The organism is Streptomyces sp. NPDC059832, from assembly GCF_042731715.1.
Taxonomy (GTDB): Bacteria; Actinomycetota; Actinomycetes; order Streptomycetales; family Streptomycetaceae; genus Streptomyces.
The window spans coordinates 1-50,088 of sequence record NZ_JBHWIY010000043.1 but is presented as its reverse complement, the minus strand read 5'-3'; the positions used below and the strand labels follow the sequence as shown (position 1 = coordinate 50,088).

41 protein-coding genes are annotated in these 50,088 nt (G+C 71.1%); 26 read left to right on the top strand and 15 right to left on the bottom strand.

The annotated features are described in order from the left end of the window. The 4 genes from ACFV8T_RS40280 to ACFV8T_RS40265 form a co-directional block, all read left to right on the top strand. On the top strand, positions 1–209 hold a 209-nt coding region (locus ACFV8T_RS40280; RefSeq protein WP_385337438.1), incomplete at its 5' end, for a flavodoxin-dependent (E)-4-hydroxy-3-methylbut-2-enyl-diphosphate synthase. Between the two features lie 200 nt (positions 210–409). After that, positions 410–1,255: a GNAT family N-acetyltransferase gene (locus tag ACFV8T_RS40275; RefSeq protein WP_385337436.1), complete on the top strand. Its 846-nt coding sequence runs from the start codon at positions 410–412 to the stop codon at positions 1,253–1,255. A 64-nt stretch (positions 1,256–1,319) separates the two neighbouring features. Next, positions 1,320–1,889, top strand: coding sequence for a GNAT family N-acetyltransferase (locus ACFV8T_RS40270; RefSeq protein ID WP_385337433.1), 570 nt, complete (start codon positions 1,320–1,322; stop codon positions 1,887–1,889). Positions 1,890–2,037: 148 nt separating this feature from the next. Beyond that, the gene (locus ACFV8T_RS40265; RefSeq protein WP_385337430.1) at positions 2,038–3,732 is read left to right on the top strand and encodes a proline--tRNA ligase; all 1,695 of its coding nucleotides are present in this window, start codon (positions 2,038–2,040) and stop codon (positions 3,730–3,732) included. A 58-nt stretch (positions 3,733–3,790) separates the two neighbouring features. On the opposite strand, the gene ACFV8T_RS40260 is transcribed toward ACFV8T_RS40265, so the two are convergent. Genes ACFV8T_RS40260 through ACFV8T_RS40250 form a run of 3 tightly spaced genes read right to left on the bottom strand, consistent with a single transcriptional unit; the run spans position 3,791 to position 5,755 of the window. Then, positions 3,791–4,696: an aminoglycoside phosphotransferase family protein gene (locus tag ACFV8T_RS40260; RefSeq protein ID WP_385337427.1), complete on the bottom strand. Its 906-nt coding sequence runs from the start codon at positions 4,694–4,696 to the stop codon at positions 3,791–3,793. Positions 4,697–4,724: 28 nt separating this feature from the next. Further along, the gene (locus tag ACFV8T_RS40255) at positions 4,725–5,243 is read right to left on the bottom strand and encodes a ferritin-like domain-containing protein (protein WP_266427436.1); all 519 of its coding nucleotides are present in this window, start codon (positions 5,241–5,243) and stop codon (positions 4,725–4,727) included. Continuing rightward, positions 5,240–5,755: a hypothetical protein gene (locus ACFV8T_RS40250; protein WP_385337424.1), complete on the bottom strand. Its 516-nt coding sequence runs from the start codon at positions 5,753–5,755 to the stop codon at positions 5,240–5,242. Before ACFV8T_RS40250 ends, ACFV8T_RS40255 begins: the two co-directional genes overlap by 4 nt. A gap of 177 nt (positions 5,756–5,932) precedes the next feature. Here ACFV8T_RS40250 and rimP point away from each other — a divergent pair, with 177 nt between their 5' ends. From rimP to ACFV8T_RS40205, 9 genes are all read left to right on the top strand, one after another. Next, a complete protein-coding gene (gene rimP / locus ACFV8T_RS40245; protein ID WP_266427442.1) occupies positions 5,933–6,430 on the top strand; it encodes a ribosome maturation factor RimP in 498 nt (165 codons plus the stop codon). A 2-nt stretch (positions 6,431–6,432) separates the two neighbouring features. Next, positions 6,433–7,473: a transcription termination factor NusA gene (gene nusA, locus ACFV8T_RS40240; RefSeq protein ID WP_266427444.1), complete on the top strand. Its 1,041-nt coding sequence runs from the start codon at positions 6,433–6,435 to the stop codon at positions 7,471–7,473. Between the two features lie 109 nt (positions 7,474–7,582). Then, positions 7,583–7,861, top strand: a complete 279-nt coding sequence (locus ACFV8T_RS40235) for a YlxR family protein (RefSeq protein ID WP_385337420.1) — start codon at positions 7,583–7,585, stop codon at positions 7,859–7,861. Positions 7,862–8,008: 147 nt separating this feature from the next. Then, entirely contained in the window at positions 8,009–11,116 is a 3,108-nt protein-coding gene (infB, locus tag ACFV8T_RS40230) for a translation initiation factor IF-2 (RefSeq protein ID WP_385337417.1), read from the top strand. A 167-nt stretch (positions 11,117–11,283) separates the two neighbouring features. Then, positions 11,284–11,580, top strand: a complete 297-nt coding sequence (locus ACFV8T_RS40225; RefSeq protein ID WP_266427449.1) for a DUF503 domain-containing protein — start codon at positions 11,284–11,286, stop codon at positions 11,578–11,580. A 25-nt stretch (positions 11,581–11,605) separates the two neighbouring features. After that, positions 11,606–12,058, top strand: coding sequence for a 30S ribosome-binding factor RbfA (rbfA, locus tag ACFV8T_RS40220; protein WP_266427452.1), 453 nt, complete (start codon positions 11,606–11,608; stop codon positions 12,056–12,058). Beyond that, entirely contained in the window at positions 12,055–12,951 is an 897-nt protein-coding gene (gene truB, locus ACFV8T_RS40215) for a tRNA pseudouridine(55) synthase TruB (protein ID WP_385337414.1), read from the top strand. Before rbfA ends, truB begins: the two co-directional genes overlap by 4 nt. Positions 12,952–13,155: 204 nt before the next feature. Continuing rightward, positions 13,156–16,947, top strand: coding sequence for a trypsin-like peptidase domain-containing protein (locus ACFV8T_RS40210; protein WP_385337411.1), 3,792 nt, complete (start codon positions 13,156–13,158; stop codon positions 16,945–16,947). Positions 16,948–16,990: 43 nt separating this feature from the next. Next, positions 16,991–17,944 carry a bifunctional riboflavin kinase/FAD synthetase gene (locus ACFV8T_RS40205; RefSeq protein ID WP_385337408.1) on the top strand — a complete coding sequence of 318 codons (954 nt, stop codon included), beginning with the start codon at positions 16,991–16,993 and terminating at the stop codon, positions 17,942–17,944. A gap of 157 nt (positions 17,945–18,101) precedes the next feature. On the opposite strand, the gene ACFV8T_RS40200 is transcribed toward ACFV8T_RS40205, so the two are convergent. The 8 genes from ACFV8T_RS40200 to eccE form a co-directional block, all read right to left on the bottom strand. Then, positions 18,102–19,097: an oligopeptide/dipeptide ABC transporter ATP-binding protein gene (locus ACFV8T_RS40200; protein WP_385337405.1), complete on the bottom strand. Its 996-nt coding sequence runs from the start codon at positions 19,095–19,097 to the stop codon at positions 18,102–18,104. Beyond that, the gene (locus ACFV8T_RS40195) at positions 19,094–20,122 is read right to left on the bottom strand and encodes an ABC transporter ATP-binding protein (protein WP_385337402.1); all 1,029 of its coding nucleotides are present in this window, start codon (positions 20,120–20,122) and stop codon (positions 19,094–19,096) included. The genes ACFV8T_RS40200 and ACFV8T_RS40195 overlap by 4 nt, the downstream gene beginning before the upstream one ends. Next, on the bottom strand, positions 20,119–21,054 hold the full coding sequence (locus tag ACFV8T_RS40190; protein WP_385337399.1) for an ABC transporter permease: 936 nt from the start codon (positions 21,052–21,054) through the stop codon (positions 20,119–20,121). Before ACFV8T_RS40190 ends, ACFV8T_RS40195 begins: the two co-directional genes overlap by 4 nt. Continuing rightward, complete coding sequence (locus ACFV8T_RS40185) at positions 21,051–22,133, bottom strand: ABC transporter permease (protein WP_385337396.1); 1,083 nt, start codon at positions 22,131–22,133, stop codon at positions 21,051–21,053. Before ACFV8T_RS40185 ends, ACFV8T_RS40190 begins: the two co-directional genes overlap by 4 nt. Positions 22,134–22,225: 92 nt before the next feature. Then, a complete protein-coding gene (locus ACFV8T_RS40180) occupies positions 22,226–24,097 on the bottom strand; it encodes an ABC transporter substrate-binding protein (RefSeq protein WP_385337393.1) in 1,872 nt (623 codons plus the stop codon). A gap of 197 nt (positions 24,098–24,294) precedes the next feature. After that, positions 24,295–27,045 carry an SCO5717 family growth-regulating ATPase gene (locus ACFV8T_RS40175; RefSeq protein ID WP_385337390.1) on the bottom strand — a complete coding sequence of 917 codons (2,751 nt, stop codon included), beginning with the start codon at positions 27,043–27,045 and terminating at the stop codon, positions 24,295–24,297. A 321-nt stretch (positions 27,046–27,366) separates the two neighbouring features. Further along, on the bottom strand, positions 27,367–28,089 hold the full coding sequence (locus tag ACFV8T_RS40170) for a hypothetical protein (RefSeq protein WP_385337387.1): 723 nt from the start codon (positions 28,087–28,089) through the stop codon (positions 27,367–27,369). Continuing rightward, on the bottom strand, positions 28,089–29,423 hold the full coding sequence (gene eccE, locus ACFV8T_RS40165; protein WP_385337384.1) for a type VII secretion protein EccE: 1,335 nt from the start codon (positions 29,421–29,423) through the stop codon (positions 28,089–28,091). Before eccE ends, ACFV8T_RS40170 begins: the two co-directional genes overlap by 1 nt. A 226-nt stretch (positions 29,424–29,649) precedes the next feature. On the opposite strand from eccE, the gene eccB reads away from it, so the two are divergent. The 4 genes from eccB (at position 29,650) to ACFV8T_RS40145 (ending at position 33,441) form a co-directional block, all read left to right on the top strand. Beyond that, positions 29,650–31,203: a type VII secretion protein EccB gene (eccB, locus tag ACFV8T_RS40160; protein WP_385337381.1), complete on the top strand. Its 1,554-nt coding sequence runs from the start codon at positions 29,650–29,652 to the stop codon at positions 31,201–31,203. 47 nt (positions 31,204–31,250) lie between these two features. Continuing rightward, a complete protein-coding gene (gene mycP, locus ACFV8T_RS40155; RefSeq protein WP_385337378.1) occupies positions 31,251–32,474 on the top strand; it encodes a type VII secretion-associated serine protease mycosin in 1,224 nt (407 codons plus the stop codon). 259 nt (positions 32,475–32,733) lie between these two features. Further along, entirely contained in the window at positions 32,734–33,084 is a 351-nt protein-coding gene (locus ACFV8T_RS40150) for a hypothetical protein (RefSeq protein WP_385337375.1), read from the top strand. Between the two features lie 51 nt (positions 33,085–33,135). Further along, positions 33,136–33,441, top strand: coding sequence for a WXG100 family type VII secretion target (locus tag ACFV8T_RS40145; protein WP_385337372.1), 306 nt, complete (start codon positions 33,136–33,138; stop codon positions 33,439–33,441). Positions 33,442–33,506: 65 nt separating this feature from the next. Here the strand turns inward: ACFV8T_RS40145 and ACFV8T_RS40140 are convergent, their stop codons facing one another. Together ACFV8T_RS40140 and eccCa are read right to left on the bottom strand one after the other, a co-directional pair. Further along, complete coding sequence (locus ACFV8T_RS40140; protein ID WP_385337370.1) at positions 33,507–33,740, bottom strand: DUF397 domain-containing protein; 234 nt, start codon at positions 33,738–33,740, stop codon at positions 33,507–33,509. A 108-nt stretch (positions 33,741–33,848) separates the two neighbouring features. After that, entirely contained in the window at positions 33,849–37,808 is a 3,960-nt protein-coding gene (gene eccCa / locus ACFV8T_RS40135) for a type VII secretion protein EccCa (RefSeq protein ID WP_385337367.1), read from the bottom strand. A gap of 186 nt (positions 37,809–37,994) precedes the next feature. Here eccCa and eccD point away from each other — a divergent pair, with 186 nt between their 5' ends. The 6 genes from eccD (at position 37,995) to ACFV8T_RS40105 (ending at position 45,094) form a co-directional block, all read left to right on the top strand. After that, entirely contained in the window at positions 37,995–39,476 is a 1,482-nt protein-coding gene (eccD, locus tag ACFV8T_RS40130; RefSeq protein WP_385337365.1) for a type VII secretion integral membrane protein EccD, read from the top strand. A 161-nt stretch (positions 39,477–39,637) separates the two neighbouring features. Then, complete coding sequence (rpsO, locus tag ACFV8T_RS40125) at positions 39,638–39,928, top strand: 30S ribosomal protein S15 (protein WP_003965855.1); 291 nt, start codon at positions 39,638–39,640, stop codon at positions 39,926–39,928. Positions 39,929–40,255: 327 nt separating this feature from the next. Next, the gene (locus ACFV8T_RS40120; protein ID WP_266427514.1) at positions 40,256–42,469 is read left to right on the top strand and encodes a polyribonucleotide nucleotidyltransferase; all 2,214 of its coding nucleotides are present in this window, start codon (positions 40,256–40,258) and stop codon (positions 42,467–42,469) included. Next, on the top strand, positions 42,466–43,845 hold the full coding sequence (locus ACFV8T_RS40115; protein WP_266427517.1) for a pitrilysin family protein: 1,380 nt from the start codon (positions 42,466–42,468) through the stop codon (positions 43,843–43,845). The genes ACFV8T_RS40120 and ACFV8T_RS40115 overlap by 4 nt, the downstream gene beginning before the upstream one ends. Positions 43,846–43,869: 24 nt before the next feature. Then, positions 43,870–44,622, top strand: coding sequence for a 4-hydroxy-tetrahydrodipicolinate reductase (gene dapB, locus ACFV8T_RS40110; RefSeq protein ID WP_385337361.1), 753 nt, complete (start codon positions 43,870–43,872; stop codon positions 44,620–44,622). Between the two features lie 13 nt (positions 44,623–44,635). Beyond that, entirely contained in the window at positions 44,636–45,094 is a 459-nt protein-coding gene (locus ACFV8T_RS40105; RefSeq protein ID WP_266427523.1) for a tetratricopeptide repeat protein, read from the top strand. A 40-nt stretch (positions 45,095–45,134) separates the two neighbouring features. Here the strand turns inward: ACFV8T_RS40105 and ACFV8T_RS40100 are convergent, their stop codons facing one another. Together ACFV8T_RS40100 and ACFV8T_RS40095 are read right to left on the bottom strand one after the other, a co-directional pair. After that, entirely contained in the window at positions 45,135–45,686 is a 552-nt protein-coding gene (locus ACFV8T_RS40100) for a hypothetical protein (RefSeq protein ID WP_385337358.1), read from the bottom strand. Between the two features lie 94 nt (positions 45,687–45,780). Next, positions 45,781–46,020 (bottom strand): hypothetical protein, encoded by a 240-nt coding sequence (locus tag ACFV8T_RS40095; protein ID WP_385337355.1) that lies wholly within the window; start codon positions 46,018–46,020, stop codon positions 45,781–45,783. A gap of 186 nt (positions 46,021–46,206) precedes the next feature. On the opposite strand from ACFV8T_RS40095, the gene thyX reads away from it, so the two are divergent. From thyX to ACFV8T_RS40080, 3 genes are all read left to right on the top strand, one after another. Continuing rightward, positions 46,207–46,944: an FAD-dependent thymidylate synthase gene (thyX, locus tag ACFV8T_RS40090; protein ID WP_266427529.1), complete on the top strand. Its 738-nt coding sequence runs from the start codon at positions 46,207–46,209 to the stop codon at positions 46,942–46,944. Between the two features lie 152 nt (positions 46,945–47,096). Further along, positions 47,097–47,996 (top strand): 4-hydroxy-tetrahydrodipicolinate synthase, encoded by a 900-nt coding sequence (gene dapA / locus ACFV8T_RS40085; RefSeq protein WP_385337352.1) that lies wholly within the window; start codon positions 47,097–47,099, stop codon positions 47,994–47,996. A gap of 127 nt (positions 47,997–48,123) precedes the next feature. Continuing rightward, the gene (locus ACFV8T_RS40080; RefSeq protein ID WP_385337350.1) at positions 48,124–49,809 is read left to right on the top strand and encodes a ribonuclease J; all 1,686 of its coding nucleotides are present in this window, start codon (positions 48,124–48,126) and stop codon (positions 49,807–49,809) included. The last annotated feature ends 279 nt before the right edge of the window (positions 49,810–50,088 follow it).

The window sequence follows — 50,088 nt, the reverse complement described above, 5'->3', positions numbered from 1 at the left end:
TCGTCAATGGTCCGGGTGAGGCGCGTGAGGCGGATCTGGGTGTTGCCTCGGGCAATGGCAAGGGGCAGATCTTCGTGAAGGGCGAGGTCATCAAGACGGTGCCCGAGTCGAAGATCGTCGAGACGCTGATCGAAGAGGCCATGAAGATCGCCGAGCAGATGGAGAAGGACGGCATCGCCTCGGGCGAGCCCGAGATCTCCGTCAGCTGAACCACGACGTCGGCTGAACCACGACATCGGTCGAACCACGACTCGCACCACAGCGCCCCGCCGGACGGACACCGACCGGCGGGGCGCCGCCGTGAGCGACCTCACGGCCACCGCGGAGCCTGTTCGCAGGCACGGGCGGCACGGATGAGCCGCTTCGGTTAAAGTGCGGAAATCAGCAGACCGTATGGTGAGGCCCCCTCGTGTTGACGCAGACCACCACCCGGGTCCTCGAACCCAGCGACCTCGGTGCCGCTCTCGCCGTCCTGGAGAGCGAGCCCGTCGCCAACGCCTTCGTGACGTCCCGGGTCCAGATCGCAGGTCTCGACCCCTGGCGCCTCGGCGGCGAGATGTGGGGCTGGTACGCCGACGGCCGACTCCGCTCGCTCTGCTACTCGGGCGCCAACCTCGTCCCCATCTGCGCCACCCCCGAGGCCGTCCGGGCCTTCGCCGACCGGGCCCGCCGGGCCGGCCGCCGCTGCTCCTCGATCGTCGGCCCCGCCGAACCCACCGCCCAGCTGTGGCGGCTGCTCGAACCCGGCTGGGGACCCGCCCGCGAAGTCCGGGCGAACCAGCCGCTGATGGTCACCGAGAGCCCGTCCGCCGACGTGACCCCCGACCCCCTGGTCCGCCGGATCCGCAAGGACGAGATGGACGTCCTGATGCCGGCCTGTGTGGCGATGTTCACCGAGGAGGTCGGCATCTCCCCGCTCGCGGGCGACGGCGGACTCCTCTACCAGGCCCGCGTCGCCGAGCTCATCGGAGCCGGCCGCTCCTTCGCCCGGATCGAGGACGGCAAGGTCCTCTTCAAGGCGGAGATCGGCGCCGCGACCCCGCAGGCCTGCCAGATCCAGGGCGTCTGGGTCGCCCCCGAACACCGCGGCCGCGGACTCTCCGAAACCGGCATGGCCGCGGTCCTGCGCTACGCGCTGGCCGATGTCGCCCCCGTGGTCAGTCTCTACGTGAACGACTACAACACCCCCGCGCGCCGGGCCTACGCCCGGGTCGGCTTCCGGGAGACCGGCGCGTTCATGAGCGTGCTGTTCTGACCGGCCGGTCACCGGCTTCACCGCCCCGTACCCCGTACCCCGCCCCGGCCAGTAGGGTCGGCGCATGGCAGCAGTTTCCGGGGGCGGCCCCCGCACTCCCAGCGTCCGGATCGGGCCGATCGATCTCGCAGCGCGCGTGGACGAGGCGCTCTCCGTGCAGGCCGTCGCCTTCGGCCTGGGTCCCGAAGAGGTCGAGGTACGACGCCATATCGTCCTCAGACACCTCGACCACCCCCGCGCCCGCGCCCTCGGCGCCACCACCGCCGACGAGCGGCTCGTCGGCTTCGTCTACGGCATGCCGAACGAACGCGGCCAGTGGTGGTCCACCGTCGTCGAGCCCTACCTCCGCGCCACCGGCAGCGTGCACTGGCTCGACGACGCGTTCGTCATCACCGAACTGCACGTCCTGCCGGAGTTCCAGAACCGGGGCATCGGGCGCACGCTGATCACCACCATCACCGACGCCGTCGACCAGCCCCGCTCCATCCTCTCCGCCATCGACACGGAGAGCCCGGCACGTGGCCTGTATCGCAGTCTCGGCTACCAGGACCTGGCCCGGCAGGTGCTCTTTCCCAGCGCTCCCGAGCCGTACGCCGTGATGGGAGCCCCCCTCCCGCTGCGTCGCAAGGGCTAGGGCCTCTCGTTCGGATCATGCCGGGCTCGCGTGCCCCGGTGCCGCGCATCGCCGGTCACGGCACCGGCACCGCGGACAATGGATTTCCGCCCACCCGTACCGCCCGGCTAACCTCCTGCACATCACCCTTTCCGAGCAGGAGTTCACCATGGCCCAGGTCCAGCGCATGTCCCGATTGATGATCAAGACACTGCGCGACGACCCGGCCGACGCCGAGACGCTCAACCACAAGCTGCTCGTCCGGGCCGGATACGTACGTCGCACCGCGGCCGGAATCTGGACCTGGCTGCCGCTCGGCAAGAAGGTCCTGGAGAACATCACCCGCGTCGTCCGCGAGGAGATGGACGCCATCGGCGGCCAGGAGGTCCTGCTTCCCGCGCTGCTGCCCAAGGAGGCGTACGAGGCGAGCGGGCGGTACGACGAGTACGGCGACCTGCTGTTCCGGCTCAAGGACCGCAAGGGTGCCGACTACCTCCTCGGCCCCACCCACGAGGAGATCTTCACCCAGGTCGTCAAGGACATGTGCTCGTCCTACAAGGACCTGCCCGTGATCCTGTACCAGATCCAGACCAAGTACCGCGACGAGGCCCGTCCCCGGGCCGGCGTCCTGCGTGGCCGCGAGTTCCAGATGAAGGACTCGTACTCCTTCGACACCACCGACGAGGGTCTCGCCGAGGCGTACCGGCTCCACCGCGCCGCCTACATCCGGATCTTCGAGCGGCTCGGCCTCGACCACCGCATCGTCTCCGCCGTCTCCGGTGCCATGGGCGGATCGGCGTCCGAGGAGTTCCTCGCGCCCGCCCCGGCCGGTGAGGACACCTTCGTCGACTGCCCCGCCTGCGACTACGCCGCCAACACCGAGGCCGTGACCTTCAAGGCCACTCCCGCGGACGGCTCGGCGCACGGCCCCGTCGAGGAGCTGGACACCCCCGACACCCCGACCATCGAGACGCTCGCCGCGCACCTCGGCGTCCCGGCCTCCGCGACCCTGAAGAACCTGCTGGTCAAGGTCGACGGCGAGATCGTGGCCGTGGGCGTGCCGGGCGACCGCGAGGTCGACCTCGGCAAGCTCGGTGAGCATCTCGCCCCCGCCGTCGTCGAGCTCGTCACCGCCGAGGACTTCGAGGGCCGTCCCGACCTGGTACGCGGTTACGTCGGCCCGCAGGGCCTGGAGAAGGTCCGCTACATCGCCGACCCGCGCGTCGCCCCCGGCACCGCCTGGATCACCGGCGCCAACAAGGAGGGCAAGCACGCGAAGAACGTCGTCGCGGGCCGTGACTTCGAGGTTGCCGACTACCTGGACGTCGTCGTCGTCGAGGCCGGCGACCCCTGCCCCAACTGCGGCACCGGCCTCCAGGTGGACCGCGCCATCGAGATCGGGCACATCTTCCAGCTCGGCCGCAAGTACGCCGACATCTTCTCCCTCGACGTCCTCGGCCAGCAGGGCAAGCCCGTCCGCGTCACGATGGGCTCGTACGGCATCGGCGTCTCCCGCGCGGTGGCCGCCCTCGCCGAGCAGACCGCCGACGACAAGGGCCTGTGCTGGCCCCGCGAGATCGCCCCGGCCGACGTGCACGTCGTCGCGGCCGGCAAGGCGCTCCAGACCGAGCTGGCGCTCGATGTCTCCGAGAAGCTGAACGCCGCGGGCCTGCGCGTCCTGGTCGACGACCGTCCGGGCGTCTCGCCCGGCGTCAAGTTCACCGACTCCGAGCTCATCGGCGTCCCGAAGATCCTGGTCGCCGGCCGCCGCTCGGCCGAGGGCGTCCTGGAGCTCAAGGACCGCCGCACCGGTGAGCGCGAGGAGCTCACCGTCGACGAGGCGATCGCCCGCCTCACCGCCTGACACCGCAGAAAGCCGCAGGCCCCCGCGCACCGCGCGGGGGCCTGCGGCCTGTCGGTCCTCAGAGCCAGCTCGCGAACTCCAGTGTCAGCTCGCCCTCCTGGCGGCGGCCGGCCGTCAGCGCCCGGGTCCCCGACTCCACCGCGCGGAACAGCGTCCAGCCGTGCAGCCGCTCCCGGTCCACGTCCAGCGAATCGGCGAGCTTCTTGATCCGACGGCGGGCCGTCACCGGGCCGCCGGGCGAGGCGATCAGGTCCTCGACGCGGTCGCGCACCAGGCGGGCCAGGTCGTAGGCGCGCTCGCCGACCAGCGGCTCGGGGCCGACCGTCAGCCACGGCGCCCGCTCGCCGGCCAGCACCTTGCTCTGGCGGAAGTTGCCGTGCAGCAGCAGAAGTTCGGGGGAGTGGGCGACCAGCTCCTCACGCGCCGCGAGCGCCGCGGAGACCAGCGGCTCCAGGCCCGGGTCGGTGGCCGCGCAGGCGCGCATCGGCCCGATCCGGTGCCCGGTCCGTTCGGCGACCGTCTCGAAACCGTGCCCGGCCGGCGGCTCGACCCACAGCCGGCGCACCGTCCCCGCGGCTTCGAGCAGCGCCTTCGCCTCCGGCAGCGAGCGCAGCGACACCTCGGGGTGCAGTCGCTCCAGCAGCAGTGCGCCGGGGCCGGCGGCGATGAGCTGGACCGCGCCCCAGCCGTTCCAGTGGGCCAGTGCCGCCCGCTCCAGCTCGGGTGCGGCCCCGGGCGGCGCGATCTTCAGGGCGGCCGGGGTGCCGTCGGAACCCGTCACCAGCAGGACCAGACTGCTGCGGCCCCCCGGGGCGGCAACCCGCTCCACGGTCGGCTTCCGTCCGGTGGCGGACAGCGCTTCCTCGGTCAGTGCGGGAAGCTGCGCGAGCCAGTCGGCGGCGGCCGCATCCCCGTACGACTCGCCCAGCGCCCGCACCAGACGCTGCGGCGGTTCGAAACCCATACGTGCTTTGTTCCCTTTCAGAGCTTCTTCAGTGCGCCGCGCCGGACCCGTTCGTCACATCGGCCCCGCTCTTCGCACCGGACCCGGCGTTCGCGGCTGTCCCCGCCTTCGCGCCGGTGCCGTCGGCGGACCGCTCGACGAGCCCGGGAAAGGCTACGCCGCTGCCCCGCCAGCGGACCGCGCGCACCGCGGCCTCCCGCAGCGCGTCGGCCGCCTCCCGCCTGAGCGGCCCCTCGGCGGCCCGTACGAGATCGGAGTACACACCGGCGACCCGGTCCTCCAGCACGGCCGCCAGCCGCACCGCCGCGGCCGGGTCCGGCACCGCGAACGGCAGAGCGTACGCGGCCTGCGCCGCCACCGGCTCGCCGCCCAGTCCGCGCACGGTCCGCGTCAGCGCGTCGCGCCGGGCCCGGTGCGCGTGGTACGCCGCCACGGCCTCGGCCCGGCGGCCCTCGGCGACCCGGCCGCCGACCACCCCGTACCCGTACACCGCCGCGTGTTCGGCGGCCAGGGCCGCCTGTGCGGCCTTCCGTGTCCCGGCACTCATGACGAGGTCTCCTTGGCCAGTTCGGTCAGCAGATAGACGTGGGCCGCCCCCGCCGCCGCGATCGACGCCAGCAGCCGGGCCAGCTCCGGCGGGGCCTCCATGAGGGCCGCCAGGTGCGCGTCCGCGGCACGGCGCTCCGCCGCGGCCAGCTCCTTGAGACCGGCCGCGCGCGACCGCGGGAGGGCGGGCGGCCGCCCGCCGGCCGGCGCCAGCGCCTCGGCATGGGCGCGTACGGCGTCCCGCAGCGGCGAGAGCCCCGCGGCGGTCGCCGGGTGGGTCCTGATCACCTGCTCGTACCCGCCGAGCAGTTCCAGGCTGGTACGAGCGGCGGCTGCCCGGATCCTCTTCTCCGCCCGCGCAGCGGAGGCCTGCTCGGCCGCGGTCGCCGCCCCGGACCGGCCGGAGTCCTTCCCGTGCCCCGGCCCGTCACCGCAGCCGGCCAGCACCGCCCCCAGGGCGAGCGCTCCCGTCGCGGTGAACGCACCTCTGCGCGTCGTCCCCGTGCGCCGCACCTGTTCTCCTTCGAGCCTGTACCTGACTTGACTGGATCTGTCCTGAAGTGATCACCGCAGGCGAGCGTACCCGCGGCCGGGGAGCCGGCGGACGGCAACACCCCTCGGGACCGGATACCCTTTGACCTGACACGCGACGATCCCCACAACAGCACACGCGGCCGAGGAGTCACCCGGATGAGCACCACCCAGAGCGAGAGGCTGCGCGGGCTGCTCGAACCGCTCGTCAGCGCCGAACAGCTGGATCTCGAAGAGATCGAGGTGTCCCGGGCCGGTCGCCGCCGCGTGCTGCGGATCATCGTGGACTCCGAGGAGGGCGTCGAGCTGGACGCCTGCGCCGAGCTGAGCCGCGCGATCTCCGAGAAGCTCGACGAGACCGACGCGATGGGCGACGGCGAGTACGTCCTCGAAGTCAGTTCCCCCGGTGCCGACCGTCCGCTGACGGAGCACCGCCACTACGTACGTGCCACGGGCCGCCTGGCCAAGCTGCATCTGCACGAGGGCGGCGAGCTGGTGGCCCGCATCCTCGCCGTGGACGAAGAGGGTCTCGACCTCGAAGTGCCGGGCGTCAAGGGCCGCAAGCCCACGTCCCGCCGGGTCGCCTTCGACGAGATCGCCAAGGCGCGCGTGGAGATCGAATTCAGCCGCAAGGACAAGAAGGAAGAGGAGGCGTAGCCGTGGACATCGATGTGAAGCTCTTGAAGGGCTTGGCACAGGACAAGGAGATCCCCTTCGACGTGCTCGTCGAGGCGATCGAGTCGGCCCTCCTCATCGCCTACCACCGTACCGACGGAAGCCACCGCCGCGCGCGAGTGAAGCTCGACGAGCGCGGCCATGTGACGGTGTGGGCGAAGGAGGACCCGGCCGACCTCGAAGAGGGCCAGGAGCCCAAGGAGTTCGACGACACCCCGTCCGGTTTCGGCCGGATCGCCGCGACCACCGCCAAGCAGGTCATCCTGCAGCGGCTGCGCGACGCCGAGGACGACAAGACGTTCGGTGAGTACGCGGGCCACGAGGGCGATGTCGTCACCGGCGTCGTCCAGCAGGGCAAGGACCCGAAGAACGTCCTGGTCGACATCGGCAAGCTGGAAGCGATCCTGCCGGTGCAGGAGCAGGTGCCGGGCGAGGAGTACACCCACGGCCTGCGGCTGCGTACGTACGTCGTACGGGTCGCCAAGGGCGTGCGCGGCCCCTCCGTGACGCTGTCGCGGACCCACCCCAACCTCGTGAAGAAGCTCTTCGCGCTGGAGGTGCCGGAGATCGCGGACGGTTCCGTCGAGATCTGCGCCATCGCCCGCGAGGCCGGCCACCGCACCAAGATCGCGGTCCGTTCGACCCGCTCCGGGCTGAACGCCAAGGGTGCCTGCATCGGCCCGATGGGCGGCCGTGTGCGCAACGTCATGGCCGAGCTGCACGGCGAGAAGATCGACATCGTGGACTGGTCGGACGACCCCGCCGAGATGGTCGCCAACGCGCTGTCGCCCGCACGGGTGAGCCAGGTCGAGGTCGTCGACCTCGGCGCCCGGTCCGCCCGGGTCACCGTGCCGGACTACCAGCTCTCGCTGGCGATCGGCAAGGAGGGGCAGAATGCCCGCCTCGCCGCCCGTCTCACCGGCTGGCGCATCGACATCCGTCCGGACACCGAGACCGACGCCGAGCGCGACGTCGCCGACCGGGAGCGGGCCGAGCGGGCCCGTGAGCGGTCCGAGCGCCGCTGACCCGGCCCGCAGGGAATACATCCCGGCGGAATGCCGCTGAGATCACGACAACATCCGTTCGATTTTTGCCCCAAAGGGGTGAGGTCGGTGCGGGGAGGTAGACTTAGACGTGTCTGGCCGGACGCAGGCCCGTGCTTGCCCTGAGCGAACGTGTGTGGGATGCCGGGAGCGGGCGGCCAAGAGCGATCTGCTGCGCATCGTCGTGGACGGGGACGCCTGCGTCCCCGATCCTCGCGGTACGCTGCCCGGCCGGGGTGCCTATGTACACCCCGCCTCCGTCTGTCTGGACCTGGCGGTTCGCCGCCGGGCCTTCCCCCGGGCCTTCAAGGCCAAGGGGCCGTTCGACCCCGCCGCAGTACAGCGGTTGGTCGAGCGGGTGACACCGTAGGAAATGAACGGCACGGGACCCCGTGCGGTCAGGTACCTCGCGAGTTGGAAGTAGGTCGAGATTGCGATGAGCACTCGATGAGTACGCGATGAGTACGCCCATGAAGTAGCGACGGTCCGGCGGTAACCCGGACCTAAAAGGAGCGAAGTGGCTAAGGTCCGGGTATACGAACTCGCCAAGGAGTTCGGCGTCGAGAGCAAGGTCGTCATGGCCAAGCTCCAAGAACTCGGTGAATTCGTCCGTTCGGCGTCCTCGACGATCGAGGCGCCGGTTGTACGCAAGTTGACTGACGCACTGCAGGGGCCCGGCGGCAACGCCGGCAAGTCCGCTGCAAAGCCTGGCGCGCCCCGCAAGGCGACGCCCGCAAAGCCCGCAGCGCCCTCCCCGGCCGCTGCGGCACGTCCCGCTGCCCCGAAGCCCGGCGCCCCGGCCCCCAAGCCGGCCCCCGCCGCTCCGGTGAGCAGCACCCCCGCAGCGCCTTCCGCGCCGTCTGCCGGCCCGCGTCCGGGCCCGAAGCCCGCGCCCAAGCCCGCTCCGGTGACCCCGGTGCCCGCCGCCGAGTTCTCGGCTCCGGCTCCGGCCCAGCAGGCTGCCCCGCAGCAGCAGGCCCCGCGTCCCGCGGGTGCCACCCCCGGTCCCCGTCCCGCCCGTCCGGCCCCGGCCGGCGGTCAGCGTGACGGTGGCCAGCGCGACGGCGGCCGTGGTGGCGAGCGTGGCGGCGACCGCCCCGCACGTCCCGCGGGCCAGGGCGCACACCCCGGGCGACCGGGCGGCGCGCGCCCGGCCGGTCCCCGTCCGGGCAACAACCCCTTCACCTCCGGTGGCTCGACGGGCATGGCCCGTCCGCAGGCGCCCCGTCCCGGCGGCGCCCCGCGTCCCGGTGGCGGCCAGGACCGTCCGGGCGCCCCGCGTCCGCAGGGCGGCCCCGGTGGCGCTCCGCGTCCCCAGGGTCAGGGCGGTGCCCGTCCGACTCCGGGCGGCATGCCCCGTCCGCAGGCTCCCCGTCCGGGCGGTGCCCCCGGTGGTAACCGTCCGAACCCGGGCATGATGCCGCAGCGTCCCGCTGCCGGCCCGCGTCCCGGTGGTGGCCCCGGCGGTGGCCGTGGTCCCGGTGGCGGCGGTCGTCCCGGCGGTGGCGGCGCAGGCCGTCCCGGCGGCGGTGGCTTCGCAGGCCGTCCGGCCGGTCCCGGTGGCGGCGGCGGTGGCGGTTTCGCCGGTCGTCCCGGTGGCGGCGGCGGTGGCGGCGCGGGCCGTCCCGGCGGTGGCGGCGGCTTCGGCGGTCGTCCCGGCTTCGGTGGACGTCCCGGCGGCCCCGGTGGCCGTGGTGGCACACAGGGTGCGTTCGGCCGTCCCGGCGGTCCCGCGCGTCGTGGTCGCAAGTCGAAGCGGCAGAGGCGCCAGGAGTACGAGGCCATGCAGGCCCCGTCGGTGGGCGGCGTCATGCTGCCTCGCGGCAACGGACAGTCCGTCCGTCTGTCGCGCGGTGCCTCCCTCACCGACTTCGCGGAGAAGATCAACGCCAACCCGGCGTCGCTCGTCGCCGTGATGATGAACCTCGGCGAGATGGTCACGGCGACGCAGTCCGTCTCCGACGACACCCTCAAGCTGCTCGCGGACGAGATGAACTACGTCCTCGAGATCGTCAGCCCCGAGGAGGAGGACCGCGAGCTGCTCGAGTCCTTCGACATCGAGTTCGGCGAGGACGAGGGCGGCGAAGAGGCCCTGGTCTCGCGTCCGCCGGTCGTGACCGTCATGGGTCACGTCGACCACGGTAAGACCCGACTGCTGGACGCGATCCGCAAGACGAACGTGGTCGCGGGCGAGGCCGGCGGCATCACGCAGCACATCGGTGCGTACCAGGTCTCCTCCGAGGTCAACGGTGAGGACCGCAGGATCACCTTCATCGACACCCCCGGTCACGAGGCGTTCACCGCCATGCGTGCCCGTGGTGCGAAGTCCACCGACATCGCGATCCTCGTGGTGGCGGCGAACGACGGTGTGATGCCCCAGACGATCGAGGCGCTGAACCACGCCAAGGCGGCCGACGTGCCGATCGTGGTCGCGGTCAACAAGATCGACGTCGAGGGCGCCGACCCGACCAAGGTGCGCGGTCAGCTCACCGAGTTCGGTCTGGTGGCCGAGGAGTACGGCGGCGACACGATGTTCGTCGACATCTCCGCCAAGCAGGGCCTCAACATCGAGGCTCTTCTGGAGGCCGTCGTCCTCACCGCCGACGCCTCGCTCGACCTGCGGGCCAACCCGGAGCAGGACGCGCAGGGTATTGCGATCGAGTCCCACCTCGACCGCGGCCGCGGTGCCGTTTCGACCGTCCTGGTCCAGCGCGGCACGCTGCGCATCGGCGACACGATGGTGGTCGGCGACGCGTACGGCCGTGTCCGGGCGATGCTCGACGACAACGGCAACAACGTCGAGGAAGCGGGTCCGTCGACCCCCGTCCTCGTGCTCGGTCTCACCAACGTCCCGGGTGCCGGCGACAACTTCCTGGTGGTCGACGAGGACCGTACGGCCCGTCAGATCGCCGAGAAGCGTGCCGCCCGTGAGCGCAACGCCAACTTCGCCCGCAAGGGTGTCCGGTTCTCCCTGGAGAACCTGGACGAGGCGCTCAAGGCCGGTCTGGTCCAGGAGCTCAACCTCATCATCAAGGGCGACGCGTCCGGTTCGGTGGAGGCTCTCGAGTCCTCGCTGCTCCAGCTCGACGTCGGCGACGAGGTCGACATCCGGGTCCTGCACCGCGGTGTGGGTGCGGTCACCGAGTCGGACATCGACCTGGCGACCGGCTCCGACGCCATCGTCATCGGCTTCAACGTCCGCGCTGCCGGGCGTGCCCAGCAGATGGCGGAGCGCGAGGGCGTCGACGTCCGCTACTACTCGGTGATCTACCAGGCCATCGAGGAGATCGAGGCGGCCCTCAAGGGCATGCTCAAGCCGGAGTACGAAGAGGTCGAGCTCGGTACGGCGGAGATCCGCGAGATCTTCCGCTCGTCCAAGCTGGGCAACATCGCCGGTGTGCTGGTCCGCTCCGGCGAGGTCAAGCGCAACACCAAGGCGCGCCTGCTGCGCGATGGCAAGGTCATCGCGGAGAACCTCAACATCTCCGGTCTGCGCCGCTTCAAGGACGACGTCACCGAGATCCGCGAAGGCTTCGAGGGCGGTATCAACCTCGGAAACTTCAACGACATCAAGATCGACGACGTCATCGCGACGTACGAGATGCGCGAGAAGCCGCGAGGCTGATCCACGGGGAATTCCGGGGGAGACCCCCGGATCTCTCTTCAACAGTCGGGGCCGGTCGACGGGTCATATTTCCGTCGATCGGCCCCGGCCGTTCCGTGTACGGTTCTGGTGTCCCCGCCAAGCACTGGCAGGGCGCGAACCCGAACCGGCGGGACATCCGGACACACATGTATGTGGGGACACTGTCCTTCGATCTGCTTCTCGGCGACGTACGGTCGTTGAAGGAGAAGCGCTCCGTCGTCCGTCCGATCGTCGCCGAGCTCCAGCGCAAATACGCGGTGAGCGCGGCGGAGGTGGGCGGTCAGGATCTCCATCGCAGGGCCGAGATCGGCCTTGCCGTGGTCTCCGGGGACACCGGACACCTCACAGATGTTCTGGACCGGTGCGAGCGGCTGGTGGCCGCACGCCCGGAAGTGGAGCTGCTGTCCGTACGACGGCGGGTACACAGCGACGAAGACGATTGAGCAAGGCGAAGAAGGAGACGGACCAGTGGCCGACAACGCGCGGGCGAAGAAGCTGGCGGACCTCATCCAGGAGGTGGTCGCCGAGAAACTGCAGCGCGGTATCAAGGACCCGCGTCTGGGTACGCACGTGACTATCACGGACACCCGGGTCACCGGTGACCTGCGGGAGGCCACGGTCTTCTACACGGTCTACGGCGACGACGAGGAGCGGGCGAGCGCCGCGGCCGGTCTGGAGAGCGCCAAGGGCATCCTGCGTTCGGCGGTCGGAGCGGCGGCGGGGACGAAGTTCACCCCCACCCTGGCCTTCGTGGCGGACGCCCTGCCGGGCAACGCCAAGGCGATCGAGGACCTCCTCGACCGGGCGCGTGCCTCGGACGCACGGGTGCGCGAGGCGTCCTCGGGCGCCACGTACGCCGGTGGTGCCGACCCGTACCGCAAGGCGGACGACGAGAACGACGAGGACGCCGCCTCCGAATGACATCGCAGAAAACGCCGGACGGCCTTGTCATCGTCGACAAGCCGTCCGGCTTCACTTCGCACGACGTCGTCGCCAAGATGCGCGGCATCGCCCGGACCCGCCGGGTCGGCCACGCCGGCACGCTGGACCCGATGGCGACCGGCGTTCTCGTGCTCGGTGTCGAGAAGGCCACCAAGCTGCTGGGCCATCTCGCACTGACCGAGAAGGAGTACCTCGGCACGATCCGGCTCGGCCAGGACACCATCACGGACGACGCGGAGGGCGAGATCACCTCGTCCACCGACGCGTCCGGTGTGACCCGGGACGGCATCGACTCCGGGGTCGCCGCCCTGACCGGACCGATCATGCAGGTGCCGTCCAAGGTCAGCGCCATCAAGATCGACGGCAAGCGGTCCTACGCGCGGGTGCGCGGCGGCGAGGAGTTCGAGATCCCGGCCCGGCCGGTGACGATCTCGTCCTTCCGCGTCTACGACGTCCGCCCGGAGGTCGCCGAGGACGGCACACCGGTCGTCGACCTGGTCGTCTCGGTGGTCTGCTCCTCGGGTACGTATATCCGTGCGATCGCCCGGGACCTCGGTGCCGGGCTCGGCGTCGGCGGGCATCTGACCGCGCTGCGGCGCACCCGGGTCGGTCCCTACGGCCTCGACGCGGCGCGGACGCTCGACCAGCACCAGGAGAAGCTGACCGTGATGCCGGTGGCCGAGGCCGCCGCCTCGGCGTTCCCCCGCTGGGACGTGGACGAGAAGCGGGCCAAGCTGCTGCTGAACGGCGTACGGCTGGACATGCCGGCCTTCCCGCCGGGACCGGTCGGCGTCTTCGGGCCCGACGGGCGGTTCCTGGTCCTCGTCGAGGAGCAGAAGGGCAAGGCCAAGAGCCTCGCCGTATTCGCCTGACGGGCGGACCGGTCCTTCGGGACCGCATCGTGGAGCGGGCGGGGCAGTCCCTGCGCCCGCTCCACGATCCCCCCACATGGTCTGTCCACCGGGCGCCATCAATTCACCCCAATGGGCAGGCGCTCGGAGTGAAACGGGGGTGCATTCGGGGGCGCTTTTACTCCGAGTGGCCCATGCGGTGATCATCGGACCTAACGTCGGACCATGGGAAGCGGGGACCGGGCAGCGCTGGTACGTATCTGCGATCCGGCCGGCCGGCCGCGGGGGACCGGATTCGTCGCGGACGACCGCGGCACGGTACTCACCAGTCACGAAGCCGTCGACGGCGCCACCCGGCTCGTCCTGCACGGAACGGGCGGTCGCAGCCGCACCGTCGAGGCCGACGACGTCACCGCGCTGCCCGAGCTGGATCTCGCCCTGCTGCACACGGCGGGGCCCGGAGAGCTGGGCGCGGAGCCGGTACCGATCGCCCGGCGGGACCGGATCGACGCCGGTACGTATGTGACGATCGCCGCGCCCGGCTGGCGCGAGGCCCGGGTGCTCGGCACGGCCGACGTGACGTACACCGCGAACGGCCGCTCCCACCCGATCGGCGCGGCGCTGGAGCTGGCGCTCGGTACGGACGGCAGGGACGCCCTGCGGCTCGGCGGCGCGGCCGTGGGCGGTCCCGTCCTCGATCCGGAGAGCGGCGCGGTCATCGCCGTGCTGGGCAGTGCGCTGCGCGCCGGGCACGCGGGCGCGGGGTTCGCCGTGCCGCTCCGGGAAGCGGGCACCGGCGGCCCGCTCGACGCCCTGCTGCGGCGCAACGCGACGAGCGTTCCCGGATACGGACGCGATCTGAATCTCGCGGGCGCCCTGCACCTCACCGCGACCTCGCTCGGCTCGGCGGACGGCCCAGCCGCCTGGCCCGATCCGGTCGAACGACCGGACGTCATCGCGGAGTTCACCGCCTTCGCGGGCCCGGTCCGAGCCGCGTCGGCACCGGACGGCCCCGCCGTGGTCCTCGGTCTCGTCGGAGCGCCGGGCACCGGCCGCACCACCGAACTGGCCGCACTCACCGCCCGCCGGGCGCGCGGCCCGGTACCCGCGCCCACCCTCTGGCTGCGCGGCGCCGATCTGCTGGCCGACGACACCTCGGTCGCCGACGCCGTCGCCCGTACGCTGCGCCGGGCCGGGCGGATCGTCACCGCCGCCGGAGCCGACGGCGACATGGCGAGCGCCACCCCCGAGCGGGTGGCCCGGCTGGCCGAGGAGTCCGGGAGCCCGCTGCTCGTTCTGCTGGACGGCCCCGAGGAGATGCCTCCCGCGCTGGCCCACGAGCCGGCCCGGTGGACCGCCGCCACCGTCGAATGGCTGCGGGGGCACGGGGCGCGGCTCGTGATCGCCTGTGGGCCCGAGCACTGGGAGAAGGCCGGTGCGCTCTGTCCGCCCGGCGCGCTGCACCGCCCCGTCAGGCCGGCCGGACGGCTGCCCTCCGCGGTCCGCCTGGGCGAGCTCACCGCAGGCCAGGCCGGACAGGCCAAGGAGCGGTACGCCATCCCGCCCGAAGCGCTCGCCCCCGGCCACGACCGGCACCCGCTCACCCTGCGCCTGCTCGCGGAGGTGCGCGCCGCGCTGCCGGGGGACGTCGCCGGGCAGCCCGACACCGAACAGGTCTTCGGCGCCCACCTGGACCTGATGTGCCTGCGCATCGCGGTCCGGATCGCAGCGGCGTCCGGCCCGGCGCCGGGGGGCGGCGCGGTCCGCAGGCTGGCCGCGCGCGTGGCGGGGCAGGTCCACGAGGCGGCGCGGCGCTGTCTGGGCCCCGGGCAGGGGGAGTTGGGCCGGGCGGCGTTCGAGGAGGTCTTCCCCTGGCGCACGGGCTGGGCGTCGGCGGTCCTCACCGAGGGCCTGCTCGTCCCGGCGGGCGCCGGATACCGCTTCGCGCACGAGGAGCTGGGGGACTGGGTGCAGGGCGCCCACCTGGACGTGGACGCGGCGCTGCACGCGCTGGTCCACCGCTGGCACGCGCAGGAGGGGCCGGGTGGAGGGCCGGGGGCGACGGGCGCCGAGCACCGTGTTCCGCAGCCGAGGAGGCCGTGTACGGGGCGCGAGGCGACCGCCGCGGTGCCCACGGGGCCGCGAGCGGAGCCCGGCCGCGCGGACCTGCCGGACATGGCGGTGCAGGCGCGGGCGGCGACCGGGGCACGCACCCTGCCCGTGCCGCGCCATCGCATCGGCCCGGTGATCCAGGCCCTGCTGCTCCTGGGCCGCCGACAGGGCCCCGCCGCCCTGTCCCACCAGCTGGCCGACCTCATCGAGGCGCTGGACCGGCTGTCGGCGGAGGCGGGGGCGGGGGCGGCCGGCGTCGTGGTCCTGTGCACCGCCCCCGGCCGCGACGGGGAGAACGGCGCACCGCGTCACGACGCCCGCTGGTGGACGGTCCGTCTGCTCTCGGAGACCCTGCTCCGGGTGCCCGATGCCCGGCCGTACCTCGGCGTGCTGCGGCTCCTGGCCGGCCGGGTCGTGCGCCGGGCCGCCGCGGGCTCCCCGGGAGGCCCGGGGACATACGCCGCGTTCGGGCCGTGGTTCTGGCGGCGGCTCAGGCTGCCCGAGGAGGACCGGATCGATCTGTTCCGGCGTCTCGTCCCCGCCGACGGCCCGCCCCGCGGCGAGCCCCGCGGCGACCGCGACCGCTCCTGCGGCACGTACCCCGACGGCGACGGCGGCGAGCGGTTCCTGGATGCCGTCGCGCGACGGCTCGTCGACCGGCCCAGGACCGTGCAGCCACTGCTCTGCGGCTGGTTCACCGACGAGCGCCCGCTTCCCGCCGGGGACGGGGACGCGATGCGGCCGACCGTGGGAGCCGCCGCCCAGGCGCTCCTCTACGCCCGCCGGGACCTGGCCGTCGACGATCTGACCGACGCACTCGTCTCGACCCCCCACCCCCGGGCCGAGGAACTGCTCACCGCGCTGGCCGAGGACGAGCCCGCCGCGCTCTGCCGGGCCGTCCACCGCTGGGCCCACGACGGGGACCGGCGCGCCCGCCGCACCGCCGCCGCCTCGTACGCGCTGATCACCTCGGCGCACGCCACCCTCGACGCCGATCGCGAGCTGCTGCGCGGATCGGCCCTGGCCCTGCTGGCCCGCCCGGCGGACGCCGCCCTGCACGGGTCCGCGCTCGCCCTCCTCGTACAGGATCCGCGGACCAGGGACCGTTACCTCCCGCAGGCGCTCCGGGCCTTCGTCGCGGGGGAGTCCGGTCCGTCCGCCGACGCGCTCGCCGTCGCGCTGCCCTCCCACCCGGAACCGGTGCTCACCGCGTTCCGGGAGCGGCTCACCCGGCCGGACGACCGGGCGGGCGAGGCGCTGTGCGCGCTGGCCGGGATCGACGCCCCCGCGCTCGCCCTGCACACCGCCGGGCTCGTGCGCGCCTACATCGACAGCCACCCGGACGACGCCGTGCACCCGGCCTCGTACGTCGACCGGAGGCTGGAGCGCGGCCCGGCCGCCCGCGCCCTGCTGCTGCCCCTGGTGACCGGGCTGCTGCGGGACCGCCCCGTGCCGCCGCCGGTACGCGGCGCGCTCGCCGGGGTGCTCGCCGCGCCCGGGAGTCCCGCCTCCGGGCCGCTGCGGGAGCAGCTGCTGGAGGTCCTGCTGGACTTCGAGCAGGAGGCCCACCGGGATCCGGCCGTGCTCGACGCGTTGCTGCGGGCCGCCGCGGCCGGCTCCGGCGGGCGTGCCCCCGCCCGTACCCGCGCCCTGGTCCACCGCACCGGGACACTGCTGGTCCGGACCCCCGAGGGCGCGGTCCGCTTCGACCGCCGACTGGTCGAACTCGCCCGTGAACTGCCCGGATTCGCCGCCCTGATCACCGGGTGGCTGGCCGACGCCCCGCAGGAATGGGCGACGCTCGTCGGTCCGAGCGCACGGCGGACCGTGGAGGCGCTGGGAAGCCCGAAGACGATGCCGATGCAGGCCGCGCGGCGTGAGCATGGCAGTCTTAGACCTGCGTAAGAGACAAACCCACGTACACAGGTTCGGGCGAGGAGCGGTCAGAGTGCAGCGCTGGCGTGGCTTGGAGGACATCCCCCAGGACTGGGGACGCAGCGTCGTCACCATCGGCTCCTATGACGGGGTGCACCGCGGGCACCAGCTGATCATCGGGCGGGCCGTGGAGCGCGCCCGTGAGCTGGGCGTGCCGTCGGTCGTGGTGACCTTCGACCCGCACCCCAGCGAGGTCGTACGCCCCGGCAGCCACCCGCCGCTGCTCGCCCCGCACCACCGGCGCGCCGAGCTGATGGCGGAGCTGGGGGTGGACGCGGTGCTCATCCTGCCGTTCACCACCGAGTTCTCCAGGCTGGCGCCGGCCGACTTCATCGTGAAGGTGCTCGTCGACAAGCTGCACGCGCAGCTGGTCATCGAGGGGCCGAACTTCCGCTTCGGCCACAAGGCGGCCGGGAACGTGCAGCTGCTCACCGAGTTCGGTGAGACCTACGACTACCGCGTCGAGGTCATCGACCTGTATGTGAGCGGCGAGGCGGGCGGCGGCGAGCCGTTCTCCTCCACCCTCACCCGGCGACTGGTGGCCGAGGGCGATGTCGCGGGCGCCGCCGAGATCCTGGGCCGCCCGCACCGGGTCGAGGGCATCGTGGTCCGCGGCGCGCAGCGCGGCCGTGAGCTCGGCTTCCCCACGGCCAACGTGGAGACGCTGCCGCACACCGCGATCCCCGCCGACGGCGTCTACGCGGGCTGGCTGGACGTGAACGGCGAGGCGATGCCCGCCGCGATCTCGGTCGGCACGAACCCGCAGTTCGACGGCACGGAGCGGACGGTGGAGGCGTACGCGATCGACCGCGTCGGCCTCGACCTGTACGGGCTCCATGTCGCGGTGGACTTCCTGGCGTACGTGCGCGGGATGCTGAAGTTCGACTCGATCGACGAGCTGCTCGTGGCGATGGCCGCCGATGTGAAGCGGTGCAGCGAGCTGATCTCCGCGTACGAGCGCGGCTGAACCTCTGCGCACCCGAGCAGGGCCGCACCACCGCCGTGCGAGGGCGCGGCCGAACCTCCAGGCGTACGAACGAGCGCGGCTGAACCCCGCCTCGTACCCGACCGGGGCCGGAACCGTTTCGACGGTCCCGGCCCCGCGTCGTCGCACCGCCGCCGCGCTACGTCCCGGCCTTCGCGGCGGCGAGGGCCCAGTGGCACGCCACCTGTGTCCGCCCGCCGCCCGCGAGCACCGGCAGATCCTTCGTACGGCAGTCCTCCGCGACGCCCGCCCGTTCCGCCTCGCCCGAGGCGAGCACCTGGCAGCGGGCATGGAAGCGGCAGCCGGACGGCACCCTGGACGGGTCCGGCGGCTCACCGGTCAGGATCACCGGCTCGTCCCCCGACTCCGGAAGCACCGACAACAGCGCCTGGGTGTAGGGATGCTGAGGAGCCGTCAGGATCTCCTCCACCTTGCCGGTCTCCACGATCCGTCCGAGGTACATCACCGCGACCCGGTCCGCGATGTTCCACGCCAGGCCGAGGTCGTGCGTGACCACCAGCGCGGACAGGCCCAGTTCGTCCCGCAGCCGGAGCAGCAGGGCGAGGATCTCGCCGCGCACCGAGGCGTCGAGCGAGGCCACCGGCTCGTCGGCCACGATCAGTTCGGGCTCCAGGACCAGCGCGCCCGCGATCACGACCCGCTGGCGCTGACCGCCGGACAGCTCGTGCGGATACCGCAGGAAGAATCGTTCCGGCGGCCGCAGCCCGGCCCGCGACAGCGCCCCGGCGACCGCCTCCCGCTCGTCCCCGGCGTACCCGTGGATCCGCAGGCCCTCGGCGACGGCGTCGTACACCGTGTGCCTCGGGTTGAGCGAACCGCTGGGGTCCTGGAGCACCAGCTGGACCCGCTTGCGGTACGTCTTCAGTGCCCGGCTCGCGTAGTCGAGCGGCTTGCCGCCGAAGGTGACCTGCCCGGACGTCGGCGGGACCAGGCCCAGCAGGGAGCGCGCCAGCGTCGTCTTGCCGCAGCCCGACTCGCCGACCAGCGCGACGATCTCGCCGGGGTGGATGTCCAGGTCGACACTGTCCACGGCACGCGCCGGGGCGGCCCCGCGCCGGCCGGGGAAGGTGATCTTCAGCCCCTCGGCGCTGAGCAGGGGAGTGGTGGTGCTCATGGTGTGCTCCTTGCTTCCTCGGCGCCCGGCAGGGCCGGGACCGCGACCGCCCCCGGCTCCACCAGTACACAGGCGGCCCGCCGCTCCGGCCCCGCGACCCGCAGCTCCTGGTCCTCGGTCGTGCAGGACTCCAGGGCCACCGGGCAGCGCGGGTGGAAGGTGCAGCCGCCGGGCAGCGCCGACGGGTCCGGCGGATCGCCGGGCAGCCCGCGGGGCGCGAACCGGGAGGCCGGGTCGCCGATGCGCGGGAACGCGCCGGACAGGGCCCTGCCGTACGGATGGTGCGCGTTCTCGTAGACCTCGGATGCCGGGCCCTCCTCCACGACCCGGCCCGCGTACATCACCGCGAGCCGGTCGCAGGTGTCCGAGAGCACCGCGAGGTCATGGCTGATCATGATCAGGCCGAGGTCCTGCTCGGACACCAACTGCTCGATCAGCCGCAGGATCTGGGCCTGGATCATCACGTCGAGAGCCGTGGTCGGCTCGTCCGCGATGATCAGCCCCGGGTCGCAGGCGAGCGCCATCGCGATCATCACGCGCTGCCGCTGCCCGCCGGAGAGCTCGTGCGGGTAGGCGGACGCGCGGGCGGCGGGCAGCCCCACCTGCTCCAGCAGCTCGCCGGCCTTCTTCGCCGCCCCGGCCTGAGTCGCCTTCTTGTGCAGCAGGATCGGTTCGGCGATCTGCTCCCCGATCCGGTGCACCGCGTTGAGCGAGTGCATCGCGCCCTGGAAGACGATCGACGCCCCGGCCCAGCGCACCGCCCGGACCTGGCCCCACTTCATGGTGAGGACGTCCTCGCCGTTCAGCAGGATCTCGCCGGAGACCTTCGTGCCGGCGGGCAGCAGCCGCAGCAGCGCGAGCGCCAGCGTCGACTTCCCGCACCCCGACTCACCGGCGATGCCGAGCTTCTGCCCCGCGTCGACCGAGAGGTTCACACCACGGACGGCCTGCGCCCCGCCGGCGTACGTCACCGTGAGGTCCCGTACGTCGAGAAGCGGCGCCTTGCGGATGCTCGTCGTGCTCAACGGGCCACCCCCAGCTTGGGATTGAGGACGGACTCGATGGCGCGGCCGCACAGCGTGAACGCCAGGGCCACCAGGGCGATGGCGATGCCGGGCGGTGCCAGGTACCACCAGTCGCCCGCGCTGACCGCGCCCGCCTCGCGGGCGTCCTGGAGCATGCCGCCCCAGGAGGTGGTGGTCGGGTCGCTGAGACCGAGGAAGGCCAGGGTGGCCTCGGTGAGGATCGCGCTGGAGATCACCAGCGTGGTCTGCGCGAGCACCAGCGGCATCACGTTCGGCAGCACGTGCCGGGCCATGATGTGCCCGTGGCCGCCGCCCAGCGCGCGGGCGCGCTCGATGTACGGGCGGGACTCCACGGCGAGCGTCTGGGCCCGCACCAGCCGGGCCGTGGTCGGCCAGGTCGTGACCCCGATCGCGATGATGACCGTCCACATCGAGCGGTCCATCACCGTGGCGAGCGCGATGGCGAGGACCAGGGTCGGCATCACCAGGAACCAGTCGGTGACCCGCATCAGAACCGTCGAGTACCAGCCGTGGAAGTGCCCCGCGACGATGCCGACGACCGTACCGATGGCGACACACAGGAACGCCGCGAGCAGGCCGACCGTCAACGACACCCGGGTGCCCCACACCAGCAGCGCCAGCACGCTGCGGCCGAACTGGTCGGTACCGAGCGGGAATTCACCGCTCGGCGACTCCAGCGCGCCGCCGGGGGCGCCGGTGACGCTCTGCGAGTCGGCGCCGACGAGCTGCGGCGCGAACAGGGCGACCAACGCGATCGTGACGAGCGCGGCCAGCCCCCACAGTCCGCTCCGGTGGTCCCGGTACTCGCGCCAGAAGCGGGCCATGGACCGGCGCTTGCGCGCGCGGGCCAGGGCGCGCGGATTCTGCGCGGTCTCCGCCTTCGTGGGCGTGGGCATGGATTCGGTCGTCATCGGCCCACCCGGGGATCGAGCAGCGGATAGAGCACATCGGCAAGGGTGTTCGCCAGGATCACCGCGGTGGCGAAGACGAAGAACAGCCCTTGCACGAGTGGGAGATCGGGCACGCTGAGCCCCTGGTAGAAGAGGCCGCCGAGGCCCGGCCAGGAGAACACCGTCTCGACCAGGATCTGTCCGGCGACCACATGCCCGAGGTTCACGAACATCAGCGTGAAGGTCGGCAGCATCGCGTTCGGCACGGCGTGCTTGCGGCGTACGACATCGTCCTGCAGCCCCTTCGCGCGGGCCGTCGTCAGATAGTCGCTGCCCATCTCGTCGAGCAGCGAGGACCGCATCACCAGGAGCGTCTGCGCGTACCCGACCGCGACCAGCGTGATCACCGGCAGGACCAGATGGTGCGCCACGTCGAGGACGTAGGCGAACCCGGTCTCGTTGCCCGACTCCAGACCGCCCGTCGGGAACATCCCGGGGATCGGGCCGATGCCCACCGCGAAGACGATGATCAGGAGCAGGCCCAGCCAGAACGCCGGCACCGAGTAGAGCGTCAGCGCGAACGCGGTGTTGAAGCGGTCGCTCACGGAGCCGTTGCGCCAGGCGGTCCGGGTGCCGAGCCAGATGCCGAGCGCGGTGTAGAGGACGTACGAGGTGCCGGTGAGCAGCAGGGTCGCCGGAAGCGCCTCGGTGATCTTGTCGATGACCGGCGCGTGGAACTGGAAGGAGGTGCCGAAGTCGCCCGTGAGGGCGTCTCCCACATACGACGTGAACTGCTGCCACATCGGCTGGTCGAGGCCGAACTGGTGCCTCAGCGACTGGAGTTGTTCGGCGGATACGGGCCGGCCGCCCGTCATCTGCTTCACCGGGTCGCTGGGAATGAGCCGGAAGAGGAAGAAGCTGGTGACCAGGACGGCGAAGAGCGAGACCGCCGCTCCCGCGATCTTGGCCGCCACGTATTGGAGGTATGCCTTGGTGTTGCGCGCCCGTGGACCGCGGGCGGCCGACGGGCCGGCCTGAGCCGGGCCGTCGGTGTCCGCGTCCGCGATCTGCACGAGCGCCGGAGTGCTGTCAGCTGTCATGGGGAACTCTCGTTACTCGTGCTGCACGTGGAGGGGCCGGCCGACGGGGCGGGTGCTCCCCGGTCGGCCCCTCTCTCGACCCGTCCGAGTGATTACTCGCGGTCGTCCGCCGTGTTGCGGCGGCGCTTCGCGATGAACAGCCCGCCACCGGCGAGCACCACGACCACCACGATGATGCCGATGACGACGCCGGTCGAGCCCGACCCGCCGGAGCTGTCCGAACCGTCACCGGACGCAGGAGCCGCGGACCACCAGCTCCAGTAACCGTCCTGGCCGTAGATGTTGCCGGCCGCCTCGGGCATGGTCGTGATCGACTTGATCTGGTCGGTGCGGTACGCCTCGACCGCGTTCGGGTATGCGATGACGCTCATGTACCCGGAGTCGTAGAGCCACGACTGCATCTGGTTGACGATCTCGGCACGCTTGGCCGGGTCGTACTCGGCGAGCTGCTTCTTGTAGAGCTCGTCGTACTTCTTGTCGCAGATGAAGTTGTCGGTGGAGGCGCTGTCCTTCGCCTTGGCCGGCAGCGCTGCGCAGGTGTGGATGCCGAGCACGAAGTCGGGGTCCGGGTTGACGGACCAGCCGTCGAAGGCGAGGTCGTACTCACCGGCGTACCAGGGCACCGAGACGTCGTCGAGGCAGTCGACCTTCAGGCCGATGCCGAGCTTGCCCCACCACTCCTTGAGGTACTTGCCGATCGCCTTGTCGTTCGGGTCCGTCGCATGGCAGAGGATGCGCAGGTCGAGCGGCTTGCCGTCCTTGCCGACCCGCTGGTCGCCCTTGAGCGCGTAGCCCGCCTCGTCGAGCAGCTTGGCGGCCTTGGCCGGGTCGTACGCCAGGCTCTGCTCGGCGGTCGGCTGCCAGTGGTACGCGGAGAAGCGCGGCGGGATGTAGCCCTGGCCCTCGACGGCGTGGCCCTGGAAGACCTTGTCGATGATGGTCTTGCGGTCGATGGACAGGAAGAGGGCCTGGCGCACCTTCTGGTCGAGAAGGGCCTTGTTGCCGTTGCCGAACTTCTTGCCGTCCTTGGTCTGCGCGCCCGGGTTGGTGGCCAGCGCGAAGAAGCGGCGGCCCGGACCCTCGTTGACCTTGACGTTCTGTTCGCCCTTGAGGGAGGCGGCCTGAGCGGGCGTCAGCGCGGGGGAGCCGGCGACGAAGGAGACCTCGCCCTTGCGCAGTGCGGCGACGGCGGCGTCCTGGTCCTTGTACGTCTTGAAGACCAGCTCGTCGAACTTCGGCTTGCCGCGCCAGAAGTCCTTGTTGGCCTTGAGCTTCACATACTGGTCGACCTTGTAGTCGGTCAGGATGAACGGCCCGTTGCCGACGATCGGGAACGTCTTGTCGTTGTTGAACTTGGAGAAGTCACCGACCTTCTCCCAGACGTGCTTGGGCACTATCGGCACATCGAGTGCCGCCATGGTGGCCTGCGGCTCCTTGAGCTGGATGACCAGCTGCGTCGGGCTGGGAGCCGTCACCTTCTTGAAGTTCGCGACGAAGTTGCCGTTGGCCTGCGCGGCGCCCTCGTCGGTCATCATCTTGTTGAACGTCCAGGCCGCGTCCTCGGCGGTGGCCTGCTGCCCGTCCGACCACTTGGAGTCGGAACGGATGGTGTACGTCCAGGTCAACTTGTCCGCGGACGGCTCCCACTTGGTGGCGAGGCCGGGGATCGCGTGGTTGTCCTTGGGGTCGTAGTTGGTGAGGAAGTCGTACATGAGCCGGCTGATGCTGGTGCTCATGAGCCGCTGAGCGAGGAACGGGCTCAGCGAGTCGACGCTCTGTGCGACGGCGACGGTCAGTGTCGACTTTCCGCTGTCGGCGGCCTGTGCCTGCTGCGGCGCGGCGCCGAGCGGCACACCCGGGACGATGGATCCGGCGGCCAGCGCCAGTGCGGCGGCACCGGAGGCCAGGAGGACACGCAGACGTGAGCGTGGCTTGGCGGAGCGTGGTGGAACTCTTTCGACCATGGTCAGGGACCTCGCGTCATGACTCGCACGGAGAAGGCGGGTTGATCTGTGGTTCGCCAGCTGGTGAAGCGAAGGTTTATCAGCGGGGGTCGAGCCGCGTCAACGGTCATCGAAACGGCGTGTGGTCTGCGGGAATGCGCAAAGGGCCCGCACCGTGGAGACGGTGCGGGCCCTCATTGGTTTAGACCTCTGATGCCTTACTGCTGAGGCGCTGACGGCGGCTGCTGCTGCCATCCCGCGGGCGGGACGGGACCCTGCAGCTCGGGCGGGACCGGCTGACCGGGCTGACCCGGCTGCCCCGGCAGGGCGGGCTGCTGCTGGTGGGGCAGCTGCGGGCCTGCCGGGCCCGCGGCGGGCGGGGCCTGCGGGGGCAACGACTGCTGCCAGCCGTTCTGTTGCACTCCGGGGCCGGGCTGCGGCGGGTACGGCTGCGGGGGCTGCTGGCCGCCGTACGGCTGCTGCTGCCCGTACGGCTGCTGCGGCTGCTGCGGGGCGTACTGCTGCTGGCCGGGCATCGGCGGGGCGTACTGCGGCGGCGGGTTGGAGCCGTTCGAGGTCCAGAGTCCCTGCTGCTGCTGGGCACGGGAGAAGTCCTCGGCGACCATCGCGGAGAGGTTGAAGTACGCCTCGCGGGTCTTGGGGCGCATCATGTCGAGGTCGACCTCGGCACCGGCCGACAGATGCTCGTCGAACGGTACGACCACCACGCCGCGGCAGCGCGTCTCGAAGTGCTGCACGATGTCATCGACCTTGATCATCTTGCCGGTCTCGCGCACCCCCGAGATGACGGTGATGGAGCGCTGCACAAGGTCCGCGTACCCGTGCGCCGAGAGCCAGTCCAGCGTGGTGGACGCGCTGGACGCACCGTCGACCGACGGGGTCGAGATGATGATCAACTGGTCGGCGAGGTCCAGCACCCCGCGCATCGCGCTGTAGAGCAGGCCGGTGCCCGAGTCGGTGAGGATGATCGGGTACTGCTTGCCCAGCACGTCGATCGCGCGCCGGTAGTCCTCGTCGTTGAAGGTCGTGGAGACCGCCGGGTCCACGTCGTTGGCGATGATCTCCAGGCCGGAGGGCGCCTGCGAGGTGAACCGGCGGATGTCCATGTACGAGTTGAGGTACGGGATCGCCTGGACCAGGTCACGGATGGTGGCACCGGTCTCGCGGCGCACCCGGCGGCCGAGCGTGCCCGCGTCCGGGTTCGCGTCGATGGCGAGGATCTTGTCCTGCCGCTCGGTGGCCAGGGTCGCGCCGAGGGCGGTGGTCGTGGTGGTCTTGCCGACACCGCCCTTGAGGCTGATGACCGCGATCCGGTAGCAGGACAGCACGGGCGTACGGATCAGGTCGAGCTTGCGCTGCCGCTCGGCCTCCTCCTTCTTGCCGCCCAGCTTGAAGCGGGACGCGCCGGACGGCGTGCGACTGCTCTTCGCCTTCTGCTTGCCCCGGACCAGCCGGTCGGAGGAGAGTTCCACGGCCGCCGTGTACCCGAGCGGGGCGCCGGGCACGGAACGCTCGCGCTGGTCGTGGGTGACAGGGGTGGGCCAGGCGCCACCGGTGCGCGGGTCGACGGGCGCTCCCTGCGGCGGCTGCCCCTGCTGTCCCTGCGGCTGTTGCGGGTGCTGTTGCTGCTGATGGGGAGGCTGGGGCTGGCCGGGCTGCTGCGGGGTGACCTGGGCGGGCAGATGGGGCGTGGCCTGAGCCGGCGGCAGGGGTGCCTGCGGTGCCTGGGGGCCGTGGGGGACCTGCGGCGGCAGGGGTACGCCCTGCTGCGCGGGCCACTGGGGCGGCTGGGACTGCTGGGGCGGCTGGGCCGGCTGGGGTGCCTGCGGCGGCAGGGGCTGCTGAGCCGCGTGAGGCATTTGAGGCGGCTGGGGCGTGTGAGGCGGCGTCTGAGGCGTCTGAGGGAATCCGTAGCCGCTCGGTGCCGGTGTCTGCTGCGCCGGGGGAGCGGGCTGCTGCGGGAATCCGTAGCCGCTCTGGGGCGGCAGAGGCGCCTGCGGCTGCTGGGGCTGCTGAGGTGCCCCGGCCTGGGGGAATCCGTAGCCGCCGGGCGCCTGGCCGGTCGGGCCGGGAGCGGGCCACTGCGGAGCGGACTGGGGCGCGGTGGGCTGCGGTGCGGCGGGCTGGAAGGCGGGAGGCAGCGGCGGCAGGCCACCGCCCTGCGGCGGCGCCGGGGCCCAGGGATTCGGCGTGCCGGGAGCCGGGGCGCCCTGCGGTGCGTTGCCGGGCGGTACGTCCTGGGGTGCCGCATCCGCGACGGCGTCGGAGGGCATGGCGTCCCGCGGTCCGTCGGCAGCGCCGCCCGGGACATCTGCCCGGACCTCGGCGGCGGAATCCGCGGCGTCGGCACCATCGGAATCACCGGTGGGGGCGTCCGCCGTGTGCGCGGAATCGGAACCGGGCGCCACGCCCGCTCCCGTACCGCCGACACCGACACCGACACCGGCATCGGCCTGTGCGGGAGCCGTATGCGCCACCGGGGCGTCGTCGGCCGCGTCCGCCGCTCCCCCCTCGATCTCCGCGATCTGACGCTTCAGCGCGGCCGGCGAGAACCGCATGGTCGAGCCGCTCTCCACGTCACCGCCCCCGAACGGGTCCGACGCACCCGCGGAATCCCCCGCACCCGGTGCGGGGGAAGGCGTGGCATCGCCCGCCGCGGACTGGGCCGGAATCGGCGCGGGCGCGGGGGGGGCCGGAGTCCAGTCGGAGTCGAAACCGCCGCCGGCCGACGGTGCGGGCGCGGTCACCGGCGCTCCACTGGGCGGCGGAGGCGGCGCGAGATGTGTTCCGGCGCCGCCCGAAGAGTCCCCCGGCGCGTTCTGCGTGTACCAGGCGGGCGGGGTGTAGTCGATGGTGAACTCACCCGTCATCTCGGCGGGCTCCGCGTCGGACGACTCGTCGACGGGCTTGTTCCAGCCCCCGCGGATCTCGTCCCGATCGCCGTTCACTTTGCCTCCTGGTGTGGTCGAGCACCCTTGTGCCGTAGTGGGTGGGGGGCGACCGTTTCCGTCTGCCTGACCGCCCGGCTCTCCCCCTGGGACACGCATTGCCTGCCCGCAGGTTCTTCTGCCGCGCCCGGACCCACCCTAATCGTCATGGGGCTTGCTCCGGCAGGCCGTACGGCACCGCAAGAGCTGTCCCGTGCATCACGTGCCGCCCTCAAGTGGACCGAGTACGGCACAGCGTGAAGGGCGAAGCGGTCAAACATGTACATCCATGTACGGAAAGGCGAACGTTCCGTGCGGGCAGCTGCGAGCGAACCGCGCCGGTCAGTCCATCCTGCGCGCGCCGCCCAGCAGTCCGGTCTCGGCATCGGTCGCCTGGGTCATCACGAACTGCCGGTCGCGCCCCGCGCACCAGAGTGTGACCCCGTCCGCCAGCGTGGACAACGCCTGCGTCTCGGCGGCCGGAAGGTGCAGTGTGCGACCGATCTGTGCCGCTTCGTCAGGGGATACCCGCTGAATGCCGACCAGCGCCGACTTCTCGATCAGCCTCGGTGCCACCGGGCTGAGATACGGCAGCAGTGTCAGCACCGACTGCCACGGCCCGGACACCACCCGCCCGCGCGGTGGCCGCATGCCGCAGTCCCGCACCACGACCACCGGCGAACCGGCCGACGGCCCCTGCGGCGGCACCCGTCCGACATCGTGCAGCGTGACGCACGGCTGACCGCCGCCCGCCGCGTGCGCGAGCCCCGTCCACGTCTGGGCCCGCCCGGTCTCCACGACGATCCGCGCACCGGTGGCGGCCGCCCGCAGCGCGAGCACCTGTGCCGTCCACACCCCGCCGATCAGCGTGACGTCGTACGGAGTCGGCCGGTTGATCCCCAGCACGGCGGGGCGGCCATGGGCGTCCACGCCGATCACCACACCGTCGTCGCCGACCGGCAGGGCCAGCGACGCCAACTGGTCGAGCGAGACCGACTGCCGTGCGCGCCGCGGACCGATCAGCCCGAAGCCGAGCCGGGACCTGGCGCTCGTGGGTGCGGACATCAGCGGGTACCCCCGAGCGGCAGTGTGGCGAGCACGCCGGGCAGCTGCTCGCGGTCGAGCCGTACCAGCGAGGTCCTGACTCCGCGGGCGGTGCGCTCCAACTCGTGGCGCGCGCCCAGCAGTTCCTCGTCGCTGCGGCCGGTGATCCGGATGTGTCCGGTGATCGAGACGCCCTGTCGCTCGCCGTGCCCCAGCGTCAGGCTGAAGGTCGTGGCGAGCGCCGGGATCGAGGTGAGCAGGGCCACGAGCTGCGGCATCGCCGCGCCGCCGGTGCCGCCGAACTGCGGCCAGCGGGCCACCCAGTAGGTGGTGTGCCACCGGTCGTCGCAGCGCCAGGTCCGCGCGGTCTCCTCGGTGCGGCGTACCGGCGTCCCGATCAGACCGGCCTGCGTCATGGCCGACGCACTGGCACAGACCGAGGTCGCGATCGCGGACGTCAACTCCTGCTCGGTCAGCACCGTCGCGCGGAAACCGGCCCCGGTCAGCCGGCTGGACAACTGGTCGGCCGCGCGTACCACGCACTTCTGCGCCCCCGTGATGCCACCGCCGCGCGCCTGCACGGCCTCCGGGCACAGCTCCGGGTCCAGCTTGAGCGCGATCCAGGTGATCCGGACGGCGGGCGAACCCGTCTGGGCCTGCAGCGGCGCGTAGTTGCGTGCGGCGACGGACTGCTGAGGCAGATGCGGGGCGGGCGCGGGCTGGGTGTGCTGCACGATCTGCGCCGACTCCAGCCGGATGCCGTCGACTTCGAGCACATCCCGTACGAGCGCCAGGGGCAGCGGCTGGGCGGTCCGGTCCGGCCTGAGCGCCGAGACGTCCGACTCCACCTGGAGGACGGCCGTGACGAACGTACCGTCACCGATCATGCCGACCGGCCGCCGGTCACGGTCGCTGAAGGAGTACGTGCGCAGCGCCGGATCGCACTCGACGACGGGCGCGATCCCCGGCTCCGTACCCGCGGGCAGCTCCAGCGCAGCGGCCCTGCGGGAACGCGCGCGCAACGAGAGGACGGTGCCCAGCAACTCGGGCAGCGAACGGCGGTGTCGGCGCACGACGGCCAGCAGCACCAGCAGCCCGGCGATCACCACGGCCGGGGCCAGCAGCAGGGGATCGACCACCCAGGCCGCGAGCAGCAGCGCCGCCGCGGTTTCCAGCAGCACGAGTTGTTGCAATCGGAACGAACCGAGCTTCCCGACCCGTCCGTCGGCCCGGCCGGAGGCAGGTCCGCGGGAACGCTGTGCGGGGCCGTGCGGAGCAGGTGGACCACCGGCCCCGGGAGCCGCGGGGCCCGTCGCGTTCCCGGCCGGACGTGCCCGTGTCGCGGAAGCCGTCATTCCGGCGTCCCCCCGTTCGTCGGTCCCCAACTCCACCCGTAATCCGCCTGTCCCGCTCGGGGCCTTGGCGGCCGGATCACCCTACCCGGCCCACCACCGCCCGCGGTCAGCAGGCATAGTAGGGGGCCGGTCCGGCACCGAGGTCCGGCATCGCGACCCGGCCCGGCGGCCGGCGACGCGACCGCTTCCGGTGCCGCGCGGGGAGACACGGGAGACGAAGCGACTCATGGCATCACGGCGGGATGAGCTCAACGCATACACCTTCGCGAAGAAACGCACGGTGGCGGCATTCCTCCAACCCTCGTCCAACGGCACAGAGGAGGGCGCTCCGCGTCCGCTGCGCGCGGTCCTGCCGAGCGTGATCGTCGGGGCCCTGATCCTCGCGGGCTTCGGTGCCGTCGGCATGTTCAAGCCCACCGCGCCCAAGGGCTGGGACAAGCCCGCCACCAAGGTGATCGTCGGCAAGAAGTCCACCACCCGCTACGTCGTGCTCACCACGGGCAAGGGCAAGAAGAAAAAGACCCTGCTGCACCCCGTGCTCAACCTGGCCTCGGCCCGGTTGCTGCTCAACCCGGCGGACTACGACGTCATCCAGGTCGCGGACGACGTCCTGGACGCGGGCAAGCCCCCGCGCGGACCGATCCTCGGCATCCCGTACGCCCCCGACCGGCTGCCCGAGGCCAAGGACGCCGGGACGGCGAAGCGGTGGGCCGTCTGCGTACAGCCCGGCGGCAAGGGCAACACCGTGCAGAAGGCCGCCTTCGTCTTCGGCGCACGTGACAACAGGCTGACCGAGGGCAGGCAGAGGCTCGATGGCGGCCAGGTGCTCTACGTCCAGGGCCAGGACCGGGCCCGCTACCTCGTCGACGCGAAGGGCACCAAGTACCGCATCGACGAGACCGCCGCCGACAGCGGCCATCTGACCAACGCCCTGGTCGGGAGCAGGCAGCCGCAGTCCGTCACCGACGACTGGCTCGCCACCCTGCACGACGGCAGCCCGGTCGTCTTCCCGCGGATCCCCGGCAACGTCGGCGCCCCGGCCCACGTCGCGGGGCAGCTCTCCGGCGAGGAGAACAAGGTCGGCACGGTCCTGCGGACCAGGACCGGCGAGGGCACCAGTTACTACGTGGTGCTCGAAGGAAAGGTCCAGCGTGTCTCCGAGTTCACCGCCTGGCTGCTGATCAGTTCACCGCAGACGGCCGAGCTGAACCTGGAGGGCGAGGCCCGCGCCGTCGGCCTCCAGGACTTCGTGCCCGACACCGCGGGCTTCGCCGGCCAGGCCGCACTCTGGCCGGCCCACAGGACCGACCCCCCGGTGAACTCCGCCGGGGGCGGCAGCGCCGGCCGCGACACCATCTGCAGCGTGCTGCGCAAGGTCGACGGCTCGGGCCGGACCACCCTGAGCACCTGGGCGGGCACCGCGTATCCCGCCTCCATCGCCGCCGGTGGCACCAGCACCTATGTCACCCCCGGCAGCGGCCTGCTCTACACCCAGGTCCGGGGCCGGCAGACCAGGCCCGACGGATCACTCTTCCTGGTGACCGACACCGGACTGCGCTACGCGGTCCAGGCGAACGGCGACAGCGACGCCAGGCGCTCCGTCATCGGCACCGGCGACCAGCAGAAGCAGTCGGACGGCCGCCCCGAGCCCAGCCAGGCGCAGAGCAGGCTCGGATACGAGAAGGTGATGCCCGCCCTCGTACCGATCGAATGGTCGGACTTCCTGTCCAAGGGGCCCAGGCTGGACACCAACAGCGCACGTCAGCCCCAGGGTTCATGACATTGCGGAACGCGGCGGGCAGCGTGCGGCATGGGGGAGAGATACGGATGGGGTACCGGAAGACGGCCCGCGCGGTGGCGATCACCGCCGCGCTGGCCGCACTGGCGGGGCCGGGGGCCGCGTACGCTGCCGAGGACGCCCGGGGGCCCGGCGACGTGGGCATAGACGGCGGCGGCGAGTGCACCTTCCCGATGAAGCGGCAGTACGAGGGCCGCCCCTGGCCGCTGCAGCGCGTCCTGCTGGACGAACTCTGGCAGGACACCAAGGGCAAGGGTGTACGCGTCGCGGTCATCGACACCGGCGTGGACAACGTCAACCCGCAGCTCAGGACGGCCGTCGACGCATCGGCGGGCGCCGACTACCTCAAGGGTGGCAAGAGCGACGGCACGGTCGACGAGGTCGGCCACGGCACCAAGGTCGCCGGCATCATCGCCGCCCGCCCCCGCAAGGGCACCGGGTTCGTCGGACTGGCCCCCGAGGCCACGATCATCCCGATCCGCCAGAACGACGAGAAGAACAGCGGCAAGGACACCACGATGGCCACCGCGATCGGCCACGCGATCGACAAGGGGGCCCAGGTCATCAACATCTCCCAGGACACGACCAAAGCCCTGGACGAGACGTCCACGCTGGGCCGGGCGGTGGCCAAGGCGCTCGCCAAGAACATCGTCGTGGTCGCCTCCGCGGGCAACGACGGCATGGACGGCGGACTGAAGCGCACCTACCCCGCCGCCTTCGACGGAGTCCTCGCCGTCGCCTCGTCCGACCGCAACAACGAGCGCGCCCCGTTCTCCCAGGCCGGCGATTTCGTCGGGGTCGCCGCCCCGGGCGTCGACATCGTCTCCACCGTCCCCGGCTACGGCCAGTGCACCGACAACGGCACCAGCTTCTCCGCCCCCTACGTCGCCGGGGTCGCCGCCCTGATGCGTGCCAAGTACCCGAAGTGGTCGGCGGCCCAGATCGTCGCCCGGATCGAGCAGACCGCCGAACGCTCCGTCACCGGCCACGACGACTACGTCGGCTGGGGCGTCGTCGACCCGGTCCGCGCCCTGTCCGGGGACGACACCCCGCAGAATGCGCCGCATCCGGACCCGGCACCGCCGAAGGCACCGGCCCCCGAGCCCGCTCACCTCTCCCTGTCGGAGACGCCGCAGGAGCGCAGCGAGCGGTACGCCACCTACGCGCTGGCCGCGGCAGCCGTCCTGGTCGGCGTGATCGCCGGGGCCGCGACGGTGGTCCGGGACGCCCGCCGGAGGCGCGTCGCGCGATGACACGAACGTCCGGCGATGTGACCGGCCCTGGGCGAAGAACAGTTGGGGAGAGACCGCGAAGTGGCTAGGGTGGTAACAGACTTCACGTGTGTGACGGGGGAACGAGAAGTGGCCGACGCCGAATTCGGGGCACGGGAATGCCGAGACGGCGCTTCCCCGGCCCGGACCTTCCCCATTCCTTTGCCGGAGCACATGGGAACGGAAGGATCCTGACCGTGACAGACGGACAGGCCAGGGAACCGAGAGATAGGACTTCCGGATGACCAGCCCCTCAGGCGGTTTCGGACTTGCCGACGATCCGATCGTCCAGGCGAAGAACAAGATCATCGAGACGGGTCGCGCGGTGTCCCGTCAGTCCAGGGAACTGGCCGACATCCTGGAGACGGTCGGTGCCGGATGGACGGGTGTCGGTGCCTCGGGGTTCAAGTCCGCGCAGGTGATGATCAACGAGGACCACGACCAGATCCGTCGGCTCCTCGACGTCCTGCTCAACGCGGTGGAAGGCACCAAGAACCTCAGCAACGCCAACGACGAGGAGGTCCGCGCGGCCTTCAGTCCGGTCAAGGAGCAGGTGCTGCCCGCCAACACCTCCGGGCTGAACAACGTCTGAGCGGCGCCGTACGACCCCTTCCGCACACGCCGAGCACCGAGGAGAAGACACATGGGGCACGACCCGAACACCAAGGTCAAGTACGAGACCGTCCAGGAGATGGCCAACCGCATCCGCACGGTGTCGAAGAACATCATCAAGGACCTCGAAGAGATGGACGCCGCGCTCAAGGTCGTCACCGACACCTGGGACGGTGTGGCCCACGGTGAGTACGTGACCCTGCAGGGCAAGTACAAGGGCCGGGCGGAAAACATGAAGGACCGCCTGGAGCACGTCGCGAGGATCGTCGAGAACGGCAAGGACAGCTACCGCGCCACGGACCACAGGGCCTCGCGCGCCTTCACCGAGGCGTTCTGACCGCAGACATACGGAAGGAGGGGCACGCTCCGACGAGCGTGCCCCTCCTTCCGCATGTCGGCCGACTACTTCAGGTCGAACTCGCCGTCCCGCGCCCCCAGGACGAAGGCGTGCCACTCGGCCTCGGTGTACCGCAGCACCGTCCCGGGATCCAGCGAGGACCGCATCGCCACCGCACCGCCCGGCAGATGAGCGATCTCGACACGCTCCTCGGCCTCTTCGGTACCGGGCGCGCTCAGCCACTCCACCCCCGAGATGTCGAGTGCGTACAGCTCGTCCTTCTCCTGCTGAGTACCCATCGGGCGCCTTCCCTCTCCTGCGGCGGAACGCTTTTCGGATCCTCCGGCAGACTATCCCCGCTTCCCGCCCCGGTGTACGGGGAGCCGATCATGTGCTACGGCACCGGATCAGTGCTGCTCCGGCAGCCGCCCGATCTGCACCAGCGGGTTCCCCCGGCGCCGCGAGGCGAAGTACCCGCGCCCCGGCGGCATCGCGTGCCCGCGCACCGTACCGATCAGATCGCCCTCGCCCGGGTCACCGGAAAGGACGACGCCCTGCGCCCCCAGCTCCTTGATGCGCTGCATGAACCCCTCGTACATCGACCGTGAGGCCCCGGCGGCGTTGCGCGCGATGACGAAACGGACCCCGGTGTCCCGGGCGAACGGCAGGTACTCCGCCAGCGGGGCCAGCGGATTGCCCGCGTTCGTCGCCACCAGGTCGTAGTCGTCGACGATGATGAAGATCTGCGGCCCGGTCCACCAACTGCGGTCGCGCAGCTGCTGCGGTGTGACATCGGTCGGCGGCTGCCGGCGCGCGAAGACGCCCGCAAGCGCCTCCATGTGCATCTGCATCGAGCTCGCCATCGGCGCGTACTCCAGCAGATGGCCCTCGGGCAGCGCACCCAGCAGCCCCCGCCGGTAGTCACCGACGACGAGCTTCGCCTCGTCGGGGGAGTAGCGCTCCGAGATCTGCTTCGCGATCAGCCGCAGCAGATTGGTCTTGCCCGATTCGCTCTCCCCGAAGACCAGGAAGAACGGATCGGTCTCGAAGTCGACGAACACCGGCTCCAGATCGGTCTCGTCGATACCGATCGCGATGCCCCGCTGCGGGAACTCGAAGCCCTTCGGCAGCTGATCGGCCGGCAGCTTGCGCGGCAGCAGCCGCACGGGCGGCGCGGCGGGACCGGCCCAGTTCGCCTTCACCGAACCGACGAACGCGGCCGTGCCGTCGGAGAGATCCGCGGCGCTGCTGGAACCGTCCACACGCGGCAGCGCGCCCATGAAGTGCAGCTTCTGCGCCACCTGCCCCCGCCCCGGGACACCGGCCGGCACATTGGCCGCGACCTTCCGGTCGAACTCGGAGTCCATGACGTCGCCGAGCCGCAGTTCGAGCCGGCCGAGGATCTGGTCCTTCAGCGCGGCCCGCACCTCCATGTACCGCGCGGCCGTGATCACGACATGGATGCCGTAACCGAGCCCGCGCGCGGCGATGTCGGTGACGACCTGCTCCAGCATCTCGTACTCGGAACGGAAGCCGCCCCAGCCGTCCACCACCAGGAAGACATCGCCCCAGGGCTCGCCGGGCAGTTCACCCAGGGCGCGCCTGCGCCGGTAGGTGGCGATGGAGTCGATGGAGTGGGCGCGGAAGAACTCCTCGCGCCGGTTCAGCACGCCCGCGACCTCGGCGACCGTACGCCGCACCCGCTCCGGGTCCAGCCGCGAGGCCATGCCGCCGACATGCGGCAGATCCGCCAGCGAGACCAGACCGCCACCACCGAAGTCCAGCCCGTAGAACTGCACTTCGTACGGGGTGTGGGTGAGGGCGAACGACGAGATGAGCGTGCGCACCAGCGTCGACTTCCCGGACTGCGGACCGCCGACGACCATCATGTGACCCGACGCGCCCGAGAAGTCCCGGTACAGCACCTCGCGCCGCTGCTCGAAGGGCTTGTCGATCAGCCCGAGCGGCACGGTCAGCCCGCCCGGACGGGTGTACTCCGTCGCCGTGAACCCGCGCTCGGCGGTCGGCGCGAGCCCCGGCAGCAGCTGGTCCAGCGTCGGCGCCCGGTCCAGCGGCGGCAGCCACACCTGATGGGCGGGCACCCCCTGCCCCTCCAGGCGGCGCACGATCACATCGAGCACCGTGTCGGCGAGCGCGTCGTCGTCCGCGCCCGCCCGCGCGGCCACCAGATGCGCCGGATCGGGCGCCGCGTACACCACCGGCACCTCAAGGGCGCTGAACAGCGCGGGCCGCCGCTCGATCGGCAGCGCCCCCACCGACAGATCGGGGCCGCCCGTGCGGTACGTCCCCGACACGTAGGCCGCCTTGAACCGGGTCATCTCGTCCGTACCGAACTTCAGATAGCCGGAACCGGGCACCGACGGCAGGTGGTACGCGTCCGGCACACCGAGCGCCGTACGCGACTCGGCGGCGGAGAAGGTCCGCAGCCCGATCCGGTACGAGAGATAGGTGTCGAGACCGCGCAGCTTGCCCTCCTCCAGACGCTGCGAGGCCAGCAGCAGATGCACACCCAGCGAACGCCCGATCCGGCCGATCTGGATGAACATGTCGATGAAGTCGGGCTTGGCGGTGAGGAGTTCGGAGAACTCGTCGATGACCAGGACCAGCGAGGCCAGCGGCTCAAGCGCCGCACCCGCAGCCCGTGCCTTCTCGTAGTCGTGGATGTTGGCGTAGTTGCCGGCCGACCGCAGCAGCTCCTGCCGGCGCTGCAGCTCGCCGCGGATCGCGTCCCCCATGCGGTCGACCAGCGTCAGATCGTCCGCGAGGTTGGTGATCACGGCCGCCACATGCGGCATCTGCGACATCCCGGCGAACGTCGCGCCGCCCTTGAAGTCCGCGAGCACGAAGTTCAGCGTCTCCGAGGAATGCGTGACCGCGAGCCCCAGCACCAGCGTCCGCAACAGCTCGGACTTGCCGGAACCCGTCGCACCGACACACAGCCCGTGCGGACCCATGCCGTCCTGCGCGGCCTCCTTCAGGTCCAGCATCACCGGCTGGCCGTCCTCGCCGATGCCGATCGGCACCCGCAGCCGCTCGGAGACCGACCGCGGCCGCCAGGTCCGCGCCACATCGACCGAAGCCGCGTCGCCCAGATTCAGCAGATCCGTGAAGTCCAGGTTTGCCAGCAGCGGCTCGTCGTCGTCGCCCCCGCCCATCCTGAGCGGCGCCAGCTGTCGGGCCAGCGCCTCGGCCGCGGGCAGCGACATCCCGTCCGGCACACCCTCGTACGCCATCCCCGCCCCCGACTCCAGCCGCAGCAGCCCCGGCCGCACCACCACCGACAGACCGCCGCGCGGCTCGTCGAGCTCGCCCGGCACCACCTCGACGATCGTCACGCCCTGGATGCCCTCGGCCGCCGCGAACAGCGAGTCGGGCGGCACCATCCCACCGTCCAGCACCACCACGATGTGCGGCTGGTCCAGCAACGGCTGACTCTCCCGGCCGAACCGCGGCCGCCCCTCCAGCCGGCCCGCCAGCAACTGCTCCAGCTCACCCAGGTCGTCCCCGAACAGCCGCCTCGTACCGGCCCCGTCGACCTGCCCCGGCAGCTGCAGATGCGGCAGCCACTTCGTCCAGTCCCAGCGCTCCACCGCACCCCGCGCCGCCACCACGGCGACCAGCAGATCCTCGGGGGAGTGCAGCGTCACCAACTGGGCGACCAGCGCCCGCGCGGCCGACTGCGCCGCCTCCGGCCGGCCGGAGACCGTCACGTGGTAGAACGCCCGCATCGACACGGCCATCGGCAGCCCGTCCAACGACCCGTGCACGGCGAGGAACCGCTGCATCGCACCCGCGCACATCGGCTCCAGCTCGTCCACCGGGGCGGTGTCGGGAGCGATCAGCGGGGTGGCCAGCTGCTGCGCCCCGAGCCCCATCCGGACCTGCCCGAAGTCCTTGTCGCCGACCCGCCGTTCCCACACCCGGCCGCCCTCGGCGACCACCGACCACAACTGGTCCGGAGCGGGCTGCAGATACAGCTGCGCGTCCCGCTGGGTGCGCGCCGTCCGGCGCACCGTACGGCGGGTCTGCGCCAGGTACTTGAGGTAGTCGCGCCGGACATCGGCCATTTGCCCCTGCGTACCGCGGCGATAGCGCACCAGCTGGGCGACCACCATCCCGACGGTCGAGACCAGCATCAGAACACCCATGATCCGCATGAACGGAGGTGCCTGCGGCGAGAAGAAGAAGACCACCGACGACCCCATGCCGAGCACCGGCAGGATCTGCATCAGCATGCCCTCCTGCTGCCCGCGGGGCAGTTCGGGAGGGGACTCCAACGTCAACTCGTCCATGGGGACTTCCGGCGGCAGGGCCCGCGGAGGTCGTTTCACGACGATCTGGCTCACCGAAACATCAGTCCCTCGGTACGGACGGGCACAAGACCGGCCGAACGTGCACCGAAGCCCCCGTGGCTGCCTTTGCTTGCGGACGTCCCTCCGCGCGACGGCGATCCTACTTGCAGATGACCAGCCCTCCTCCCGGTAGGGTGGCGCGCGCACCGTGCGCAACCGCGAATCAGGGGGACCAGACACGTGAGTTCGACTGCAGCGACGGGCTTCTGCCGGGTGACCGTCGTGGCGCCCGACAGCCGGATCGATGTGGCCCTGCCGGAGGACATCGCCGTCGCGGACGTCTACCCGGAGATCCTCCGTCTCACCGGCCAGACCCAGGCAGCCGGAATCCCCACCGGATACCACCTGGTGCGCCGCGACGGCACGGTCCTCGACGGGGCGCGCACCCTCGCCGCCCAGCAGGTCCTCGACGGCGAACTCCTCAGCCTTCGCCCCTTCGCCCAGTCCCTGCCGCCCGCCGTCTTCGACGACGTCTCGGACGCCGTCGCCTCGGCCGTCACCCGCGACCGCCATCTGTGGAGCGACGAACTGCTGCGCGGCGCGGGCCTGGTCGGCGGGGTGCTGCTGCTCGTACTGATGGGCTTCGTGCTCTGGTTCGCCGACCCGGTCAGGCACGACATGCACAGCCTGCCCGGCATTATCGCGGGCTCCGCCGGACTGCTGCTGACCGCGTTCGCGGGAGTACGCGCCCGGGTCTACACCGACCGTTCCACCGCCGTGGCCCTCGGCCTCGGCGCGCTGCCCCTCGTACTCATCGCGGGCTCCGGCATCATCGGCCCGGACGCCGGCCAGGGTCCCGGCCGGCTCCAGTTCCTGCTCGGCTGCGTCGCCGTCCTGATCGCCTCGGTCGCGCTGGTCGCCCTCACCCCGAGCGGCGACGCCCCGTTCGTCGCGGCCACCTTCCTCGCCACCGTCGGCACCCTGGCGACCTTCGTCGCGATCCTCACCGAGGCGTCCGCCACGCAGACGGCCGCCGTCTGCGCCCCGGTCACCCTCGGCCTGGTCGCCTTCCTGCCCGGCCTCTCCGCCCGGTTCGCCCGGCTGCCCATCGGCTACGCGTCGCCGCGCACCGCCCCCGGCGGCTACGACGACACCCTCGCCGACCCGTACGCCGAGCCCGCGGCGCAGGGCGCCCCCGTCGACGCCGAACGCATCGCGGCCCAGGCCCGCCGGGGCCACGAGATGCTGCTCGGCCTGGTCGGGGGCTGCGCGGCGGTCGTCGTCGGATGCGGGGCCGTGCTCGGCTTCTCGGACAACGTCTGGGGCCAGTTCCTGGCGCTGGCCGCCGGACTCGCGATGCTGCTGCGCGCCCGGCTGTTCCGCTACACCTCCCAGGTCGCCTGCGTACTGGTGGCGGGCCTCGGCACGGTCGCCCTGCTGGTCCTCGGCCTCTCCCTGAACCCGCCGACCGACCTGCTCTTCGACCTGGTCCGGTACGGGGACCGCAGCTCCCTGGACATCCGTACGATCTGGCTCTCCGCGGCCGTCGCCGCCGGGGCCGCCCTGCTCACCGCGATCGGCCTGATCATTCCGCGCAAGGGCCTCTCCCCGTTCTGGGGCCGCCTGCTCGACCTGGCCGAGAGCGCCGTCCTGCTCTCGCTGGTCCCGCTCTGCCTGGCAGTACTGGACGTCTTCAGCAGGGCGAGGGCCCTGACGAGCTGATCCGTGGGGGCTGGTACGCTGTGTGACGGCCGTTTGTGTACGCCCTTCCGGATCATGCTGGGAGCTGCGCTCATCGGACCTTCGCCTCCGAGTCACGGAAGCTCCCCTGCGATCAAGACCAGGGGCACTCGTGGGCGCATCGAACATCAAGAGGAGTACGCGTGCCGCTCGACGCCGCTACGAAGAAGCAGATCATGTCCGAGTTCGCCCAGAAGGAGGGTGACACCGGATCCCCCGAGGTCCAGGTCGCGATGCTCTCCCGCCGGATCTCGGACCTGACGGAGCACCTCAAGACGCACAAGCACGACCACCACTCCCGTCGTGGTCTGCTGATCCTGGTCGGCCAGCGTCGCCGCCTCCTTCAGTACCTCGCCAAGAAGGACATCCAGCGCTTCCGTGCGCTGGTCGACCGCCTCGGCATCCGCCGCGGTGCGGCCGGCGGCGCCAAGTAGTTCGCCGTGAAGGGAGCGGTTCCCACCACTGAGGGGGCCGCTCCCTTTGTTGTACGTACCGTACGTACGCATGTCCGGGAAGTGACGGGCCCGCCCGCCCCACCGGAATGCCAAGCTGAGCCGAATCTCAGTAACCTGGTCGGAGAACGACCAACAGACGAGCGAGAAGCAGACCTCCCCGCCGCCGGTCCTCGGTAGTGGCCCCCGGACTCTTCGACCCGGGTGCTTCGATCGAAGACCGGCCCGCCGATGGAGGGCTTCTCCGCTACCGTCCCCCGCCACACGGGCGTGGGGGCGAGAAGACGATATGTATCGGAGAAAACGCTAGTGGAGAACGAGACCCACTACGCCGAGGCCGTTATCGACAACGGAACCTTCGGCACCCGCACCATCCGCTTCGAGACGGGCCGCCTGGCCAAGCAGGCCGCCGGCTCCGCCGTCGCGTACCTGGACGACGACACCATGGTGCTGTCGGCCACCACCGCTTCGAAGAAGCCCAAGGACCAGCTCGACTTCTTCCCCCTCACGGTGGACGTCGAGGAGCGGCAGTACGCCGCCGGCAAGATCCCCGGCTCCTTCTTCCGTCGTGAGGGCCGGCCCTCCGAGGACGCGATCCTCACCTGCCGCCTGATCGACCGCCCGCTGCGCCCCTCCTTCAAGAAGGGCCTGCGCAACGAGATCCAGATCGTCGAGACGATCATGGCGCTCAACCCCGACCACCTGTACGACGTGGTCGCGATCAACGCCGCCTCCTGCTCCACGCAGCTGGCCGGCCTGCCCTTCTCCGGCCCGGTCGGCGGCACCCGTGTCGCGCTGATCAAGGGCCAGTGGGTCGCCTTCCCGACGCACACCGAGCTCGAGGACGCCGTCTTCGACATGGTCGTCGCCGGTCGCGTCCTGGAGGACGGCGACGTCGCGATCATGATGGTCGAGGCCGAGGCCACCGAGAAGACCATCCAGCTCGTCAAGGACGGCGCCGAGGCCCCGACCGAAGAGGTCGTCGCCGCCGGTCTGGAAGCCGCGAAGCCCTTCATCAAGGCGCTCTGCAAGGCCCAGTCCGACCTGGCCGCCAAGGCCGCCAAGCCGGTCGGCGAGTTCCCGGTCTTCCTGGACTACCAGGACGACGTCTTCGAGGCGCTCGCCGCCGCCGTGACGTCCGAGCTGGCCCAGGCGCTCACCATCGCCGGCAAGCAGGACCGCGAGGCCGAGCTGGACCGCGTCAAGGAGATCGCCGCCGAGAAGCTCCTCCCGGCCTTCGAGGGCCGCGAGAAGGAGATCTCCGCCGCGTACCGCGCGCTGACCAAGAAGCTGGTCCGCGAGCGCGTCATCAAGGACAAGGTCCGCATCGACGGCCGTGGCGTCACGGACATCCGTACGCTCGCCGCCGAGGTCGAGGCCATCCCGCGGGTGCACGGCTCGGCGCTGTTCGAGCGTGGCGAGACCCAGATCCTGGGCGTCACCACCCTCAACATGCTCCGCATGGAGCAGCAGCTGGACACCCTCTCCCCGGTGACCCGCAAGCGCTACATGCACAACTACAACTTCCCGCCGTACTCCGTCGGTGAGACCGGCCGCGTGGGCTCGCCCAAGCGCCGCGAGATCGGCCACGGCGCGCTCGCCGAGCGCGCCATCGTGCCGGTGCTGCCGACGCGCGAGGAGTTCCCCTACGCGATCCGCCAGGTCTCCGAGGCGCTGGGCTCCAACGGCTCGACGTCCATGGGCTCGGTCTGCGCCTCCACCATGTCGCTGCTGAACGCCGGTGTGCCGCTCAAGGCCGCCGTCGCCGGTATCGCCATGGGCCTGATCTCCCAGGAGATCGACGGCAAGACCCACTACGTCGCCCTCACCGACATCCTCGGTGCGGAGGACGCCTTCGGCGACATGGACTTCAAGGTCGCCGGTACGAAGCAGTTCGTCACCGCGCTCCAGCTCGACACCAAGCTCGACGGCATCCCCGCCTCGGTCCTGGCCGCCGCGCTGAAGCAGGCCCGCGACGCCCGCCTCCACATCCTCGATGTGATGAACGAGGCCATCGACGTCCCGGACGAGATGTCCCCGAACGCCCCGCGGATCATCACCGTCAAGATCCCGGTGGACAAGATCGGTGAGGTCATCGGCCCCAAGGGCAAGATGATCAACCAGATCCAGGAGGACACCGGCGCCGACATCACGATCGAGGACGACGGCACCATCTACATCGGTGCCGCCGACGGACCGGCCGCCGAGGCCGCCCGCGCCACGATCAACTCGATCGCCAACCCGACCATGCCGGAGGTCGGCGAGCGCTACCTGGGTACGGTCGTCAAGACCACCACCTTCGGTGCCTTCGTCTCCCTCATGCCCGGCAAGGACGGCCTGCTGCACATCTCGCAGATCCGCAAGCTCGCCGGTGGCAAGCGCGTGGAGAACGTCGAGGACGTGCTCGGCGTCGGCGCCAAGGTCCAGGTCGAGATCGCGGAGATCGACTCCCGCGGCAAGCTCTCCCTGATCCCGGTCGTCGAGGGTGAAGAGGACGAGAAGAAGGACGACGCCGCCAAGTGACGTCCCGTAGTTCCGTGACGACGGCCCGCGCCTCCTCCGAGGCGCGGGCCGTCGCCCGTACCCAAACGCTTCTCAAGGGCACCAACGGCATCGGTACGGTCCGCCGCACCGTCCTGCCCGGCGGTCTCCGGGTCGTCACCGAGACCCTGCCCTCCGTACGCTCCGCCACCTTCGGCATCTGGGCCAACGTCGGATCACGCGACGAGACCCCCACGCTGAACGGCGCGACGCACTACCTCGAACACCTCCTCTTCAAGGGCACCGCCAAGCGCAGCGCCCTCGACATCTCCGCCGCGATCGACGCGGTCGGCGGCGAGATGAACGCCTTCACGGCGAAGGAGTACACCTGCTACTACGCGCGGGTCCTCGACACAGACCTGCCGCTGGCCATCGATGTCGTCTGCGACATGCTGACCGGCTCGCTGATCACCGCCGAGGACGTCGACGCCGAGCGCGGCGTCATCCTCGAAGAGATCGCGATGACCGAGGACGACCCGGGCGACTGCGTGCACGACCTGTTCGCGCACACCATGCTCGGCGACACCCCCCTCGGCCGGCCGGTGCTCGGCACCGTCGACACCATCAACGCGCTCGACCGCAGCCGGATCGCCCGCTTCTACAAGAAGCACTACGACCCCACGCACCTGGTCGTCGCCGCCGCCGGCAACATCGACCACGCCACGGTCGTACGCCAGGTCCGCAAGGCCTTCGAGCGGGCGGGCGCCCTGTCCCGCACCGACGCCGTCCCGGTCGCCCCGCGCGAGGGCTCCCGCACCCTGCGCACCGCGGGCCGGGTGGAGCTCCTGAACCGCAGGACCGAACAGGCCCACGTCGTCCTCGGCGTACCCGGCCTGGCCCGCACCGACGAGCGCCGCTGGGCGCTGGGCGTCCTCAACACCGCCCTCGGCGGCGGCATGAGCTCACGCCTCTTCCAGGAGGTACGGGAGAAGCGCGGCCTCGCCTACAGCGTGTACTCGTACACCTCGGGCTTCGCCGACTGCGGACTCTTCGGGGTGTACGCGGGCTGCCGGCCCAGCCAGGTCCACGACGTCCTCAAGATCTGCCGGGACGAACTCGACCGGGTGGCGTCCGAAGGACTGAGCGACGAGGAGATCGGCCGCGCCATCGGGCAGCTCTCCGGCTCCACGGTCCTCGGCCTGGAGGACACCGGCGCGCTGATGAACCGCATCGGCAAGAGCGAACTGTGCTGGGGCGACCAGATGTCGGTCGACGACATGCTGGCCCGGATGGCGCAGGTCACCCCCGACGACGTCCGCGCGGTCGCGGGCGAGGTCCTCGGACACCGCCCCTCCCTCTCCGTCATCGGTCCGCTCAAGGACAAGCAGGCCGACCGCCTCGAAGAAGCGGTCTCCTAACCCCACCCGTAAGGAAGCAGAGCAATGAGCAAGCTGCGCGTGGCCGTTCTCGGCGCCAAGGGCCGCATCGGATCCGAGGCGGTCCGAGCCGTCGAGGCCGCCGACGACATGGAGCTGGTGGCCGCGCTGGGCCGCGGCGACGAGCTGGAGACCCTCACGGAATCCGGCGCCCAGGTCGTCGTCGAGCTCACCACCCCCGCCTCCGTGATGGGCAACCTCGACTTCTGCGTCCGGCACGGCATCCACGCCGTCGTCGGTACGACGGGCTGGTCCGACGAACGGCTCGCGCAGCTGAACACCTGGCTCTCCGGCTCCCCGGAGACCGGTGTGCTCATCGCGCCGAACTTCTCCATCGGCGCCGTCCTCACGATGAAGTTCGCGGAGCAGGCCGCCCGCTACTTCGAGTCCGTCGAGGTCATCGAACTCCACCACCCCAACAAGGCCGACGCCCCTTCGGGCACCGCCACCCGCACCGCCCAGCTGATCGCCGAGGCCCGCAGGAAGGCCGGCTGCGCCCCGCAGCCGGACGCCACCACCACGGCCCTGGACGGGGCCCGGGGAGCGGACGTCGACGGGGTCCCGGTCCACGCGGTCCGGCTCCGCGGCCTCCTCGCCCACCAGGAAGTGCTGCTCGGCGGCGAGGGCGAGACCCTCACCATCCGCCACGACTCCCTGCACCACAGCAGCTTCATGCCGGGCATCCTGCTCGGCGCACGCCGCGTGGTGACCACTCCCGGCCTCACGTTCGGCCTGGAACACTTCCTCGACCTGAACTGACTGAGCCCCCGCCATGCGCGCAAAGATCACTTACTTCGTCACCGCTGCCGTCCTGGTCTTCTACTTCGTCCTGGTCGGCAGCCGTGGCGTCCTGCTCATCGAGCACGGCACCCTGCTGACGGTCACCTTCGGGGTCGCGGTGCTGATCCTGCCGGTGATCGGCATCTGGTTCCTCTGGAAGAACACCCAGTTCGTGTCGCGGGCGAACGCGCTGGCCGCGGAACTCGACGCGGAGGGCGGCCTGCCGGTCGACGAACTGGTCCGCACCCCGTCCGGCCGCATCGACCGCGACTCGGCCGACGCGGTGTTCGCCCGCCGCCGCGAGGAGACCGAGGACTCCCCGGACGACTGGCGCTGCTGGTTCCGCCTCGCCGTCGCCTACCAGGACGCCAGGGACACTCCGCGGGCCCGGAAGGCCATGCAGCGAGCCATCGCCCTGCACATGAAGACCGCCCGGCCCAGCACGTCCTGAACGGGCGTGCCGGGCCGGGCGGCCCGTTCGTCCGGGGGCCTCAGGCCCGCCGGTACTCGTCCCCCCACGCCTCGACCGTGTCGGCCGCACGGTCGAACGCCTCGCCGCGCGTCAGGAAGTCGGCGTTGTTGTCGGTGAGCAGCGGCGCCATCGCCTCGCCCCCCTGGCGTACGACGATCAGGGCCTGCCCCTGGACCGTGCGCGGGAACCCGAGCCACTTCACCGGCTGCTGCACGGTACGGATGGCGGTGACCCGGTTCCACGGCACGGTCGCCGTCGTGAAGAAGCTCACCCGGCGCACGCCGTGCCGGCTGACCCAGGCACCGACCCGCAGCAGCCGCAGCGCGCAGAGGATGACCCCGAGGGCCAGTACCAGGCACACGGCCGTGCCCGGCAGCGCCCCGGCGAACGCGATGATCATTCCCGCGAGCAGCACGAAGGACGCGAGCAGCAGCAGGAAGGCCGCAGCCGCGACGCGCCAGGGGCCGGGGCGGTACGGACGTCGCCAGCTGTCGTGGTCGTCGAACGGCAGCGCGATGTCCTCGGCGCTCGCGTCAAACGCGCGGTCGGCCGTCAGAAAGGGCAGGGGCACGACAGATCCTCACTCACAAACACGCTCGATTGCTGTGCCCGGTGAGGCTACCGAGGAGGTCACCGACCCGACCACCCCAGGGGGCCCGTACGAGTCAATGCCCGTGGGCGGCCTCGGTCTGCTCGGCGTGCGAAGGACTCTGGGTGGGGCTGAGCGCGGGCAGGCCGAGGATCAGCGACCCGACCAGGCCGGCGACCACCGTCAGCCCGACGAGGGAACGGGCGGCCAGCTGGGAGACGCTGGCGCGCTCCCGCGGGGGCGGAGTGACATTGCTGCGGAATCGGTCGCTCTCGGCCACGAACGAGAACGGGACGGCTTCACGCCGGCGGAACATGAGGAAGGTCTCCTTGAACTCTGTTACGGATGCTGCTATTGAGTCAGACGCACGGCGGGCCCGATCGGTGCCCCGAATCGCCGAATTCGTCGAAGAAATCCCTGGACGGCCCTTCCCGACCTGGTTGTCAGTGGTGGCCCGTAGAGTGGACGCCGCCCGAGCGACGCAACTGGAAGGACCCCGCCGGTGACCGAGACCCCCGAGCCCGCAAAGCCCAGCTTCCGCAGCGATGTCACCGTTGAGCTGGTGAAACACGCCGCGGGCGACTCCGACGTCCTGTTCGCGGCCCGTGTCTCCACGGCCGGCGAGCAGTCCCTGGAGGAGGTCACCAAGGACCCCGAGCGCTCCAAGGGCCTCATCAACTACCTGATGCGCGACCGCCACGGCAGCCCGTTCGAGCACAACTCGATGACCTTCTTCATCAGTGCCCCGATCTTCGTGTTCCGCGAGTTCATGCGGCACCGCGTCGGCTGGTCGTACAACGAGGAATCGGGCCGTTACAGGGAGCTGGAGCCGGTCTTCTACGTCCCGGACGCGTCCCGCAAGCTCGTCCAGCAGGGCCGCCCCGGCAAGTACGAGTTCGTCGAGGGCACCCGGGCCCAGCAGGAGCTCACCGGCCGCGTCATGGAGGACTCCTACCGCCAGGCGTACGAGGCGTACCAGGAGATGCTCGCCGCAGGAGTGGCCCGCGAGGTCGCCCGCGCCGTGCTCCCCGTCGGCCTCTTCTCCTCGATGTACGCCACGTGCAACGCCCGCTCGCTGATGCACTTCCTCGGCCTGCGCACCCAGCACGAGCTGGCGAAGGTGCCGTCCTTCCCGCAGCGCGAGATCGAGATGGTCGGACAGCAGATGGAGGAGCACTGGGCCCGGCTCATGCCGCTCACCCATGCAGCCTTCAACAAGAACGGACGAGTAGCCCCGTAAGCGGTGTCCGTATTGCGGCGTTTCGTGAAGTTCATCTAGGCTGATCAAACGGACCCGGCACTGCCTGAACCCCCGAGCAGGCAGTGCCGGGCTCCTACAGCTTGTCCCCCCGAGGGGACATTGGGCGCTGAGCAGCGAGTAGCGTGTTACCCATGGCTCCGATCTCCACTCCGCAGACCCCCTTCGGGCGGGTCCTCACCGCTATGGTCACGCCCTTCACGGCGGACGGCGCACTCGACCTCGACGGCGCCCAGCGGCTCGCCGCCCACCTGGTGGACGCAGGCAATGACGGCCTGGTCGTCAACGGCACCACCGGCGAGTCCCCGACCACCAGCGACGCGGAGAAAGACCAGCTCGTAAGGGCGGTCCTGGAAGCCGTGGGGGACAGGGCCCACATCGTCGCCGGCATCGGCACCAACGACACCCGGCACAGCATCGAGCTCGCCCGTACGGCCGAACGCTCCGGCGCCCACGGACTCCTCGCGGTGACGCCGTACTACAACAAGCCGCCGCAGGAAGGCCTCTTCCGCCACTTCACGGCCATCGCCGACGCCACCGGCCTGCCGGTGATGCTCTACGACATTCCCGGTCGCAGTGGTGTGCCGATCGACACGGAGACGCTGGTACGGCTCGCCGAGCACCCGCGTATCGTCGCCAACAAGGACGCCAAGGGCGACCTCGGCCGCGCCAGCTGGGCCATCGCACGCTCCGGCCTCGCCTGGTACTCCGGCGACGACATGCTGAACCTGCCGCTGCTCTCGGTCGGCGCCATCGGATTCGTCTCCGTCGTCGGCCATGTCGTCACCCCCGACCTGCGCGCCCTCATCGAGGCGTATGCCGGCGGCGACGTCCAGAAGGCCACGGAGATCCACCAGAAGCTCCTGCCGGTCTTCACCGGCATGTTCCGCACCCAGGGTGTGATCACCACCAAGGCCGCACTGGCCCTCCAGGGCCTCCCGGCGGGCCCGCTGCGTCTCCCCCTGGTGGAACTCACCGCACAGGAAACGGCGCAGCTCAAGATCGATCTCGCGGCCGGTGGGGTAGAGCTGTAACCACAGACTTCACAACTGAATAAGCGAAGAACACTCGCAAGAGCGATCACAGACAACAGCAAGTGCACGAATGACATGCGCGCCACGTGCCCAAGCGGTACGTGGCGTGCGTGGTAAGGAGAGTCTTTTGAGTCATCCGCATCCCGAACTCGGCACCCCGCCGAAGCTCCCGAAGGGCGGCCTCCGGGTCACCCCGCTCGGCGGCCTCGGCGAAATCGGCCGCAATATGACGGTCTTCGAGTACGGCGGCCGCCTGCTCATCGTCGACTGTGGAGTTCTCTTCCCCGAGGAGGAGCAGCCCGGAATCGACCTGATCCTGCCGGACTTCACCACGATCCGGGACCGTCTCGACGACATCGAGGGCATCGTCCTCACGCACGGCCACGAGGACCACATCGGTGGTGTCCCGTATCTGCTGCGCCTGAAGCCGGACATCCCGCTCATCGGCTCCAAGCTGACCCTCGCGCTGATCGAGGCGAAGCTCCAGGAGCACCGCATCCGTCCGTACACCCTCGAAGTGGCGGAGGGCCAGCGCGAGCGCATCGGCGTGTTCGACTGCGAGTTCATCGCGGTCAACCACTCCATCCCGGACGCCCTCGCGGTCGCCATCCGCACACCCGCGGGGCTGGCCGTAGCGACCGGCGACTTCAAGATGGACCAGCTCCCGCTGGACGGCCGCCTCACCGACCTGCACGCCTTCGCCCGGCTGAGCGAGGAAGGCATCGACCTCCTTCTCTCCGACTCGACGAACGCCGAGGTCCCCGGCTTCGTACCGCCCGAGCGGGACATCTCCAACGTCCTGCGCACGGTCTTCGCCAACGCCCAGAAGCGCATCATCGTGGCGAGCTTCGCCAGCCACGTGCACCGCATCCAGCAGATCCTCGACGCGGCACACGAGTACGGCCGCAGGGTCGCCTTCGTCGGCCGCTCGATGGTCCGCAACATGGGCATCGCCCGTGATCTCGGTTATCTGAAGGTTCCCGCGGGCCTGGTCGTCGACGTCAAGACCCTCGACGACCTGCCGGACGACGAGGTCGTGCTGGTCTGCACGGGATCCCAGGGCGAGCCGATGGCCGCACTGTCCCGGATGGCCAACCGCGACCACCAGATCCGGATCGTCCAGGGCGACACGGTGATCCTCGCGTCGTCCCTGATCCCGGGCAACGAGAACGCGGTCTACCGCGTGATCAACGGCCTGACCCGCTGGGGCGCCAACGTCGTCCACAAGGGCAATGCCAAGGTCCACGTCTCGGGCCACGCCTCGGCCGGCGAGCTGCTGTACTTCTACAACATCTGCAAGCCGAAGAACCTGATGCCGGTCCACGGCGAATGGCGCCACCTGAGGGCCAACGCCGAACTGGGCGCGCTCACCGGCGTACCCAAGGACCACATCGTCATCGCCGAGGACGGCGTCGTCGTCGACCTCGTCGACGGCAAGGCCAAGATCGTCGGCAAGGTCCAGGCGGGATATGTGTACGTCGACGGCCTCTCGGTCGGCGATGTCACCGAGACCTCGCTCAAGGACCGCCGCATCCTCGGTGACGAGGGCATCATCTCGGTCTTCATCGTGGTCGACAGCTCCTCCGGCAAGATCACGGGCGGGCCGGACATCCACGCCCGTGGCTCCGGCATCGACGACTCGGCGTTCAGCGCCGTGGTGCCGAAGATCGAGGAAGCGATCAACAAGTCCGCCCAGGACGGCGTGATGGAGCCGCACCAGCTCCAGCAGCTCGTCCGTCGCACGGTGGGCAAGTGGGTTTCCGACACCTACCGCCGGCGCCCGATGATCCTTCCCGTCGTCGTCGAGGTCTGACGCCGACAGCAACGAACTCCGGAGCGGGGCCCCCGATTTGCATCGGGGCGCCCCGCTCCAGTACGTTTACGGCTCCGCCTGACCGGGAAGCACCGCGCACACTCGTGTGCAGTGAGCGTTCCGGACGGGGCGGGAATTCCGACTCAGAACTTCTGATAAAGTCGGATCCGCCGAAAGGCAAAGACCACTCCAAAGGTCACCGGAATTCAAATTCGGACCGGAAACGGAACGAAAAAGAGTCTGGTAAGGTTGGAACCGCCGGAAAGGGAAGCGCGAAAG

Bases quoted from the DNA above. Each gene is read 5' to 3' on its own strand.
- ACFV8T_RS40270 (WP_385337433.1), top strand. From the start codon at position 1,320: ATGGCAGCAGTTTCCGGGGGCGGCCCCCGCACTCCCAGCGTCCGGATC.
- ACFV8T_RS40265 (WP_385337430.1), top strand. From the start codon at position 2,038: ATGGCCCAGGTCCAGCGCATGTCCCGATTGATGATCAAGACACTGCGC.
- ACFV8T_RS40260 (WP_385337427.1), bottom strand. From the start codon at position 4,696: ATGGGTTTCGAACCGCCGCAGCGTCTGGTGCGGGCGCTGGGCGAGTCG.
- ACFV8T_RS40255 (WP_266427436.1), bottom strand. From the start codon at position 5,243: ATGAGTGCCGGGACACGGAAGGCCGCACAGGCGGCCCTGGCCGCCGAA.
- rimP (WP_266427442.1), top strand. From the start codon at position 5,933: ATGAGCACCACCCAGAGCGAGAGGCTGCGCGGGCTGCTCGAACCGCTC.
- ACFV8T_RS40225 (WP_266427449.1), top strand. From the start codon at position 11,284: ATGTATGTGGGGACACTGTCCTTCGATCTGCTTCTCGGCGACGTACGG.
- truB (WP_385337414.1), top strand. From the start codon at position 12,055: ATGACATCGCAGAAAACGCCGGACGGCCTTGTCATCGTCGACAAGCCG.
- ACFV8T_RS40210 (WP_385337411.1), top strand. From the start codon at position 13,156: ATGGGAAGCGGGGACCGGGCAGCGCTGGTACGTATCTGCGATCCGGCC.
- ACFV8T_RS40200 (WP_385337405.1), bottom strand. From the start codon at position 19,097: ATGAGCACCACCACTCCCCTGCTCAGCGCCGAGGGGCTGAAGATCACC.
- ACFV8T_RS40190 (WP_385337399.1), bottom strand. From the start codon at position 21,054: ATGACGACCGAATCCATGCCCACGCCCACGAAGGCGGAGACCGCGCAG.
- ACFV8T_RS40185 (WP_385337396.1), bottom strand. From the start codon at position 22,133: ATGACAGCTGACAGCACTCCGGCGCTCGTGCAGATCGCGGACGCGGAC.
- ACFV8T_RS40180 (WP_385337393.1), bottom strand. From the start codon at position 24,097: ATGGTCGAAAGAGTTCCACCACGCTCCGCCAAGCCACGCTCACGTCTG.
- ACFV8T_RS40170 (WP_385337387.1), bottom strand. From the start codon at position 28,089: ATGTCCGCACCCACGAGCGCCAGGTCCCGGCTCGGCTTCGGGCTGATC.
- eccE (WP_385337384.1), bottom strand. From the start codon at position 29,423: ATGACGGCTTCCGCGACACGGGCACGTCCGGCCGGGAACGCGACGGGC.
- eccB (WP_385337381.1), top strand. From the start codon at position 29,650: ATGGCATCACGGCGGGATGAGCTCAACGCATACACCTTCGCGAAGAAA.
- mycP (WP_385337378.1), top strand. From the start codon at position 31,251: ATGGGGTACCGGAAGACGGCCCGCGCGGTGGCGATCACCGCCGCGCTG.
- ACFV8T_RS40150 (WP_385337375.1), top strand. From the start codon at position 32,734: ATGACCAGCCCCTCAGGCGGTTTCGGACTTGCCGACGATCCGATCGTC.
- ACFV8T_RS40145 (WP_385337372.1), top strand. From the start codon at position 33,136: ATGGGGCACGACCCGAACACCAAGGTCAAGTACGAGACCGTCCAGGAG.
- ACFV8T_RS40140 (WP_385337370.1), bottom strand. From the start codon at position 33,740: ATGGGTACTCAGCAGGAGAAGGACGAGCTGTACGCACTCGACATCTCG.
- dapB (WP_385337361.1), top strand. From the start codon at position 43,870: ATGAGCAAGCTGCGCGTGGCCGTTCTCGGCGCCAAGGGCCGCATCGGA.
- ACFV8T_RS40105 (WP_266427523.1), top strand. From the start codon at position 44,636: ATGCGCGCAAAGATCACTTACTTCGTCACCGCTGCCGTCCTGGTCTTC.
- ACFV8T_RS40095 (WP_385337355.1), bottom strand. From the start codon at position 46,020: ATGTTCCGCCGGCGTGAAGCCGTCCCGTTCTCGTTCGTGGCCGAGAGC.
- dapA (WP_385337352.1), top strand. From the start codon at position 47,097: ATGGCTCCGATCTCCACTCCGCAGACCCCCTTCGGGCGGGTCCTCACC.